At 72.4% G+C, this 56231-nt stretch carries 49 protein-coding genes and 3 pseudogenes; 24 read left to right on the forward strand and 28 right to left on the reverse strand.

Annotated elements, in window-relative coordinates:
* Positions 1–17 precede the first annotated feature (17 nt).
* Positions 18–1328: a M16 family metallopeptidase gene (locus ACNAW0_RS11365; RefSeq protein WP_416287740.1), complete on the reverse strand. Its 1311-nt coding sequence runs from the start codon at positions 1326–1328 to the stop codon at positions 18–20.
* A 151-nt stretch (positions 1329–1479) separates the two neighbouring features.
* Here ACNAW0_RS11365 and ACNAW0_RS11370 point away from each other — a divergent pair, with 151 nt between their 5' ends.
* From ACNAW0_RS11370 to ACNAW0_RS11380, 3 genes are read left to right on the forward strand one after another with little or no spacing between them, the layout of a single operon-like run.
* On the forward strand, positions 1480–2541 hold the full coding sequence (locus tag ACNAW0_RS11370) for an ABC transporter substrate-binding protein (RefSeq protein ID WP_416287741.1): 1062 nt from the start codon (positions 1480–1482) through the stop codon (positions 2539–2541).
* Positions 2538–3314 carry an ABC transporter ATP-binding protein gene (locus ACNAW0_RS11375; RefSeq protein ID WP_416287742.1) on the forward strand — a complete coding sequence of 259 codons (777 nt, stop codon included), beginning with the start codon at positions 2538–2540 and terminating at the stop codon, positions 3312–3314. The genes ACNAW0_RS11370 and ACNAW0_RS11375 overlap by 4 nt, the downstream gene beginning before the upstream one ends.
* The gene (locus tag ACNAW0_RS11380; protein WP_416287743.1) at positions 3304–4188 is read left to right on the forward strand and encodes an ABC transporter permease; all 885 of its coding nucleotides are present in this window, start codon (positions 3304–3306) and stop codon (positions 4186–4188) included. The genes ACNAW0_RS11375 and ACNAW0_RS11380 overlap by 11 nt, the downstream gene beginning before the upstream one ends.
* A gap of 9 nt (positions 4189–4197) precedes the next feature.
* Here ACNAW0_RS11380 and ACNAW0_RS11385 read toward each other — a convergent pair whose 3' ends face one another.
* From ACNAW0_RS11385 to ACNAW0_RS11415, 7 genes and pseudogenes are all read right to left on the reverse strand, one after another.
* Positions 4198–4410 (reverse strand): hypothetical protein, encoded by a 213-nt coding sequence (locus tag ACNAW0_RS11385; RefSeq protein WP_416287745.1) that lies wholly within the window; start codon positions 4408–4410, stop codon positions 4198–4200.
* 205 nt (positions 4411–4615) lie between these two features.
* Positions 4616–4819, reverse strand: a complete 204-nt coding sequence (locus tag ACNAW0_RS11390; protein WP_416287746.1) for a cold-shock protein — start codon at positions 4817–4819, stop codon at positions 4616–4618.
* A 195-nt stretch (positions 4820–5014) separates the two neighbouring features.
* Positions 5015–5749: pseudogene (locus tag ACNAW0_RS11395) on the reverse strand (PD-(D/E)XK nuclease family protein); the annotation flags it as partial.
* Between the two features lie 144 nt (positions 5750–5893).
* Positions 5894–8599 (reverse strand): annotated as a pseudogene (locus ACNAW0_RS11400) (ATP-dependent helicase); the annotation flags it as partial.
* Positions 8600–8714: 115 nt separating this feature from the next.
* The gene (locus ACNAW0_RS11405) at positions 8715–12335 is read right to left on the reverse strand and encodes an ATP-dependent helicase (RefSeq protein WP_416287747.1); all 3621 of its coding nucleotides are present in this window, start codon (positions 12333–12335) and stop codon (positions 8715–8717) included.
* A gap of 138 nt (positions 12336–12473) precedes the next feature.
* Positions 12474–13019, reverse strand: coding sequence for a TIGR00730 family Rossman fold protein (locus ACNAW0_RS11410; protein WP_416287748.1), 546 nt, complete (start codon positions 13017–13019; stop codon positions 12474–12476).
* A gap of 5 nt (positions 13020–13024) precedes the next feature.
* Positions 13025–13888 (reverse strand): TIGR00730 family Rossman fold protein, encoded by an 864-nt coding sequence (locus tag ACNAW0_RS11415; protein WP_416287749.1) that lies wholly within the window; start codon positions 13886–13888, stop codon positions 13025–13027.
* A 234-nt stretch (positions 13889–14122) separates the two neighbouring features.
* Here ACNAW0_RS11415 and ACNAW0_RS11420 point away from each other — a divergent pair, with 234 nt between their 5' ends.
* Complete coding sequence (locus tag ACNAW0_RS11420; protein ID WP_416287750.1) at positions 14123–14281, forward strand: hypothetical protein; 159 nt, start codon at positions 14123–14125, stop codon at positions 14279–14281.
* 66 nt (positions 14282–14347) lie between these two features.
* Here the strand turns inward: ACNAW0_RS11420 and dapE are convergent, their stop codons facing one another.
* Positions 14348–15421, reverse strand: coding sequence for a succinyl-diaminopimelate desuccinylase (gene dapE / locus ACNAW0_RS11425; protein WP_416287751.1), 1074 nt, complete (start codon positions 15419–15421; stop codon positions 14348–14350).
* Positions 15422–15445: 24 nt separating this feature from the next.
* On the opposite strand from dapE, the gene dapD reads away from it, so the two are divergent.
* Positions 15446–16405: a 2,3,4,5-tetrahydropyridine-2,6-dicarboxylate N-succinyltransferase gene (dapD, locus tag ACNAW0_RS11430; protein WP_416287752.1), complete on the forward strand. Its 960-nt coding sequence runs from the start codon at positions 15446–15448 to the stop codon at positions 16403–16405.
* A gap of 135 nt (positions 16406–16540) precedes the next feature.
* On the opposite strand, the gene ACNAW0_RS11435 is transcribed toward dapD, so the two are convergent.
* Positions 16541–19879 (reverse strand): S8 family serine peptidase, encoded by a 3339-nt coding sequence (locus tag ACNAW0_RS11435; protein WP_416287753.1) that lies wholly within the window; start codon positions 19877–19879, stop codon positions 16541–16543.
* A 142-nt stretch (positions 19880–20021) separates the two neighbouring features.
* Here ACNAW0_RS11435 and ACNAW0_RS11440 point away from each other — a divergent pair, with 142 nt between their 5' ends.
* Both ACNAW0_RS11440 and ACNAW0_RS11445 read left to right on the forward strand, forming a co-directional pair.
* Positions 20022–20588: a sugar O-acetyltransferase gene (locus ACNAW0_RS11440; RefSeq protein WP_416287754.1), complete on the forward strand. Its 567-nt coding sequence runs from the start codon at positions 20022–20024 to the stop codon at positions 20586–20588.
* Positions 20589–20672: 84 nt separating this feature from the next.
* The gene (locus tag ACNAW0_RS11445) at positions 20673–23267 is read left to right on the forward strand and encodes a hypothetical protein (protein WP_416287755.1); all 2595 of its coding nucleotides are present in this window, start codon (positions 20673–20675) and stop codon (positions 23265–23267) included.
* Here ACNAW0_RS11445 and ACNAW0_RS11450 read toward each other — a convergent pair.
* Positions 23244–23942, reverse strand: coding sequence for a nucleoside/nucleotide kinase family protein (locus tag ACNAW0_RS11450; RefSeq protein WP_416287756.1), 699 nt, complete (start codon positions 23940–23942; stop codon positions 23244–23246). The genes ACNAW0_RS11445 and ACNAW0_RS11450 overlap by 24 nt on opposite strands.
* A gap of 5 nt (positions 23943–23947) precedes the next feature.
* Positions 23948–24973 carry a prephenate dehydrogenase gene (locus ACNAW0_RS11455; protein WP_416287757.1) on the reverse strand — a complete coding sequence of 342 codons (1026 nt, stop codon included), beginning with the start codon at positions 24971–24973 and terminating at the stop codon, positions 23948–23950.
* A 189-nt stretch (positions 24974–25162) separates the two neighbouring features.
* Here ACNAW0_RS11455 and ACNAW0_RS11460 point away from each other — a divergent pair, with 189 nt between their 5' ends.
* A complete protein-coding gene (locus ACNAW0_RS11460; RefSeq protein ID WP_416287758.1) occupies positions 25163–27004 on the forward strand; it encodes a M48 family metallopeptidase in 1842 nt (613 codons plus the stop codon).
* Between the two features lie 179 nt (positions 27005–27183).
* Here ACNAW0_RS11460 and dapC read toward each other — a convergent pair whose 3' ends face one another.
* Both dapC and fdxA read right to left on the reverse strand, forming a co-directional pair.
* Positions 27184–28293, reverse strand: coding sequence for a succinyldiaminopimelate transaminase (gene dapC, locus ACNAW0_RS11465; RefSeq protein WP_416287842.1), 1110 nt, complete (start codon positions 28291–28293; stop codon positions 27184–27186).
* Positions 28290–28616: a ferredoxin gene (fdxA, locus tag ACNAW0_RS11470; RefSeq protein ID WP_107077162.1), complete on the reverse strand. Its 327-nt coding sequence runs from the start codon at positions 28614–28616 to the stop codon at positions 28290–28292. Before fdxA ends, dapC begins: the two co-directional genes overlap by 4 nt.
* A 79-nt stretch (positions 28617–28695) precedes the next feature.
* Between fdxA and ACNAW0_RS11475 the strand changes: the two genes are divergently transcribed.
* Positions 28696–29682 carry a GNAT family N-acetyltransferase gene (locus tag ACNAW0_RS11475; protein ID WP_416287759.1) on the forward strand — a complete coding sequence of 329 codons (987 nt, stop codon included), beginning with the start codon at positions 28696–28698 and terminating at the stop codon, positions 29680–29682.
* A gap of 9 nt (positions 29683–29691) precedes the next feature.
* On the opposite strand, the gene ACNAW0_RS11480 is transcribed toward ACNAW0_RS11475, so the two are convergent.
* The 3 genes from ACNAW0_RS11480 to mshB form a co-directional block, all read right to left on the reverse strand.
* A complete protein-coding gene (locus ACNAW0_RS11480) occupies positions 29692–30156 on the reverse strand; it encodes a hypothetical protein (protein WP_416287760.1) in 465 nt (154 codons plus the stop codon).
* A gap of 86 nt (positions 30157–30242) precedes the next feature.
* Entirely contained in the window at positions 30243–30749 is a 507-nt protein-coding gene (locus ACNAW0_RS11485; RefSeq protein WP_416287843.1) for a hypothetical protein, read from the reverse strand.
* Between the two features lie 2 nt (positions 30750–30751).
* Complete coding sequence (gene mshB / locus ACNAW0_RS11490; protein ID WP_416287761.1) at positions 30752–31675, reverse strand: N-acetyl-1-D-myo-inositol-2-amino-2-deoxy-alpha-D-glucopyranoside deacetylase; 924 nt, start codon at positions 31673–31675, stop codon at positions 30752–30754.
* A gap of 86 nt (positions 31676–31761) precedes the next feature.
* Here mshB and ACNAW0_RS11495 point away from each other — a divergent pair, with 86 nt between their 5' ends.
* A complete protein-coding gene (locus tag ACNAW0_RS11495; RefSeq protein WP_416287762.1) occupies positions 31762–33906 on the forward strand; it encodes a prolyl oligopeptidase family serine peptidase in 2145 nt (714 codons plus the stop codon).
* Positions 33907–33965: 59 nt separating this feature from the next.
* Here the strand turns inward: ACNAW0_RS11495 and ACNAW0_RS11500 are convergent, their stop codons facing one another.
* From ACNAW0_RS11500 to ACNAW0_RS11520, 5 genes are all read right to left on the reverse strand, one after another.
* On the reverse strand, positions 33966–35708 hold the full coding sequence (locus tag ACNAW0_RS11500) for an ABC transporter substrate-binding protein (RefSeq protein WP_416287764.1): 1743 nt from the start codon (positions 35706–35708) through the stop codon (positions 33966–33968).
* Between the two features lie 100 nt (positions 35709–35808).
* Positions 35809–36795, reverse strand: coding sequence for an ABC transporter permease (locus ACNAW0_RS11505; RefSeq protein ID WP_416287765.1), 987 nt, complete (start codon positions 36793–36795; stop codon positions 35809–35811).
* A gap of 9 nt (positions 36796–36804) precedes the next feature.
* Positions 36805–37821, reverse strand: coding sequence for an ABC transporter permease (locus tag ACNAW0_RS11510; protein ID WP_416287766.1), 1017 nt, complete (start codon positions 37819–37821; stop codon positions 36805–36807).
* The gene (locus ACNAW0_RS11515) at positions 37818–38843 is read right to left on the reverse strand and encodes an ABC transporter ATP-binding protein (RefSeq protein ID WP_416287767.1); all 1026 of its coding nucleotides are present in this window, start codon (positions 38841–38843) and stop codon (positions 37818–37820) included. Before ACNAW0_RS11515 ends, ACNAW0_RS11510 begins: the two co-directional genes overlap by 4 nt.
* The gene (locus ACNAW0_RS11520) at positions 38840–39943 is read right to left on the reverse strand and encodes an ABC transporter ATP-binding protein (protein ID WP_416287768.1); all 1104 of its coding nucleotides are present in this window, start codon (positions 39941–39943) and stop codon (positions 38840–38842) included. The genes ACNAW0_RS11515 and ACNAW0_RS11520 overlap by 4 nt, the downstream gene beginning before the upstream one ends.
* 239 nt (positions 39944–40182) lie before the next feature.
* On the opposite strand from ACNAW0_RS11520, the gene ACNAW0_RS11525 reads away from it, so the two are divergent.
* The 6 genes from ACNAW0_RS11525 (at position 40183) to ACNAW0_RS11550 (ending at position 47739) form a co-directional block, all read left to right on the forward strand.
* Positions 40183–40731 (forward strand): Uma2 family endonuclease, encoded by a 549-nt coding sequence (locus ACNAW0_RS11525; RefSeq protein ID WP_416287769.1) that lies wholly within the window; start codon positions 40183–40185, stop codon positions 40729–40731.
* Positions 40732–40763: 32 nt separating this feature from the next.
* Entirely contained in the window at positions 40764–42194 is a 1431-nt protein-coding gene (locus tag ACNAW0_RS11530) for a TldD/PmbA family protein (RefSeq protein ID WP_416287770.1), read from the forward strand.
* Positions 42191–43630: a TldD/PmbA family protein gene (locus tag ACNAW0_RS11535; RefSeq protein ID WP_416287771.1), complete on the forward strand. Its 1440-nt coding sequence runs from the start codon at positions 42191–42193 to the stop codon at positions 43628–43630. Before ACNAW0_RS11530 ends, ACNAW0_RS11535 begins: the two co-directional genes overlap by 4 nt.
* Positions 43631–43926: 296 nt before the next feature.
* Entirely contained in the window at positions 43927–44748 is an 822-nt protein-coding gene (locus ACNAW0_RS11540) for a hypothetical protein (protein WP_416287773.1), read from the forward strand.
* Positions 44749–44758: 10 nt separating this feature from the next.
* The gene (locus ACNAW0_RS11545) at positions 44759–46672 is read left to right on the forward strand and encodes a fumarate reductase/succinate dehydrogenase flavoprotein subunit (protein ID WP_416287774.1); all 1914 of its coding nucleotides are present in this window, start codon (positions 44759–44761) and stop codon (positions 46670–46672) included.
* Positions 46672–47739, forward strand: a complete 1068-nt coding sequence (locus ACNAW0_RS11550; RefSeq protein ID WP_416287775.1) for a succinate dehydrogenase/fumarate reductase iron-sulfur subunit — start codon at positions 46672–46674, stop codon at positions 47737–47739. The genes ACNAW0_RS11545 and ACNAW0_RS11550 overlap by 1 nt, the downstream gene beginning before the upstream one ends.
* Positions 47740–47821: 82 nt before the next feature.
* Here ACNAW0_RS11550 and ACNAW0_RS11555 read toward each other — a convergent pair whose 3' ends face one another.
* A complete protein-coding gene (locus tag ACNAW0_RS11555) occupies positions 47822–48262 on the reverse strand; it encodes a (deoxy)nucleoside triphosphate pyrophosphohydrolase (RefSeq protein ID WP_416287776.1) in 441 nt (146 codons plus the stop codon).
* 184 nt (positions 48263–48446) lie between these two features.
* Here ACNAW0_RS11555 and ACNAW0_RS11560 point away from each other — a divergent pair, with 184 nt between their 5' ends.
* From ACNAW0_RS11560 to ACNAW0_RS11570, 3 genes and pseudogenes are all read left to right on the forward strand, one after another.
* A complete protein-coding gene (locus ACNAW0_RS11560) occupies positions 48447–48755 on the forward strand; it encodes a 4a-hydroxytetrahydrobiopterin dehydratase (RefSeq protein WP_416287844.1) in 309 nt (102 codons plus the stop codon).
* Between the two features lie 34 nt (positions 48756–48789).
* Positions 48790–49152, forward strand: coding sequence for a PH domain-containing protein (locus ACNAW0_RS11565; RefSeq protein WP_416287778.1), 363 nt, complete (start codon positions 48790–48792; stop codon positions 49150–49152).
* A pseudogene (locus ACNAW0_RS11570) lies at positions 49151–49699 on the forward strand (SanA/YdcF family protein); the annotation flags it as partial. The gene ACNAW0_RS11565 and the pseudogene ACNAW0_RS11570, both read left to right, overlap by 2 nt.
* A gap of 105 nt (positions 49700–49804) precedes the next feature.
* Here ACNAW0_RS11570 and ACNAW0_RS11575 read toward each other — a convergent pair.
* Complete coding sequence (locus ACNAW0_RS11575) at positions 49805–50263, reverse strand: ArsI/CadI family heavy metal resistance metalloenzyme (RefSeq protein ID WP_416287780.1); 459 nt, start codon at positions 50261–50263, stop codon at positions 49805–49807.
* A gap of 80 nt (positions 50264–50343) precedes the next feature.
* On the opposite strand from ACNAW0_RS11575, the gene ACNAW0_RS11580 reads away from it, so the two are divergent.
* The 3 genes from ACNAW0_RS11580 to ACNAW0_RS11590 are packed head-to-tail and all read left to right on the forward strand — an operon-like array spanning position 50344 to position 51862.
* A complete protein-coding gene (locus tag ACNAW0_RS11580; protein WP_416287781.1) occupies positions 50344–50718 on the forward strand; it encodes an ArsR/SmtB family transcription factor in 375 nt (124 codons plus the stop codon).
* On the forward strand, positions 50715–51446 hold the full coding sequence (locus ACNAW0_RS11585) for an aquaporin (protein ID WP_416287782.1): 732 nt from the start codon (positions 50715–50717) through the stop codon (positions 51444–51446). Before ACNAW0_RS11580 ends, ACNAW0_RS11585 begins: the two co-directional genes overlap by 4 nt.
* Entirely contained in the window at positions 51443–51862 is a 420-nt protein-coding gene (locus ACNAW0_RS11590) for an arsenate reductase ArsC (RefSeq protein WP_416287783.1), read from the forward strand. The genes ACNAW0_RS11585 and ACNAW0_RS11590 overlap by 4 nt, the downstream gene beginning before the upstream one ends.
* Here the strand turns inward: ACNAW0_RS11590 and ACNAW0_RS11595 are convergent.
* Positions 51848–52288 carry a nucleotidyltransferase domain-containing protein gene (locus ACNAW0_RS11595; RefSeq protein WP_416287784.1) on the reverse strand — a complete coding sequence of 147 codons (441 nt, stop codon included), beginning with the start codon at positions 52286–52288 and terminating at the stop codon, positions 51848–51850. The two genes, ACNAW0_RS11590 and ACNAW0_RS11595, sit on opposite strands and share 15 nt — an antisense overlap.
* A 78-nt stretch (positions 52289–52366) precedes the next feature.
* On the opposite strand from ACNAW0_RS11595, the gene ACNAW0_RS11600 reads away from it, so the two are divergent.
* The gene (locus ACNAW0_RS11600) at positions 52367–52867 is read left to right on the forward strand and encodes an HIT family protein (RefSeq protein WP_416287785.1); all 501 of its coding nucleotides are present in this window, start codon (positions 52367–52369) and stop codon (positions 52865–52867) included.
* 71 nt (positions 52868–52938) lie between these two features.
* Here the strand turns inward: ACNAW0_RS11600 and ACNAW0_RS11605 are convergent, their stop codons facing one another.
* The 3 genes from ACNAW0_RS11605 to ACNAW0_RS11615 form a co-directional block, all read right to left on the reverse strand.
* A complete protein-coding gene (locus ACNAW0_RS11605; RefSeq protein WP_416287787.1) occupies positions 52939–53976 on the reverse strand; it encodes a hypothetical protein in 1038 nt (345 codons plus the stop codon).
* Positions 53973–54470 carry a SigE family RNA polymerase sigma factor gene (locus ACNAW0_RS11610; protein WP_416287788.1) on the reverse strand — a complete coding sequence of 166 codons (498 nt, stop codon included), beginning with the start codon at positions 54468–54470 and terminating at the stop codon, positions 53973–53975. Before ACNAW0_RS11610 ends, ACNAW0_RS11605 begins: the two co-directional genes overlap by 4 nt.
* A gap of 402 nt (positions 54471–54872) precedes the next feature.
* Positions 54873–55121, reverse strand: a complete 249-nt coding sequence (locus tag ACNAW0_RS11615) for a hypothetical protein (RefSeq protein ID WP_416287789.1) — start codon at positions 55119–55121, stop codon at positions 54873–54875.
* Between the two features lie 86 nt (positions 55122–55207).
* On the opposite strand from ACNAW0_RS11615, the gene ACNAW0_RS11620 reads away from it, so the two are divergent.
* Positions 55208–55957, forward strand: a complete 750-nt coding sequence (locus ACNAW0_RS11620) for a helix-turn-helix domain-containing protein (RefSeq protein WP_416287845.1) — start codon at positions 55208–55210, stop codon at positions 55955–55957.
* Positions 55958–56231 lie beyond the last annotated feature (274 nt).

Below are 56231 nucleotides of genomic sequence, written 5' to 3' on the forward strand. Positions count from 1 at the left end.
CGGCTCACTCCTCGCGCTCACTGGGCACCTCCGGCGATGACCTCGATGGACGCGCGGCGCTCCGGACGCAGGGTGGTGGCGGCGGCCTGGACCTGCTCCTCGGTCACCTCGCCGACCAGCCGGGGCAGCTCGTTGAGCAGGCCCGGCTCGCCGCGCTGTTGCTCGAGCACGGCCATCCGTAGCGCCCGGCCGAGCACCGCGTCGGTGTCCCGCAACAGGTGGGTGGCCATCCGGGCCTGGGTACGCGCCAACTCCCCCGCGGTCAGCCCGTCGGTGGCAAGCCGGTCCAGTTCCTCGTCGATGGTGCGCAGCACCTTGTCCACGTCCCCGGCCGGCGGCAGGTGGGCCTGGAGCAACAGCGCGGTGGGGTCGCGCACGTCGAACGGGTCGCCCATGAAGCCGAGGTAACCGCCGAGGCTGGTGACCGTGCGGTCCCGCTGGACCAGCCGCTCGACCAGCCGGGACGCGTCCCCGTCGGTGAGCACCTCGGCCAGCACCACGTACGGCAGGTAGCCGGCGAAGTCGGTCACCGGGTCGGGCACCCGCCAGGCCCCGGCCACCGCCGGCAGCGGCGCCAGCTTGTCGGTGTACGAGGTGCGCCGCTCGGCGGTCAGTTCCGGCTCGGCGAAGTCGGGCCGCGCCGGGGCGGGGCGGGCCGGCACGTCCCCGAAGTGTCGCTCGATCAGCGTGGTCGCCTCGGCCACGTCGATGTCCCCGCTGACGGCGAGTACCGCGTTGCCGCTGGCGTAGTAGCGCCGGAAGAAGTCGGCGGCGTCGGCGACGGTGGCCGACTCCAGGTCGTCGAAGGAACCGTAGCCGTCGTGCGCGTTGGGGAAGGTGTCGAACATGACCGGCGGCAGGGTCAGCCAGGGAAAACCGCCGTACGGCCGGTTGAGCACGTTGACCCGGATCTCCTCCTTGACCACGTCGACCTGGTTGCGCAGGTTCTCCTCGGTCAGCCGGGGGCCGCGCATCCGGTCGGCCTCCAGGAAGAGCGCCCGTTCCAGCGCGTTGCTCGGCAGGGTCTCGAAGTAGTCGGTGTAGTCCAGGTGGGTGGATCCGTTGAAGGTGCCGCCGGCACCCTGGACGTGCCGGAAGTGGGCCAGCTTCTCCAGGTTCTCCGAACCCTGGAACATCAGGTGCTCGAAGAGGTGGGCGAAGCCGGTGCGGCCCTCCGGCTCGGACCGGATGCCGACGTCGTAGACCACCGCCACCCCGATCACCGGAGCGCTGCGGTCGGGGGTGAGCACCACCCGCAGGCCGTTGTCGAGGGTGAACCGCTCGACCGGGTACTTCGTCGCTGGAATTGTCGCTCTGCGCGTCGGCACGAGTTTGACCCTAACGCGTCGACACCGCCCGCACCGCCGGTGTGGCCCGGCATTCCGGCCGTCCCGGATCGTGGATGGGTCTTGACGCCGCTCCCCAGCTGCACCCACTATCCCTATCAAGTAAGTAGGAATACTGTGGATTGGACGCACGATGAGACGTCTCCCCTTCCGCCGGCTGGTCTCGCTGGCCACCCTCGCCGTGATCGGCACGGCCACTCTGGGCACCACGGCGGCCTGCGGCGACGACACCGACGCCGCCGGCGGCTCCGATCCGGTGACCCTGCGCCTCGGCTACTTCCCGAACATCACCCATGCGCCGGCCGTGGTCGGGGTGGAGAAAGGGATCTTCGCCGAGAAGCTCGGCAGCGACGTCAGGCTAGAGACGAAGACCTTCAACGCCGGCCCGGCCGCCATCGAGGCGCTCTTCTCCGGCGCGCTCGACGCCACATACCTCGGTCCGAACCCGACCGTGAACGCCTTCTCCAAGTCCGAGGGCCAGGCGGTCCGGGTCGTCTCCGGCGCCGCCTCCGGCGGCGTCGCCCTGGTGGTCAAGCCGGGCATCACCTCGGCCGAGCAGCTGCGCGGCAAGAAAATCGCTACCCCGCAGCTCGGCAACACCCAGGATGTGGCGCTGCGCTACTGGCTCAAGGAGAAGGGCCTGACCACCACCAAGGAGGGCGGTGGCGACGTGAAGGTGGTCCCGCAGGAGAACGCGCAGACGGTGGAGACCTTCGTCAGCGGCGCGATCGACGGCGCCTGGGTGCCCGAGCCGTACGTCTCCCGGCTGGTCAACGCCGGCGGCAAGGTGCTGGTCGACGAGCGCGACCTGTGGCCGGACCGAAAATTCGTCATCACCAACCTGATCGTCAGCACCAAGTTCCTGAAGTCCCACCCGGAGGTGGTGAAGAAGCTGGTCGAGGGGCAGGTCGCCGCGAACGACTTCGTCACCAGCAAGCCGGACGAGGCCCAGCAGGCCGTCTCCGACCACATCGGCAAGATCACCGGCAAGCCGTTGGACGTCAAGCTGATCAAGCAGGCCTGGCCCACGCTGGAGTTCACGAACGACCCGATCGCGTCCTCGCTGAAGACCGGCCTGGACCACGCGGTCGCCGTCGAGCTGACCCAGCCCGTGGACCTCACCGGCCTGTACGACCTGCGGTACCTCAACGAGGCGCTCAAGGCGCAGGGCAAGCCCGAGGTCACCCAGCCGTGACGACGACCACGACCACCCCGCGCGGCGCGACCGGCTCGGTCGCGCTGCGCGACGTGACCAAGGTGTACGGCCAGGGCGAGCACGCCGTCCTGGCCCTGGACGGGGTGTCGCTGGACGTCGCCCCCGGCGAGTTCGTCTGCCTGGTCGGCGCCTCCGGCTGCGGCAAGAGCACCCTGCTCAACCTGGTCGCCGGGCTGGACCGCCCCAGCGGCGGGTGGATCGAGCTGGGCGACGTCAACCCGGGCCTGATGTTCCAGGAGCCGGCCCTGTTCCCGTGGCTCACCGTTGAGGCCAACGTCGACGTGCCGCTCAAGCTGCGGGGACTGCCCCGGGACGAGCGCCGAGCGCGGGTCGCCGAGCTGCTGCGTACGGTCCACCTGGCCGACTTCGGCCGCAGGCGCCCGCATCAGCTCTCCGGCGGCATGCGGCAGCGCGTCGCGCTGGCCCGTACCCTCGCCCTGGACACGTCGGTGCTGCTGATGGACGAGCCGTTCGGCGCGCTCGACGCGATGACCCGGGACATCCTCCACGACGAGCTGGAACGGATCTGGTCCGAACGCCAGCTCACCGTGCTCTTCGTGACGCACAACGTACGCGAGGCGGCCCGACTCGCCGACCGGATCATCCTGCTCTCCAGCCGACCCGGCCGGGTCATCTGGTCCACCCGGGTCGACGTGCCCCGGCCCCGGCGGATCGACTCACCGGAGGTCGCGACCATCGCCGCCGAGGTCACCGACCGGCTGCGTACGGAGGTGGGCCGTCATGGCCAGTGACACGCTCGCCGGGTCTTCGCGTACCCCCGCGGAGATCACCGGGCTGGATGCGCTGGAGATCGCGGGCCGCGCGCACGGCCCGGGCCGATTGCGCCGGGCCTGGTCCACGCTGTGGCCCAAGCTGGCCGCGCTGGCCCTGGCCATCGCCCTCTGGCAGGCCGTGGTGTGGACCGGCTGGAAGGACCCGTGGGCGCTGCCCGGCCCGGCGGTGGTCTTCACGGACCTCGGCGACTACCTGGTCAGCTCGGCGCTCTGGGACGGCCTGGCCACCACCGGCCGGCGGGCCGCCGTCGGCTTCGCCGCCGCGGTCACGGTCGGGCTGGTGCTCGGCCTGGCCGTGGCCCGGGTGAAGGTGCTGCGCGCCGCGCTCGGCTCGATGATCACGGCGCTGCAGACCATGCCGTCGATCGCGTGGTTCCCGCTGGCCATCCTGCTCTTCCAGCTCAGCGAGCAGGCGATCTTCTTCGTGGTGGTGCTCGGCGCGGCGCCGTCGGTCGCCAACGGCGTCATCCACGGCGTCGACTACGTACCGCCGCTGCTGGTGCGGGCAGGCCGCAACCTCGGTGCCCGGGGGCTCCACCTGTACCGGTACGTGATCGCGCCGGCCGCGCTGCCCGCCATCGTGGCCGGGCTCAAGCAGGGCTGGGCGTTCGCCTGGCGCAGCCTGATGGCCGGCGAGCTGCTGGTGGTCATCGCCACCCGGACCTCGATCGGCGCACAGCTCACCTACGCGAGGGAGCTCAGCGAGGCGCCCCGGCTCATGGCGATCATGATCGTCATCCTGTTGGTGGGGCTCGGCGTGGACGCCGCCTTCGGCGCGGCCGACAAGGCGATCCGCCGCCGGTGGGGCGTGCTGGACCAGGCCGGCGACTGACGCCGGGCCTCAACCCGCGGTGGCCCCGGCCGCTCGGCCAGGCGGGCTGTGCAGCTCGACCAGCCCGACCCGGGCGGAACCGGCGGAGGCCGGATGCCAGGGCCCGAACGCGACCACCATGGCGAGCGCCAGACCGAGTCCCGCGACCGCGAGGACCAGCAGCAGCTCGTGCGCCGCCCCCGAGTCGACCTCGCCCGCCATGGTCACCCCTTCCGCGCCCACCCGGCCTCTTCCCCAGATGCCAGCATCACCCGGGACGGACGCACGGATCTGTCGCCTTTCGGACGCCGCCGGCGCCGATCCCCGACGCAACGCGTGGTGACACAACAATTTCGGGGAAACTGCTGCCTCCACTGAGGTTGAGGCAGCAGTTTCCCCGATGTTGCGCATACCGGCGCCGGAGCGTGCCGGCGCCGGAAGGCGTGGGTCAGAGCGGGCGGATGTTCTCCGCCTGCGGGCCCTTCTGGCCCTGCGTCACCTCGAACTCGACCCGCTGGTTCTCGTCCAGCGTCCGGTAGCCGGACGACTGGATCGCCGAGAAGTGGGCGAAGACGTCGGCGCCGCCGCCGTCCGGGGTGATGAAGCCGAAGCCCTTGTCAGCGTTGAACCACTTGACGGTGCCGATGGCCATTTGTTCGTCTCCTCTGACGGAACGGTCCGGCCCACGCCTGTCGCGGGCCGGGATGTGGTGCGCCACCCGGCGCACCTGTCGCTGCTGGTCGCCCCGCCCGGAGCACTCCGGACACAACAAAGTGCGCCTGGGGCCACAATCCGCCAGGCGCACACAGAGTCTCTGGAAACCAAAACTGCAACGCCGCCAAAGGTATCACGGCTGGTGGGGCAGTTCGGCCTCGCTCGGAATTTCTGGCACGCCGGCGATCAGCGCGGTCAGCCCGTCGGCGTCGAGCAGGTCGGACGGACGGACGGTGACCCCGTCCTGGACGTAGTGGAAGGCGGCCCCCACCCGGTCGACCGGCACGCCGGCCAGCTCGGCCCAGGCCAGCCGGTAGACCGCGAGCTGCACCGCCGCTGCCTCGGCCTCCCGCCCGGTGGGCTGCCGGCCGGTCTTCCAGTCGACCACGTCGTACCGGCCGCCGGGGCGGGCGAAGACGGCGTCCATCCGGCCCCGGACCACCACGCCGGCGATCACGGTGGCGAACGGGACCTCGACCTCCACCGGCATCCGCTCGGCCCACTCGCTGGCCAGGAAGCGCTCCTGAAGCTCGGTGAGCGCCTCGTCCGGAGCGGCGTCGTCGTCCGCCGCGCCGGGCAGCTCATCCACGTCCAGCAGCCGATCGGCACCGAAGCGCTGCTCCAGCCAGGCGTGGAAGGCGGTGCCGCGCCGAGCGTACGGGTTGGGCTCGGCGGGCATCGGGCGGCGCAGCGTCCGGGCCAGGGCCACCGGATCGCGCCGCAGCGCCACCAGCTGGGTCACCGACAGGTGCCCCGGCAGCTCGACCTCGACCGCCTCCGCCCGATGGGCCAGTTCCGCCCGCTCGGCCAGCAGCAGGTCGGCCTCCCGCCGCCAGCGAGCCACCTCGGGATCGTCCCCCCGCCGCTCGCCGCCCTCGCCAGACCCGGCCCCGGCCCCGGCCGCCGACACGATCCCAGCCGCCGACGCGATCCCGGCCGCCGAGGCGATTCTGGTCACCGGCGCGGCCCCGGCCGCCGACGCGGTCCCGGGCGCCGACGCGATCCCCGTCCTGTCGTCCGCCGGCTCGGCTTCCGTCGCCTCGGTGTCGATTGTCGCGAGCCCGGCTGCCTCGCGGCGGGCCGCCTCGGGATCAGCGAGGTAGCGGCGGACCAGCGCGGCGGCCCCGGCCAGCGCCGGCCGGCGGGCGCCGAGCGGGTCGGCCGGCCACTCCGCCCGGAGCACCACCTCGGTGGTCGGGTTCACCGCGTCCCCGGCCGGCTCGGGCGCCCACTCGTCGACCAGGTGCCCGGCCGCGTCGGCCAGGCCGGCGTCGTGCACCTCGCGCAGGAACACCGAAGGGCCGCGGAACTTCTTCGTGCCCTCCCCCCACCAGTACCCGGAGCAGAGCAAGAGCCGCCGGGGCCGGGTCACCGCCACATACGCCAGCCGGCGCTCCTCCCGCTCGTCGTGCGCCCGCCAGGCGTCGGTGAAGTCCGCCAGCGCCCGAGCCACCCCGCGCTGGTCCTCCGCCCCGGCCAGGCCCAGCTCGGGCAGCCCGTCGGCGTCGCCGCGCAGCGGAAACGGCAGCACGCCCAACCCGCCCAGCCAGTGGTCGGAATTGCGGACCGGCCCCGGCCAGACCCCCCGGGTCAGCCCGGCCACCGCCACCACGTCCCACTCCAGCCCCTTGGCGGCGTGCGCGGTGAGGATCTGCACCGCACCCTCCACCACCTCGACCTCGCCCGGAGTCAGGCCGCGCTCCTCGTCCTCCGCGGCGGACAGGTAGGCGAGGAAACCGGCCAGGGTCGCGCCCGGCGTCTCGCCGCTGAACCGGGCCGCGACGTCGCCGAGCGCGTCCAGGTGCCCGCGGGCCAGACCCGCGTCGCCGGTGCCGTCCCGGCCGGCCCGGACCGCCACCTCCACGTCCAGGCCGATGGTCCGCTCGATGTCCGCGATCAGCTCCGGCAGGGACTGGTCCAGCCGGTAACGCAGCAGCGCCAGCTCCATCCCGTACGACCGCAGCCGGGCGTACCCCTCGGCGGAGTACGCCTGCGCCGGCCCGAGGTCGGCCAGCGCCTCGACCAGCGTGGCCTCGTCCAGCGCGTCCACGGTGATCTCCGGCCCGCCATCGCCGGCCAACTCCCGGCGGGCCTTCGCGATGGCCTTCGCCCTTCGGTGCAGGGCGACCAGGTCGCGCGGCCCGATCCGCCAGCGCGCGCCGGTGAGCAGCCGCAGCAGCGCCGCCCCGTCGGTGGGGTCGGCGAGCACCCGCAGCGTGCAGACCACGTCCCGGACCTCGGGGGTGTCCAGCAGGCCGCCCAGACCGACCACCTCGACCGGCAGGCCCCGGGCGCGCAGCGCCGACTCGATGGCGGGGATCTGGCTGCGCAACCGGACCAGCACGGCGGTGGTGGGTCGCCGGGGCACCGGGATGTGCTCAGGCAGCGCGTCCGGCATCCCGGCCACCCCGCGCCAGGCGGCGAGCACGCTGTCGGCGATCCACTCGGCCTCGTCGGCGTACGTCTCCAGGAGCGCACAGTGCACGGTGCCGGCGGCCTGCCCGCGAGGGCTGCGGTGCGGGATCGGGTCCTTGACGGTGAGCGCCGCGTGCAGTTCCGGCACCCGGGCGCCGGCCGCCCGCAGCGGCACCGAGAGCGCGTTGGCGACGCCGAGGATCTCGGGGCGGTTGCGCCAGCTCGTGGTGAGGCCGAGCACCTGGGCGGACGCGCCGTCGGCGCGGGCGAACTCGGCGGGGAACCGGTCCAGCGTGCCGGCGCTGGCGCCGCGCCAGCCGTAGATGGACTGACAGGGGTCGCCGACCGCGGTGACCGGGTGGCCGCCACCGAAGAGCGCGTTGAGCAGCACCACCTGGGCGTGGCTGGTGTCCTGGTACTCGTCGAGCAGCACCACCCGGAACCGGTCCCGCTCGATCACGCCGACGGCGGGGTGGTCCCGGGCCACCCGGGCGGCCCGGGCGAGCTGGTCGGCGAAGTCCATCGCCTCGAAGTCGTCCTTGCGCCGCGCGTACGCCCGCACCAGCGGCAGCAGCTTCAGCCGGGTCCGCTGGAGCTGCAACGCCTTCTTCACGTCGGCGTAGACCCGGCCGGGGCGGGTCTGCACCTCGGCGAAGAACCGGCCGGTCCAGGCCGCCAGCACGTCCGGCTCGACCAGATGCTCGTCCAGTTCCCCGGCGAGGGCCAGCACCGCGTCGGTGACGGTGCTGGGCATCCGGTCCACCTCGGACATGTCGCCGTCGTAGTTGCGCACGATCAGGTCGACGAGCTGCCAGCGGGACGCCTCGGTGAGCAGCCGGGTGGTCGGCTCGTACCCGGCGCGCAGCCCGTGCTCGGTGACGATCCGCCCGGCGTACGAGTGGTAGGTCGACACCGTCGGCTCGCCGGCCAGGGGATCGTCGTACGGGTCTCGGCCCCGCCGGCCCAGCCGGCGGATGAGCTGGTCGAGCCGGGTACGCACCCGGTGCGCCAGCTCGCCGGCGGCCTTGCGGGTAAAGGTGAGGCCGAGGACCTGCTCGGGCCGCACGTACTGGTTGGCCACCAGCCAGACCACCCGGGCCGCCATCGTCTCGGTCTTGCCGGAGCCGGCGCCGGCGACCACCAGCAGCGGCTCCACCGGCGCGGCGATGATCGCCGCCTGCTCCCGGGTGGGCGCCGGCAGCCGGAGCAGCTTCGCCAGCTCCACGGGCGTGTAGCGCGGCCCGGCGTCGGCGGTCCGCGGCGCCGGGGTCAGGCTGCTGAACAGGGTCGGCTGGGTCGTCACGGCGCCTTCTTCGTTCGCGACTGCGGGGCTCGCAAGACCGGCTCACTCCTCGCGCTCACAGGCGCCTTCTTCGTTCGCGACTGCGGGGCTCGCAAGGTCGGCTCACTCCTCGCACTCACGGGTTCTCCGTGGGTGGCTCGACGACCTGTCGGCCCTGTCCGGAGACCGGGCAGCTGGTCCGGACCGGGCAGACCCGGCACTTCGAGTTGGCGACGGCAGCGAAGGTGGCGGCGGCCATCGTGTCCGCGGTACGCCGGACCAGGGCGGTGGCCCAACCGGCCTCCGGCCCTGCTCCGGTGGCGGCCTGCGTCTGCTCCTTGGCGTCCTTGGCGCTCGTGCCGAGCTGCACCAGCGCGGCGCCCCCGGACTCGTCGCCGAACTCGGCGAACGCCCCCGCCTCCACCGCCGCCTGGTACGCCCCGAGCTGCGGATGCTCGACCACCTCCCGCTCGGTGACCGCGGTCGACTTGCCGGTCTTCAGGTCGATCACCACGAGTCGCCCCTCGGCGTCCACCTCCAGCCGGTCCACCCGGCCGGCCAGCTCGACCGATCGGTGCGGGTCGTCGAGGCGTACCGCGAACTCGTGCTCGATGGCGAGCAGCCGGCGCGGGTTGCCGGCCAGCCAGCGCAGCAGCTTGTCCACCATGGCCTCGGCGCGGGCGCGTTCCGGCCCGACCATCCAGCGGGCGGCCAGCTCGATCGCGTCGAACCGGGCGGCCACGTACTCCAGCATGGTGGCCCGGTCGACGCTGGCGTCCTCGGCCAGCATCGCGGCGGCGTGCACCAGGTTGCCGACCCCCTGCGCGGCGCTGGCCGGGGCGCTGCCGCCGTGCCGTTCCAGCAGCCAGCGCAGGCTGCACCGCAGGGCGCTCTCCATCGCCGACGGGGTGACCCGGACCGGGTCGCCCTCGTCGACCAGCGGCCGGTCGTCGGAGAGGCCGCGCAGCCCCCACCAGTCGTCGGGGTGCGCGCCGGGCACCCCGGCGGCGGCCAGCCGGGCCAGCTCGGCCCCCGCCGCGTGCCGCCGGGTCGGCGGCGTGGCCGGGTCGGTGACCGCGGTACGCAGCTCCGCCACCAGCGCGGCCAGGGTGAGCCCGCGCGGCGGCAGGCTGACCGGGAGTACGGCCAGCGGCTCGTCCTGCGCTTCCTCGTCGCCGGCCGGCACCGGCCCGTCCGAGGCGCCCGACCCGCTCGGCGCGGCGCCCGCGCCCGGATCGGTCGACGGGGCGCCGTCCGTGCCGGGGGTGGTTCGCGGACCGGTGGGCCGGGGTGCCGGATCCGGGCTGGCCGGGGCCGCCCCGCCGCCGGTCGGGGGCGGCTCGGCGGCAGCCAGCTCGTGCAGGAAGCGGCTCGGCTGCTCCTCGTGGTCGTCGCCGCCCACCGCCGCCGAGGCAACCGCGGTGACCAGGAGCCGACGCCGGGCCCGGCTGACCGCGACGTGAAACAGCCGGCGCTCCTCGTCGAGCAGCGCCGAGGTCTGCCCGACCAGGCTGGCCCGGACCCCGGTCCCGTCGGCCCGGCCGGCGAGCACGTCGACCAGCCGCTCAGATCCGAGCAGGCTGCCGCGCAGCCGCAGGTCCGGCCAGACGCCCTCCTGCACCCCGGCGACCGCGACCAGGTCCCACTCCAGGCCCTTGGCCGCGTGCGCGGTGAGCAGGCGTACCGCGTCGCCCCGGTCGGCGCTGGCGGCCAGGGTGTCGGCCGGCAGGTCCTGGCCGAACACGTGGTCGAGGAAGACCTCGGTACGCGCGCCGGGCAGCCGGTCGGTGAACCGGGCCGCCGCGTCGAAGAGCACCAGCACCGCGTCGAGGTCCCGGTCGGCGGCCTCGGCCCGCCAGCGCTGGGCGGTCTCGTGCTCCCCGGTGGCCGCCCGGCCGCGCGTGATCGCCCCCGCCCAGCGCTCGGCCAGCCCGCTCTCCCGCCACACCGCCCAGAGCACGTCCTCGGCGGTGGCCCCAGGCTTGGCCGCAACCTGCCGGGCGGTCGCCAGCAGGTGCGCCACCGCCTGCGCGGGGGCAGCCCAGCGCCGCTCGATGGCGGCCAGCTCGGCCGGGTCGCGCAGCGCCTCGACGATCAGCTCACCGGAGGGGCGACGGTCGCCGGCGGCCAGCGCGCGCGCACGCAGCCCCTGACGCAGCCGCCGCTCGGCGAGCGGGTCGGCACCGCCCAGCGGCGAGTGCAGCAGGGCGACCGCCGCCTCCTCGTCCAACCGGTCGGGTTCGAGGGCACAGCGGAGCAGGAGCAGCAGCGGGGCCACTCCGGGCTGGAGGTGCAGCGGCAGGTCCTCGCCGTGCACCACGGTCGGCACGCCGGCGGTGTGCAGGGCGCGCCGCAACGACGGCAGTTGCCGGCCGGCGGAGCGGACCAGCACCGCCATCCGGGACCAGGGCACCCCGTCGAGCAGGTGCGCCTCGCGCAGGGCATGGGCCAGCCAGGCGGATTCGCTGGTCGCCGAGCGGAAGGTGCGTACCTCGACGGTGCTCGGCGGGGCGTCGGGCAGCGGGCGCAGCCGCCGGTGCGCCGCCGGCCCGCGCAGCCGGCGGGCCAGCCGGGTGGTCGCCGCCAGCAGCTCCGGGCCGGCCCGGTAGGACATCGCCAGCTGGACCTGCGCGGCGGGCGCTCCGGAGGAGGTGCGGAACCGGTGCGGGAAGGTGGTCACGCCGGCCGGATCGGTGCCGCGGAAGGCATACGTGGAGGAGTCCGGGTCGGCGAACGCGACCAGGGACTTGCCCCCGCCGGCGATGACGGCGAGCAGGTCGAGCTGGGCCGGGTCGGTGTCGGCCAGCTCGTCGACGTAGACGTGGGCCAGCCGGCGACGCTCGGCCGCCAGCAGCTCCGGATCGTCGCGCAGCATGCCGGTGGCGGCCCGGACCAGCTCGGCCGGGTCGTACGCGATCGAGCCGCGGTTGCTCACGTCGCGCAGGGCGAGGACGGCGACGTACTCCCGCAGGAAGCGGGCGGCGGCCGGCCAATCGGCGCGGCCCAGCTTCTCCCCCAGCCGGGCCAGCTCGACCGGGCCGACGCCCCGCTCGGCCGCGCGCATCAGCAGGTCGCGCAACTGCTGCGCGAACGCCCTGGTCCGCAGCGCCGGCCGCAGGTCCTCCGGCCAGTCGACCGGGTCGTCGCCCGGCTCCTCGCCGACCACGTCGAGCAGCTCACGAATGATCAGGTCCTGCTCGGGGCCGGTGAGCAGCCGGGGCGACGGCTCGCCCCGCTCGGCGGCGGCCCGGCGGAGCAGGCCGAACGCGTACGCCGGGAAGGTGCGGACCAGCGGCTCGCGGACCACCCGGGCGGGTCGGGTCGTGGTGCTGCTCGCCGCGGGCGGACTGCTGGCCGCCCGCCCGCCCGGGTGAAGTTGGCCGGCGCCGGCGATCCGCGCCTCGATCTGGTGGCGCAGGTCGGTGGCGCCGCGCCGGCCGAAGGTGAGCACCAGGATGCGCTCGGGGTCGACTCCCTCGGCCACCCGCGCGGCGACCGCCTCGATCAGGGTGCTGGTCTTGCCGGTGCCGGGACCGCCGACGACCAGCATCGGCCCGGCGGTGTGTGCGACCACCTCGGCCTGCCCCGCATCCGGCCAGCGCGACGGCGGGTGTGCGGCATCGCCCGTCGACCCTCCGGATCGCGGCTCCACTCCGGCCGGCCCTCCGGACCGGCCGACCCCCTGCCCCGCCCCGCCGTCGCGGCCGACCCCCGTCGCCGCCCCGCCAGGCCGGCGCACCAACCGGAACGCCTGCATCCCCCACATCCCACCACGCCCCTACGACACCCCCCGTCCCCCACCCGCCCCCAGCTCACGTCGATCATGAAGTTGTTGCCACGCCACCCCGACGCGCAGGGCAACAACTTCATGATCAACGCGGCGAGGTGGGTGGCGTCAGGCGAGGTGGGATTCGAGGAGGTCCAGGGCGGCGGGGACGGTGTCGGCGACCAGGAGGAGGTCAAGGCCCGCCGGCTTGACGAAGTGGCGGTCGGCGAGAGTGCCCAACCAGTCGAGCAGCGGGCGGTAGAAGCCGTCCGCGTCGACCAGCACCATGGGCTTGGCGTGCATGGCCAGGGTGGCGGTCGTCCACACCTCGAACAGCTCGTCGAGGGTGCCGAGCCCACCCGGCAGGGTGACGAACGCGTCCGACTTCTCGATCATCAGCGTCTTGCGGCTGGCCATCCCGTCGGTGATCAGCAGCTCGTCGGCGACCAGGTCGGCGACCTCCAGGTCGACCAGGGCCTGCGGGATCACGCCGAGCGTGTGGCCACCGGCGGCCCGCGCGCCGTCCGCCACCGCGCCCATCATGCCGACGCAGCCGCCGCCGCTGACCAGGATGTGCCCGCGCCGGGCCAGCTCCGCGCCGGTCTCGGCCGCCAGGTCCAGCCAGCGCTGGTCGAGGGTACGGGAGGACGCACAGAACACGCAGATCGCAGCCACCGGGGTCAGCCCTGCTCCGCCGGCCGCTCGGACGCGGCGTCGGCGGCCTGCTGGTCGGCGGCAGTCCGGGCGACCGCCTCCTCGCGGATCGCCTCCTGCTCGGCGGAGAGCACCGCCTCGGCCTCCACGATGTGCCGGACCGCCTCGTCGACGTCGTCGGTGAGGCAGATCAGCTCCAGGTCGGTCGGGCCGACCTTGCCCTCGGCGGCCATGCTGTCCCGCAGCCAGTCGATCAGGCCCCGCCAGTAGTCGAGGCCCATCAGCACCACCGGGAAGCGGGTGACCTTGCCGGTCTGCACCAGGGTCAGCGCCTCGAACAGCTCGTCCATGGTGCCGAAGCCACCGGGCAGCACGACGAACGCCTGCGCGTACTTGACGAACATGGTCTTGCGGGCGAAGAAGTAGCGGAAGTCGATGGCCAGGTCGACCCAGTCGTTGATGCCCTGCTCGAACGGCAGCTCGATGCCGAGCCCGACGGAGAGCCCGCCGGCCTCGCTGGCGCCCCGGTTGGCCGCCTGCATCACACCGGGGCCGCCGCCAGTGATCACCGCGTACCCGGCCCGGGCCAGTGCGGCGCCCAACTCCTCGGCCATCTGGCACTCGGGGCTGTCCGGCCTGCTGCGGGCCGAGCCGAAGACACTGACCGCCGGCGGCAGGTCGGCCAGGGTGTCGAAGCCTTCGACGAACTCCGACAGGATGCGCAACGCCCGCCAGGCGTCCTTGGTCTTCCAGTCACCCCGGCCGCGGGAGTCCAGCAGCCGCTGATCGGCGGTGCTGGTCGGGATGGCATGGTTGCGCAGCGTGACGGCACCGCGGTGCCGCTCTACGCGCGGGCCGTGGCCGGACTGCCGCCCGTTGCTCTGGCTCATGACGGCACTCCGCTGCGCTGCGTGCCGCCATGAGGCACCATCGCGCTGCGCTGATGATTCGCTCGCATGCGCTCGCTCATGGGGCCACCGTAGTGGAGCCACGGCGGCCGGGTGCGAAGGCCCGCGAGCCGGAAAAATTCTTGGCGATCTTGGGCAACTAATTCAGTCGCCCGTACGTCTTACTATTCACATACGGGGTATGCCCCGGCGCGCGCTATCGGGGAGGAGCCAGCGATGATCAGCAACACCGAGATGATCCGGATCCGCCGGCGGATGCGGCGACGGATCCGCGACGTGGTGGCCGAGCGCCGCCGTGCCCGCATGATGGAAACCCACAACGACCTCACCGGCGAGTCCGCCGAGCCGGACACCTCGCTGACGACGACCGTCTGACGCCGCGCCGGCACGATCTCGGGGGGCCGCGTCATCGACGCGAGCCCCCCGGTCGCGTATCCGGGCTCAGCCCGCGGCGAGCCAGCGGTGCAAGGTGGCCGCACCGTCGCGGATCTTGGTCAGCTCGACGTGCTCGTCGGGGTGGTGGGCCAGGTTCGGGTCGCCCGGGCCGAAGTTCAGCGCCGGGATGCCCAGGGCCGCGAACCGAGCCACGTCGGTCCAGCCCAGCTTGCCGACCGCGGCCGTGCCGACCGCGGCCAGGAACTCCCGCGCCGGCGCGGCCGCCAGCCCGGGCAGTGCGCCGGCCGCCGAGTCGGTCACCGCCAGCTCGAAGCCGGCGAACACCTCGCGCAGGTGCGCCTCGGCCCGCTCTGGCGTACGGTCCGGGGCGAACCGGTAGTTGACCTCGATCTCGCACCGGTCCGGCACCACGTTGCCGGCGACCCCGCCGCGGATGCGGACCGCGTTCATGCCCTCCCGGTAGTCGCAGCCGTCGATGGTGACCCGCCGCGCCTCGTACGCCGTCAGCCGCCGCAGCACCTCACCCGCCGCGTGGATGGCGTTCACGCCGTGCCAGGAGCGCGCCGAGTGGGCCCGTACGCCGGTGGTCGACACGATCGCCCGCATGGTGCCCTGGCAGCCGGCCTCGACGATCCCGTAGGTGGGCTCCAGCAGCACCGCGAAGTCGGCCTGGAGCCACTCCGGGTGGGCCTGCGAGACGAGCGTGAGCCCGTTGTACTGCGACTCGATCTCCTCGGCCTCGTAGAAGAAGTACGTGACGTCGTAGCGGGGGTCGGGCAGGGTCACCGCCAGGTGCAGCGCGAAGGCCACCCCGGATTTCATGTCGGAGGTGCCGCAGCCGTACATCAGGTCGCCGCGCATGGTCGACGGGAAGTTGTTGTTCAGCGGGACGGTGTCCAGGTGCCCGGCAAGCACGACCCGCTGCGCCCGGCCCAGGTTGGTACGGGCCATCACCGTGTTGCCGTGCCGGTACGTGGTCAGGTGCGGCACACCCCGCAGCACCTCCTCGACGCAGTCGGCGATCGCCTTCTCGTTACGGGAGACAGACTCGATGTCGACCAGTGCGCGGGTGAGCGCCACCGGATCAGCCAAGACCTCGGGGGTCAGCGGGTTCTGCATGGTTGGCACGGTACCGTCATTTTCGTGACGACCGCACAATCTGCCTGGGGCATTGGCCTGGCCACGACCACCGCTGACGACCTGGTGCTCGACACCTGGTACCCGACCGGCAAGCTCGGGCTCGGCGAGCTGCCACTCGTCGCGGGAGAGGATCAGGCCGACGTCCTCGACCTGCCGCCCGGCGCGATCGGCGAGCGGGCGCTGCCCGGCCTGCGTACGGTCGAGGTGGTCACCGTGATCGGCTCGCTGGACGACCCGATCAAGGACGCCGCCGACGCGTACCTGCGGTTGCACCTGCTCTCCCACCGCCTGGTGCGGCCCAACGAGGTCAACCTCGACGGCATCTTCGGCAATCTGGCGAACGTGGCCTGGACCTCGGCCGGGCCGTGCCCGCCGGAGCGGGTGGACGAGCTGCGCGTCATCGAACGGGCCGCCGGCCGCCACCTCGCCGTCCACGGGGTGGACAAGTTCCCCCGGATGACCGACTACGTGGTCCCCTCCGGCGTACGGATCGCCGACGCGGACCGGGTCCGGCTCGGCGCCCACCTGGCCTCGGGCACCACCGTGATGCACGAGGGCTTCGTCAACTTCAACGCCGGCACGCTGGGCACCTCGATGGTCGAGGGGCGGATCGTGCAGGGCGTGGTGGTCGGCGACGGCTCCGACATCGGCGGCGGCGCCTCGATCATGGGCACCCTCTCCGGCGGCGGCACCGAGCGGGTACGCATCGGCGAGCGGAGCCTGGTCGGCGCGAACGCCGGGGTGGGCATCTCGCTCGGCGACGACTGCGTGGTGGAGGCCGGCTGCTACATCACCGCCGCCTCGAAGATCACCCTGCCGGACGGCCGGGTGGTCAAGGCGCGCGAGCTCTCGGGCGTGAACGGGCTGCTCTTCTGGCGCAACTCGGTCAACGGGGCGCTGGAGGCGAAGCCACGGACCGGCCGGGGCATCGAGCTGAACGCGGCCCTGCACGCCAACGACTGACGCGGCCCAGGCCGGGGCCAATGACGGCCCCGGCCCGTCCGCCGTCCGGGCCCGCGGCGGGAGACCGCGGACCCGGACGCTTCCGTCAACTCCAGCTCGGCTGGCGGCCATAATTCGGCCTCCCCGCCGCGCGGCTCACCGCAGGCGGTACGCCTGGATGATCCGCTGGGTCACCGTGTTGCCGGCGCTGTCCCGAGCGGTGGCGCGCAGCGAGACATACCCCGGGCCGGCCGGGTGCTGGACCTTGGCCGCCCAGCCCGCGCTCTGCGGGTGCACGTCCGCCTTCCGCCAGGTCCTTCCGCCGTCGTACGAGACGTCGACGGTGAGCGCCTTGACCTCGGCGGCCGGCGCGCCGGGCTGCCGTTCGACGGTCACCGGGATGGTGAAGGTCCGGCCGGCCGGCGCGCTGTTGTCGACCGCCAGCGACGGCGCGAAACGGACCGCCATGGCCGGCAGCCGCGCCCAGTCCTCACCCGGGACGTGCTTCGAGCGGAATGTCCAGGCGGCCGACACCTCGGTGCTCAGGTCGGTGACGCTCCGGCTGGCGGAGGCCTCCACCCGGTAGGTCGCCACGCCCGGCGGCACCTCGAACTCGCCGTACCCGGGGTCGGGCTGCTCCCCGACCAGCTTGCCGTCGCGGTAGAGCGCGGTCCGCCCGCTGTCGACGAGGGACCCACCACTGTGCCCGGCGGCGTCGCTGAACATCGGCAGGAGGACGAGCATGGTGTCGCCGTTACGGGTGATGCCCTGCTCCGGCCAGCGCGGCCGGGGGAACGACGGCCCGTACGGCGCCGCGTTCCAGTCTTCCCGGACAGTACGCGCCGGCTGGTAGCTGGCCTGCTCCGAGCCGAGGGCGACCTTCGCGTTCAGCCAGCCGTCCTCGTCCCGCTCGCCGAACCAGAGTTCCCCGCTCCACCGCATCCGGTCGGTGCTGTAGTACTCGACCCGTTGGCCGGGCGCGGCGGTGGGCAGGATGACCGCCGAGCCGCCGATGTTGTAGTCGCTCTCCGGGAAGACCACGCGCTCGGTCTCCAGGCCGGGGTAACCGCGGAACTGGTGCACCACGGTCGCCAGGTCGCTCTGCCGGTAGTGCTTGACGAAGCCGGTCGGGAACCGGCCCGGCAGGACCTCGCTGGTCGCGTACAGGTAGGGGCTGTTCGCCGCCTGCACGTCGGCCCACTGGACGCTGACCGAGGAGACGAACGAACTGGCCGACGTCGACTCGCCGAGCTGCCCGCTGGCCAGCCCGTCGAAGTCGAACGCCCACAGGCCGAGGCTGTAGGTGGCGTCCGGGCTGAACCAGCCCGAGGTCAGGTCGATCAGCGCCGGCGTGGCGTCGCGCTGCGGGACGCTGGTGAGGACGGGCTTCGTGGTCCGCGCGTCCACGCTGACCTGCAGGTCCCGGTCCACCACCAGCTCCGGCTGCGCCAGCATGCTGACCCCGGCCGGCTCGCCCTGCGCGTCCGTCTCGAAGATCACGCTGCTCAGGCCGTACCGGCCCTTGGGGACGCGTATTCGGGCGTCGCCGTTGGCGTCGTACACGTCGATCCAGCGGTAGCCGTCCAGCCCGACGAGGCTGGTGAAGTAGAACTCGGTGGCCTCGCCGGCCTGGTTGCGATGGGCCACGGTCAGCGTGTAGCTCTCCACCTCCCGGTACACGGCCAGCGGGGTGACCGCGACCGTGTCGCCGGAGCGGGCCAGGATCCGCCCGGTCCAGTAGCCGTCCACGCCGAGGCGGGTGTCCGCGGTGACGGTGACCTGGGCGGTGCCGCCGGCCGGCACGGTGAGCCGGGACGCGCTGAGGGTGAACATGCCGGCCGGTGCGGAGCGCCCGTCCGGCCCGGTGACCTCGGCCGCGAGGTCGAGGGTGAGCGGGGCGGCGCCCGCGTTGCGGTAGGTGACGGTCCGAACGATCGGCTGGTCGTCAGCGTGCGGCCACTCCGCCACGCCGAACGAGACGCTGACCGGGTCGCTGGTGACCTGCTGCCTGATCGCGCGTGCCACGTCGACCCGCCCGGCGCCCTGCTGGTACGCCGTCTGGTCCGGGTGCGGCTTCGCGGAGGCCATCAGGGTGGCCTTGTACTGCCCGGCCGTCCAGCCCGGGTGCTGCTGGGCCAGCAGCGCCGCCGCGCCGACCACGTGCGGGGTGGCCATCGAGGTGCCGGAGAGCGACACGTACTTCTCCCCGACCGGGTCGCCGATCGCGCCCTTGGCGGCCCGGGCCGCCACGATGTCGACACCGGGCGCGGTGAGATCCGGCTTGAGGCCGCCGTCGCCGACCCGCGGCCCGCGGCTGGAGAAGTAGGCCAGGTCGTCGTTCCGGTCGACCGCGCCGACGGCCAGGGCGTCGTCGGCCGTGGCCGGCGAGCCGACCGAACCGTCCGAGCCGTCGTTGCCGGCCGCCACGACGAAGAGGGTGCCGGTCTGCGCGGTGAGCGTCTGCACGGCCTGCTCCAGCGGGTCGATCTCCGGGGTGTCCCAGCCGCTGAGGCTCATGTTGACCACGGTGGCCCGCTTCTGCACGGCGGCCCACTCCATCCCGGCGAGGATCGCGGACTCGGTGCAACCGAAGTCCTCGCAGACCTTGCCGGAGAGCAGGGTGGCATCGGGGGCGACGCCCCGGTACTTCCCGCCGGAGGCGGCGCCGCTGCCGGCGATGATGGAGGCGACGTGGGTGCCGTGCCCGACCGTGTCGTCCGGGTCGGCCTCGCTGAAGTTGCGCGAGTCGGCCACCTTGCCGGCCAGGTCGGGGTGGGCGGCGTCGACGCCGGTGTCCAGCACCGCGACGGTGACCCCCTTACCGGTGAAGCCGGCGGCCCAGGCGGCCGGGGTGCCGATCTGCGGCACGCTGTGGTCCAGGGTGACCTTCCGGTGGCCGTCCAGCCAGATCCGGTCGACACCCTCCGCCGCGTCGAGCCGGGCGCCGGCCCGGCCGGCGGTGAGGGAGGCCCAGACCTCCGCCGCGTGGGACTTCGCCGCCGTGAGCGCCGCACCGCGGATCACCGGGAGGTCGCGGGTCATGCGGGTGCCGGTGACCGGGGCCGCCGCCCGCCGGGCCTGCCCCTTCGGGTACGACACCAGCAGCGGCAGGCTGTCCCGGTGGGCGTCGTCGTAGCCGGCCGAGACCAGCTCGGTGACGTCGAACAGCCGCCGGTCGACCCGACCGGAGCGGATCAGCGGCAGCGCGTCGCGCGGCACCACGGAGAGGTGGCCACGGTCCTGGCCGACCACGAACTCGATCCCGGTTCGACCCGGGCCCGGGCGTACCGCGGCCTTGCCGCTGGCGGTGACCGTGACCCGGTCGCCGGTGAGAAGGGTGACGGTGACCGGGCGTCCGGCGGTCGCCGACGCCCGTTCACCGGCGGCCGGAGCGGTCGGTACGGCGGCCGGAGCGGCGCCGGCCGTGGCCGGCGCGCCGAGCACCAGTCCGACGGCGAGGCCGAGGCCGGCCAGTTTTTTTCGGTTCCGGAGCAACGATTCCTCCTTCGGAAGCGTCTTCATCGATGGGAGATACATCGACGCGAAGCGCCAGAATTGCATACCGCGTATGCAATTGGAAGTCGCCAACCCGATCGTTTCAGCGGGAAACGAGCACCGAAACGGGCATGATCGGTCGGTGAAGTCCATGAGGGAACGCATGCTCGCCGGCGAGCTGTACCTCGCCGACGACCCGGAGATCACCGCCGACCGGGACCGGGCGGCCCGACTCACCGAACGTTTCAACACCAGCTCCGCCGACGACCCGGAGGGTCGGCTCGCCGCGCTGCGGGAACTGCTCGGCTCGCTCGGCGAGGGCGCGTGGGTCCGGCCACCGTTCCACTGCGACCACGGCTGGCAGACCCACATCGGGCCGCGCTGCTTCGTCAACTTCAACGCGGTCTTCCTCGACGTCGCCCGGATCACCATCGGCGCCGACGTCCAGATCGGACCGAACGTGCAACTCCTCACGGCAACCCATCCGATCGAGCCGGCGGCGCGGAGGGCCAAGTGGGAGGCGGCCGCACCGATCACCATCGGCGACAACGCCTGGCTCGGCGGCGGGGCCATCGTGCTGGCCGGCGTCACCATCGGCGAGCACACGGTGGTCGGCGCGGGCGCCGTGGTGACAAGGGACCTACCGCCCAACGTGGTTGCCGTGGGTAATCCCGCTCGACCCGTACGCAGCCTGGCGCAAGCCGGCTGAGCTGCTAAGACAGCGGCTCCGGAGGGGGTGCGGATCCGCGCCGAACGGTGCACTCTGGGTAGTACGGCTCACCAGGGAGCGTCGATGGTGGAACGGGTGCTCGAACTGCGGGTGCACGGGGTGTCGAACACTCCGCCCGACCAGCTGCTCGGTCTGCTTCCCGCCCCGAACGGCGACGGGGCTCAGCCCTGGCTCGTCGCCGGCGGCGCGGTCACCGGCTTCTACCGCTCCACCGCCGCCGGCCCCGACGACCCGATCACCGTCGAGGCGTACAGCTGGGGGCAGTTGACCTCCGGCGCGCGGACCGCGCGGGACGTCGAGCGGGCGCTGTGGACGCTGCTGCTCCCCTTCACGCTGGCCAATGTGGCGCTATACGCCCGCACCGGCATCCCGCCCGACCCGGACCGGGAACGCTGGAGCAGCCGCTCCGGCATCACGGCATGGCTCATCCGGCTGTTCGGCCTGAGCCTCACCGGCACCCTGGTGATCGCGGTGACCGGGGTCGGCGTGGACCTGATCGGCTGGCAGTGCGTCGGCCAGGACTGCCTGGACCACCTCCCCGGCCCGTGGGATTTCCTCGCCGACGGCTGGTGGCGTCAGGACACCCGGGCGCTCGCCGTCGGCCTGCTGCTGCCGCTGCTCATGCTGGTGCTGCTCGGCGCGGTCGCCTGGCGCACCTACCAGTACGAGGCGGAGATGCCCGCCGACCCCCACCCCCGGCCGGCGGCGCGCGGGGCGGACCCGGCGGTCGAGCCACCGGCGGACCAGCCCGAGCCGCTGGAGAACCCGCTGCAGGATCCGACCTTCTGGTGCGGCGAGGGGCAGCTGCGCCGAGCCGCCGTCCTGCATCTCTGCGCCGGGGCCGTGGTGGCGGCGGCGGTGCCGGTCGCCGGGGTGATCGTCATGGACCCGCCGCGGGGCCTCCGGGCCGCCGTCGCCTGGCCGACCGTCGCCGCGCTCGCGGCGGTCGTGGCGATCGCCGTGGCCGCGCTGGGCCGGCCCTGGCTCACCCGCCGGGAGGGGCACACCCCGCTCGGGCGCTGGAGCGCGACCATCGCGGTGCTCACCGGGCTTGGGCTGGTCGGCACCTTCGTGCTCCTGCTGCTCCCCGACGGCCCCGCCGGACGGCCACTGGCCGACTTCCGGCCGCCGGCCGGCTGCGTCCGCGACCCGGGCCTCGCCGGCTGCGGGGTCGACCGGTCGCTGCCCGGGTACGACGCGATCGTCGCCTGGCTCGCCACGTACCAGGCGCTGCTGCTGGTGGCGATCGGCGCGGTGGCCCGGTCCGGGCGGCGGGCGCTGCTCGCTCCGGTGGCCGGCAGCGTGCTGCTGCCGCTCGGGCTGCTGTGGACCGAGCGGGGACTGCCCGGCCTGCCGGTGGCGCCCGCCGGGGTACGGCCCTGGATGCTGGCCGTGCCGGCCATCGCCGTCGCGGCGGCCGGTCTCGTGCTGCCGCGCATCCCGCCCGCGACGGCTGAGCAGCCGCCGGAGGCGGACGACGGCCTCGCCTGGGGCGGGCGCGGCCCGGCGATCATCGCCGGCTTCGGCTGGATGATGGCTGCCGCCTACTGCGCCGGACTGCTGTACTGGTTCAGCAACCTGCTCGACAGCCGGGCCGGCCCGGGTGGACCCACCCGGGTGACACCGCCACCGGCGGTGTTCTGGGCGGGGCTGGCCTGCGTGATCGCCCTGCTCGCCCTCGTCGGCCTGCTGATCCGGGCCGCCCTCCTCTTCCGCGCCCTGCGCCGGGCCGAGTACGCCGCACTGACCGCGACGGCTACCGCCCTCTCCGCCCACGACCTGCGTCGCTGCCACGACGTCAGCACGTTCCGGGCACTGCACCGGCTCGTCGGCGAGCACGCGATCCGGCTGGTCGGCTGGTACGCCACCGGCTCGGCGGTGCTGGTGGCGCTCTGCTGCGCGGCGGCACTCTCCGGCCGCCGTCCCGGCCCGCGACTTTCGTCCGGCTGGCAACTCCTCGCAGGCTGGGCGGCCGACCTCGGGGACCGGATGCTTGGCGGGCTCCCGCTGGTGGTCGCCGTGCTCGGCCTGTTGGTCTACCGCAGCGACACGGTCCGCCGCTCGGTCGGCGTGGTCTGGGACATCGGCACGTTCTGGCCGCGGGCCGCACACCCGCTCGCCCCGCCCAGCTACGCCGAACGCGCCGTACCGGAACTCCAGACCCGGGTCGCCGGCCTGCTCGCGCTGACCGAGCACGACCCCCGCCGGGTGGACGGGGTGATCCTCTCCGGGCACAGCCAGGGCACGGTCATCTGCGCCGCCATGCTGCTCCAGCTCTCCCATCGGTGGCGGCAGCGGATCTGGTTCTTCTCCTACGGCTGCCAGTTCACCCGGCTCTACGGTCGGGTCTTCCCGGCGTACTTCGGGCCGGGACGGCTGCGGGTGCTCGCCCGGGCGCTGACCCGGCCCGGCGGAGGCATCGCCTGGACCAACTTCTGGCGCGCCACCGACCCGCTGGGTTGGCAGGTCAGCGCCGGGGAACGGGACGTGCCGGTCGCCGACCCGGAGGCCCTGCACCCCAGCGGGGGTGAGGTGGCCGACCCGCCGATCCGCAACCACGGCGGCTACCCGCACGCGGTGGAGTTCGCCCGGGAACGGGCCGTGGTGGCCCGGCTGCTCCGCCGGGCCGTGCCGTCACCCAGGGAGGGGATCGGCTAGCCGGAACACCAGGTCGGCCCGGTCGGCGGTGCCGGCGACCCGGGCGGCGTTCGCCTCGTCGCTGCCCAGCGCCCAGGCGCGCGCCTGCTCCGGGGTCTTCCCGTACGCCTCGTGCCGGGCGGTCAGCCGGCGTAGCCGCAGCTCGGCGTCCAGGTCGAGGAACCAGACCTGGTGCAGCAGGGAACGCACCTCGTCCCACGGTTCGTCGCGCAGCAGCAGGTAGTTGCCCTCCGTCACCAGCAGTCGGACCTCGGGCGGCACCTCGATCGCCCCGGCGACCGGCTCCTCCAGATCGCGGCGGAACACCGGCGCCCAGACCGAGGCCGGTTCCAGCTGGTGCAGCCGGCGCAGCATCGAGACGAAGCCGTTGGCGTCGAAGGTGTCCGGGGCACCCTTGCGTTCCGCCCGACCCAGCCGGACCAGTTCGGACTGGGCCAGGTGGAAACCGTCCATCGGCACCAGCCGGGCGGCCGGCCCGACCTCGGCGACGATCCGCTCGGCCAGGGTGGACTTGCCCGCGCCGGGCGCGCCGGCGATGCCGAGCAGCTGCCGTGGGCCGGCGGCGGCCAGCGCCCGCGCCCGGGCCACCAGTTCGCCGAGCGGGAGCACCTGCGCCGCGACGGCGGCGGGCCGGTGCGCCTCGCCGCGTACCTCCACCACCGGTGTGTCGGCCATGCTGCTCACCCTAGTGTCGGGCCGGCCGGCAGGCCCGCCGTGTAGGTGACCGCGCCGGCCTCCACCCGGCAGCCGGTGAGGTGGCCGCCGGCCGCCCCCAACTCCCGGAGGTACACCAGCTCTCCCGCGTGCTCTGCGGCGGCCGGAAACTCGCGCTGGTGGGTGGTGTACGCGCGATCGCCCAGCGCGGCCCGGGCCGCCCGGGCCTCGTCGAGCCGAGCGGTGAGCGCCCCGGCGTCCCCGGCTGCCAGCGCGTCGCAGAGTTCGTCCAGGAAGCTCCGGACCGCGCCGAGCTCGGCCAGCACCCGGTCCCGGTTGCCGAGCAGCATGTTCGCCGTGCGCTCCGGCGGCCCACCGGCGACCCGGGTGCCATCCGTGAAGCTGCCCGCGGCGAGCGCCAGCACCGCGTCGCGCAGCGCCGCCCGCTGCACGGCCCCGGCCAGCGCGCCGGCGAGCAGATGCGGCACGTGCGAGGCGAGCGCCGCGGCGGTGTCGTGCTCCGGCGCGGACATCGGTACCACCCGGGCGCGGAAGACGTCGATGAGCAGCGCGGCGAGCCGGCGGAACGCGTCCATCCCGGTCGGTGCCGGGCAGAGCACCCAGGCGGCCCCCTCGAGCAGGTACGGGGAGGCCGCGGCGAGGCCGGCCCGGTCGGCGCCGGCCATCGGATGGCCGGGCACGAACCGATGCCCGATCCCCTGCGCGGTGGCGGCGATGGCCACGTCCGACTTGATGCTGCCCACGTCGGTGAGCACGCACCGGTCGTCGGTGACGCCGGCCACCCTGGTCAACGTCGCGGGCAGGGTGGGCAGCGGGCCGCAGAGGAAGACGATGTCCCGGCCGGCGACCGCCTCCTCCAGGGTGTCCGGGGCGGCGACGCCCCCCTCGGCCGCGTACCGGCGGGTCGCCGGGTCGGGATCCCAGCCGGCGACATCGAGTCCGGCGTCCCGGAGCCGGAGCAGCACCGCGCCACCGATCAGGCCGGTGCCGACCACCGCCGCCCGCAGCTGCCCGCCGGCCCCGCCCACCATCTGCCCACCTCGGCGTCCCGTCGTACGGGGCCGGGTCGGCCCCGCTGGAAGTCCCGCCGAGGATATCGCCCGTGCGTGGGCGCCCCACGGGCACTCACTCCCGGCGGTTGTCCGAGCAGGCTCACGTCGTACGGTCCCTGACGACCCGCCGGCATCGAAGGCGGGCATTTACCCTCCGGAAGGAAGCTCATGTCCGCGACGTACCGGGCGCTCGCCTCGGTGGCCATGTTGATCGGTTTCTACGTCGTCGCGCTGCTCCAGCTCGCCGCCGTCGCCGCGCTCGGCGTCTGGCTGTACGGCCACACCACCGGCCTGTTGACCGGCAAGCTCCTGCTCCCGCTGGTGGTCGCGCTCGGCGCGGTCGCCGTCGGGCTCTGGAAGGCGATCCGTACCAAGAACGAGCCGGCGCCCGGCGTGATCCTGGGCGAGCGGGAGGCGCCGCAGCTCTGGGCCACCGTGCGGGAGCTGGCCGCGGCGGTCGGCACCCGCGCGCCCGACGAGATCCGGCTGGTGCCGGAGGTGAACGCGGCGGTCGGCGAGCAGAGCCGGCTGCTCGGTCTGGTCGGCGGCCGGCGCACCCTCTACGTCGGGCTGCCGCTGCTCCAGGCGATGCGGGTCGACCAGCTCCGCTCGGTGCTCGCGCACGAGCTGGGCCACTACTCGGGCCGGCACACCCGGCTCGGCGGGATCGCCTACCGGGGCCGGCTGGCCATCGGGGGGACCATCGAGCGGATCAGCCCGCGCAACCCGATCGGGTGGGTCTTCAAGGCGTACGCGGCGCTCTACCTGCTGGTCGACAACGCCGCCTCCCGGCGGCAGGAGCTGGAGGCCGACCGGGCGTCGGTGCGGCTCGCCGGCCACGAAGCCGCCGCCTCCGCGCTGCGTACGCTGCCCGCGCTCGACGCGGCCTGGACGTTCTACATGCGCCGGTACGTCGAGCCGGGCTGGTCGGCCGGTCTCGCGCCGGGCGACCTGTTCGGCGGCTTCGCCCAGCTGCTCCAGGCCCGCCGGGACGAGATCGACCAGCTGCGGGAGAACGCGCCCGAGCAGGAGACGTCCCGCTGGGACACCCACCCGCCGATCGGCGTACGGGTCGCCGCGATGACCGAGGCACCGGCGGCGGAGGCGCGACCGGACGACCGGCCGGCCGCGATCATGCTCGCCGAGGTGGCGGGTGCCGGGCGGCAGCTCGCGGAACTGGTGATCGAATACGGCTCGCGCCGGATCCTGCCCTGGCCCGAGTTCATCGCCGAATCGGTGGCCGCCATGGTGCAGCAGCAGGCGGACGGCATCTACCGGGCGGCCGGCCGGTTCACCGGCACCGCGGCCCCGGGCCTGCCCACCGTGCTGGACCTGGTCCGCGCCGGCCGGCTCGGTGAGTTCGCCGAGCAGTTCTTCGCCGACGCCACCCGGAAGGAGGCGGCGGTCGCCTTCGCCGGCCCGATGGAGACGCTGCTCGACAACGCGGCGGTCCGCTCGGGGCGGGCCCGGTGGCAGCTCTCCTGGTCCGCGCCGGCGCGGCTGGTCGGCCCCGACGGCGAGCCGTGGGACCTGGCCGAGGTCGCCAAGCTGGCGGTGTCACCGGAGACCCTGGACGAGGCGCTGGCCCGCCTCGCCGAGCTGGGCGTCGACGCGGCGCAGGCGACGGTGATGCAGGCCCGGGCGTCCGCGCGCGACGCCGACCTGATCGGCGGGCTGGCCAACATCAAGATCGACGGCCGGGAGCACGACGTGCTCGTGCTGGACAACGGCCTCGTCCTGATCCCCGACCCGGGGAAGTCCAGCGAAGGCGAGAAGCGGCTCACGGCGATGGTCGGCGCGGAGCCGGTGGGCGAGTTGGCCGCCCGGCACCCGTACCTGCCGTACGAGGAGATCACCTCGGTCGAGGTGCAGCGTCAGGTGCCGCTGAAGGCGACCCTGACCCTGTACGACGGCCGAACCGTTCAGGTGCAGGAGCTGATGTCCAGCGAGTTCCTGGAGAAGCACAGCCGGGACACCCTGCTGCGGGTGTTCGAGCGGATCAACGACTGATCCGGCGCGGCGGCCGGCCCGAGGGGCCGGCCGCCGCGCCGACAATCAGGGCCGCGCGAGCCTGCCAGCAGCGACGGCTGAGTAACCAATGCGGCGGCCGCCGCGCCGACAATCAGGGCCGCGCGAGCCTGCCAGCAGCGACGGCTGAGTAACCAATGCGGCGGCCGCGGCACCGACAATCAGGGCCGCGCGAGCCTGCCGGCGACGGCCGCGACGTGCTCGTCGGACTCGGTCAGCGCCACCCGGACGTGCCGGGCACCGGCCGGGCCGTAGAAGATCCCGGCGGCGACCAGGATGCCCCGCCGGGCCAGCCAGTCGACGGTCTCCCAGCAGTCCTCGCCCCGGGTCATCCAGAGGTAGAGGCCGGCCTCGGAGTGCTCGACGGTGAAGCCGGCGCCGGTGAAGGCGGCGCGCAGCCGCTCCCGCCGGGCGCGGTAACGCTCCCGCTGCTCGTCGGCGTGCGCCTGGTCGCCCAGCGCGGCGACCATCGCCGCCTGCACCGGGGCGGGCACGATCATGCCGGCGTGCTTACGGATCTTGAGCAGCTCGGCCACCAGCGCCGGGTCACCGGCCACGAACCCGGCCCGGTAGCCGGCCAGGTTGGAGCGCTTGGAGAGCGAGTGCACCGCCAGCACACCCTCGTACGACCCGCCGCAGACCTCGGGCGACAGGATCGAGACCGGCTCGGCGTCCCAGCCCAGCGGCAGGTAGCACTCGTCGCTGGCGACCACGGCGCCGCGCTCGCGGGCCCAGTCGACCACCTTGCGCAGGTGGGTGGCGGGCAGCACCCGCCCGGTCGGGTTGCCCGGCGAGTTGACCCAGACCAGCCGTACCCGAGGGGTGGGGCCGACCGCGGTCAGCGAGTCGGTGCGGACCGTGGTGGCACCGGCCAGCCGGGCGCCGTCCTCGTAGGTGGGGTAGGCGAGCGACGGCACCACGACCACGTCGCCGGGGCCGGCGCCGAGCAGCGTGGGCAGCCAGGCGACCAGCTCCTTGGACCCGATCGTCGGCAGCACGCCGAGCCCGTCGACGCCCGCGCCGCACGCCCGGGCCACCCAGGCCGCGATGGCGTCCCGCAGTGCGGGGGTGCCCGCGGTCAGCGGGTAGCCGGGGGCGTCCGACGCGTCCGCGAGGGCCTGCCGGATCACCGGGGGCACCGGGTCGACCGGCGTGCCCATCGAGAGGTTGATGAGACCGTCCGGGTGCGCCGCGGCCGTCGCGGCCGCGGCGTCCAGGGTGTCCCAGGTGAAGGCGGGCAGCCGCGACGAGACCGGCGCGGGCCGGTTCAGTGGTCCTCTCCGCGCGGCGGCTGGGCGGCCACGAACGTCGCGTCCTTCTCCACCTTGCCGATCTTGGAAGCCCCCCCGGGCGAACCGAGGTCCTCGAAGAACTCGTAGTTCGCCCCGGTGTAGTCCTTCCACTGCTCCGGGACGTCGTCCTCGTAGAAGATCGCTTCGACCGGGCAGACCGGCTCACAGGCACCACAGTCGACGCACTCGTCGGGGTGGATGTAGAGCATCCGGTTGCCCTCGTAGATGCAGTCGACGGGGCACTCCTCGATGCACGCCTTGTCGAGCACATCCACGCACGGCTCGGCGATGATGTAGGTCACCGGATCTTCTCCTCCGCAAGACTCGTCGCGATCACCGCGACGCTAAGAGCCTAGTATCTCGCCGGGGAGGAGGTCGATCGTGCTCCGACAGCAGGACGTGGGCCACCGGATCGTGGTCCGCCGGATTGTGGGGATTCGCGAAGGCAGACCGGTCTTCTCCGACGCGCTCGGCGACCTGGTCGAGCTGAGCGAGACCCACATCACGCTGACCACCGACCAGGGCCGGCTGCGGGTCCCGGTCGGCGAGGTGCACCGGGCGAAGCGCGTACCGCCGGCCCGCCGGCCGACCGCCGCCGCCGTGACCGCCCTGGAGCTGGCCGCCGACGAGGCGTGGCCCGCCCCGGTCCGCGACCGGCTCGGTGACTGGCTGCTGCGCAGCGCCGCGGGCTGGACCGGCCGGGCGAACTCGGCGCTACCGGTCGGCGACCCGGACCGCCCGCTGCCCGCCGCACTGGACGCGGTGCAGCGGTGGTACGCCGACCACGGGCAGCCGGCCCTGGTGAACACGCCCCTGCCGCTGGCCGCGCCGGTCGGCGCCGAGCTGGACGCCCGGGGCTGGGCCGCCCGGCCGCCGACGCTGGTACAGACCGCCGCGCTCGCCGCGCTGACTGCCCCGTCACCCGCCCCGGCAGCGCCGGCCACCGCGCGGGCCGGCGCCGACCTGCCCCCGGTCGAGCTGACCACAGCGCCGTCGGACGACTGGCTCGCGATCACCGCGGACCGCAAGGGCGGCCTGCCGGACGCGGCACGGCACGTGCTCACCGCCGTGGACCGGGTCCGCTTCGCCCAGGTGTACGCCGGCGGCGCGCTGCTCGCCGTCGGCCGGGGCACGGTCACCGGAGCTGGACGCTGGCTCGGCCTGACCCTGATCGAGGTGCGGCCCGAGGCGCGCCGGCAGGGGCTGGCCGGCCGGGTGGTCCGAGCCCTGGTCGACTGGGGCGTGGCGGAGGGCGCCACGCACGCCTTCCTTCAGGTCGAGCAGCGCAACGCCCCCGCCGTGGCCCTCTACCGGGGGCTCGGCTTCACCACCCACCACACGTACCTGACCCGGGTCGCCCCGGCCTGACCGTTTGGGTCAGCGGCGGACCACCTTGCGCGGCTTGGCGGCCTTCTGCTCGGCGAACCGCTTGAGCTGCTGCGAGCGGTGGTCCCGACCGAGCGCGGTGAGGGTCAGGTAGCCCACCAGCACGCCGGCCCCGGTGGCCGCCAGGTAGAGCCAGATCTGGGCGAAGAAGAGGCCGGCGCCCCCACCGAACGGGTTCTCCCCGACCAGCAGCGGGCCGACGAACACGGTCAGCGCCAGCGCCACCCCCACCGCGGCGGCGAGGTCACCGGCCAGCCGGCTCAGCGGCCGGTCACTGCCCCAGTGGAACGCCAGCACGGCGAGGATCAGCCCGATGGCCAGGAACATCGCCAGCGAGACGCGGCTGGCCGCGGTGTCGTCGTCCGGGAAGCCGAACTTGATGACCAGCCGGGCCACCACGTTGACCACGAACAGCGCCGCCGCCAGCACGCCGACCGCCTGCCACCGCTCCCTCATCGCACGCCTCCCGCCGTAGCGCCCGCCCCGATGGCGGACTCCTTGGCAGGAATGTCTACCACCGCAACCGGTGCGGCGTCAGCACCTCAGTCGACGGCCGGCGGCACCACGACCTGCCGGAAACCCAGCACCGCGAAGGTGACCGCGCCGGCCACGATCATGCCCAGGCCGAGCACGTTGTCGCCGGCGAGCGCGAGATCACCCTCGGCGGTCCTGACCGCGCCCGCGACGACCACCACGAACCAGGGCAGGGCGGGCAGTGCCACCGCCCAGCGGTTGGCGACCGTGGTGTGCGCGAACGAGGTCACCAGGATCGCCAGCACCACCACCGCGCCGATACCGCCCACCGTCAGCGCGGTGCCGACCAGCGCCTCGGCCAGGCCGCCGGACTGGCCCTTGACCACCTCCCAGGCCCAGGTGGCGAAGATCAGGTCCAGCACCGCGACGAGCCCACCGGCCCAGGCCGCCACCACGCCGCCGGCCACCCGCACGACGCCGCCGGCCACCCGCAGGGCGGCGTCGGCCCGTCCCGACCGCGCGGGCGGTTCGGTGGGCGGCGGCTCGGAGACGACCGGCATCGGCACGACCGGCAGCGTCACCGGAGGCCGGCCGCGACGACCGGGGACCGCTCCGGTCCGTCCAGCGGCAGCCCGGCGAAGAGATCGTCCTCCCAGCCGTACGGGCCGTTGCCCGGGCCCTTCTCGCCGACCGCGAGGGTGAAATATTCCACGCCCATGAACTCGGCGCCGAAGTTGCCGGCGATCGAGTAGAGCCACGAGGTGGCCGGAATCTGGGTGGCGTGCGCCCGCATCGCCGCCTCCTTGGCGGCGTGCTGGTCGGTGGCGTCGATGCGCGCGGCGATCTCCGGGTCGGGCGTGCCGAACGGCAGATCGTCGACGCTGTCGATGCCGGCGAACGGGTTGTCCGAGGACTCGGTGAACGTGTTCAGGCCGGCCTCCAGCACGCTGCACGGCATCGCCGTCCAGTAGACCTTGGCCGGGGCGATCCCCTCGGCGGCGGCCAGCTCGTGCGCGCGCATCGCCACCCGGTGCGCCTGGATGTGGTCGGGGTGGCCGTAGAAGCCGTTCGGGTCGTACGTGATCATGACCTGCGGGCGGACCTCGCGCATGATCTCCAACAGGTGGCCGGCTGCCTCGTCGAGGTCGGCCTGCCAGAAGGCGCGGGGATGCTCGTTGGTGGCGAGGCCCATCATGCCGGAGTCCCGGTAGCGGCCCGCGCCACCGAGGAAGCGGTGGTCGGTGACGCCGAGCGCGGCGCAGGCGGCGGCCAACTCGCCGATCCGGTACCCGCCGAGCTGGTCGGCCTCGGCCGCGGCGAGCTGGGCCAGCTCCGGTACGTGGATCTCGCCCTCCTCGCCGAGTGTGCAGGTAACCAGGGTGACGTGTGCACCGGTGGCGGCGTAGTGCGCCATCGTCGAGCCGGTGCCGATGGACTCGTCGTCGGGGTGCGCGTGGACCAGCAGCAGGCGTCGGTCGGGCAGCGTCGTCACGAGCGTCACTCTAACCGGCAGTCCTGCCCCGGCGATGCTTACGCGTCCACGCAGGTCGGCCACATCACGCCCGACCCGCCCTTACGATCCGAGTTGTGGACTTTCCCGAGCTGGCCGCCCGTACCTGTCGGTTCAGCCACGGGGCGCCGCGCGCCGTCTCCGTCGCGGAGGACGGCTCCCGGGTGATCTTCCTGCGCTCGTCGGGGCCGGAGGACCCGGCCGACGCGCTCTGGCTGCTGGATGTCGCCTCCGGCGAGGAGCGGCTGGTCGCCGACCCGGCGGTGCTGCTGGGCTCCGACGGCGAGCCGGCCGCGCTGGCACCGGGCGAACGGGCGCTGCGCGAGCGGCTGCGGCTCAGCGCCGCCGGCATCGGGTCCTACGCCCTCGACGCGGCCGGCCGGGTGGCCGCGTTCGCGCTGGCCGGCCGGCTGTTCCGGGCCGACCTGGTACACGGCGACGTGGTCGAGGTGGCCGCGATCGGCCCGGTGATCGACCCGCGCCCCGACCCGACCGGCGAGCGGCTGGCCTACGTCACCGACGCCGCCGAGGGGGTACGCCGGGGCCAGCTGCGGGTGGTGGAGCCGGACGGCACCGACAACCTGCTGGCCGGCGAGGACAGCGGGGTGACCTGGGGGCTCGCCGAGCACATCGCGGCCGAGGAGTTCGACCGGTACCGCGGCTACTGGTGGGCCCCGGACGGGCGCTCGGTGCTGGCCGCCCGGGTGGACGAGTCCCGGCTGCCGCAGTGGCACCTGCACGACCCGGCCGACCCGGCGAGCCCACCGACGACCGTCGCGTACCCCCGGGCGGGCGGACCGAACGCCGAGGTCAGCCTGCACCTGCTCGACCTCGACGGCGGCTGGGTCGACGTGCACTGGGACCGCGAGACCTACCCGTACCTGACCTCGGTCGGCTGGGCGGACGGCGGGCCCCTGATCACCGTGCTGCGCCGGTCGCAGCAGCACGGCCTGGTACTCGCGGTGGACCCGCGTACCGGGGAGACGCAGGTGCACGCGGAGCTGGCCGACCCGCGCTGGGTGGAGCCGATTCCGGGCACCCCGGCGCACCTGCCGGACGGCCGGGTGCTGGTCGGCGGCGAGTTGGCCCACGACGGGTACGACGCGCGGTGCCTGTTCGCCGACGGCACCCTGCTCACCCCGCCCTCGCTCTACGTACGCCGGGTGGTGGGGCGGCTGCCCGCGGGCGGTGGTGTCCCGACCGACCTGCTGGTGGAGGCGAGCGAGGGCGAGCCGAGCCAGCGTCACCTCTACCGGGTGCGTACGGTGATCGGCGGCGGGGTGGACGCGCGCCGGATGGGCAGCGACCCCGGCTGGCACACCGCCGCCATCGGCGGCGCCACGCTGGTGGTCGGTGCCGCGTCGCTGGAGCACCCGGGCACCCGCTGGTCGGTGTGGCACGGCGACCGGGAGGCGGCGGAACTGCGCTCGCTGGCCGCGACCCCGCCGTACGCGCCGCGGCCGACAATGGTGCGGGTGACCGACCGGCGGCTGCCGAGCGCGGTGCTCTATCCCTCCGAGCACGTCAAGGGCACGAAGCTGCCGGTGCTGCTGGACGTCTACGGCGGGCCGGGCCACCAGGAGGTGATCGCCGCGCGGGCGGCCTGGCTGGAGCGGCAGTGGTGGGCCGACCAGGGCTTCGCGGTGGTGACCATCGACAACCGGGGCACCCCGGGCGTCGCCCCGTCGTTCGAGAAGGCGATCCACCGGCGGGTGGCCGACGTGATCCTGACCGACCAGGTGGACGCGCTGACCGCGCTCGCCGGCAAGCACCCGGACCTGGACCTGGCCCGGGTGGCGGTGCGGGGCTGGTCGTTCGGTGGCTGGCTGGCCGGGCTGGCGGTGCTGCGCCACCCGGAGCTGTTCCGCTGCGCGATCGTCGGCGCCCCGGTCACCGACTGGACGCTGTACGACACCGCGTACAGCGAGCGCTACCTGGGCCTGCCGGACGACGGGATGGACGTCTACGAGCACCACTCGCTGGTCGAACTGGCCGCCGAGCCGGTCGGCGACCCGGCGCAGGCACGGCCGATGCTGCTGGTGCACGGCCTGGTCGACGACAACGTGGTGGCCGCGCACACGCTGCGGCTCTCGGCGGCGCTGCTGGCCGCCGGCCGGCCGCACGCGGTGCTGCCGCTGACCGGCGCCACCCACATGGCCGCCGGCGGCCTCGCCGAACGCCTGCTCCGCCTGGAGCTCGACTTCCTCCGTACGTATCTGTAAGGACGGGCCCCTTCTCAGCGCTTTCGCGCAAGAAGGGGCCCTTGTCAGCCCTTACGTCGTCACTGCTTGACGTACGCGTTCACGAAGGACACGTTGCCGAAGATGCTCTCGATGAAGACACCGCCGGCCTTGGAGCCGTGCAGGTTGAAGGACACGTCGACCCAGAGCGGGACCGCCGGAGCGAGCTCCTCCATGATCTTCTTGTCCAGCTTGGCCCACTCGGACGCCTGGGCGGCCGGGTCCATGGCCAGCACCCGGTCGAACTCGGCGTTGATCGTGTCGCTGTTGACGTACGCCGTGTTGCTGTTGCCCGCGGGCTTGATGTTGCGGCCGTCGAAGAGCACCGGCAGGACCGCGGCGCCGCTGGGCCAGTCAGCCGCCCAGGAATCGAGGTAGATGTCCCAAGCGTTGTCCTTCTTCTTGACGTCGTCCAGGTAGGAGTCCGCGGGGGTCGTCTTCACCGTGACCTTGAAGCCGGCCTTCTCCAGGTTGTTCTTGAGCTGGGTGCCGAGCCGCTGGTTCAGGTCGTCGTCCCGCACGGCGAGCACCAGCGGCACCTCCTTGCCGCCGAGCAGCTCCTTGGCCTTGTCCGGGTTGCCGGTCGGGCCGGCCGGGTAGGCGTCGTACTTCTCGAAGCCGAGGGTGGCCGGCGGCAGCAGCGTGGTCATCGGCGACGCGAGGGCCTCGCCGCCGAGCGCCTTGACCAGGCCTTCCCGGTCGATCGCGTAGTTGAGCGCCTGGCGCACCTTGAGGTCGGTGACCCGCTGGGTGTTGATGGTGAGCCGGTTGGCGCTCGGCGTGGGCTCGAGCATCGAACGGTCCTTCAGCGCCGCGTCACCGAGCACGCGCGAGACCAGCGAGGCGGGCACCGTGTTGAAGGCAACCGCGCTCTGGTCCGGGCCGTTGTCGGCGATCATCCGGTTGGCCTGCGCGTCCGGCGTGGCGCCGAACGACCAGACGAACTTGTCCGGGTACTGGTGGCGCACCGGGTCGGTCTTCGGGTCCCACTGGTCGTTGCGCTCCAGCACCACCTCTACGCCCGGCGTCAGCTTGGTGATCTTGTAGGGGCCGGACGAGAACGGCTGGTTGTCCACGTTGACGCCGGTGTCCTTGTCCGCCGGCAGGGGTGCGGTGGCCGGCAGCGACGCGGCGAAGGGCAGGTCGCAGTGCGCGGTCTTGAACTCGAACCGCACGGTCTTGTCGTCCGGCGTGGTCAGCCCGGGGGGCAGGGAGCCCTTGTTGGCCTTGAAGTCCCAGACGGTGTCGTACTGCGCGCTGTCGGCCAGCCACTCCTGGATGTAGGTCGGGCCGCCGGTGAGGTCGGGGCTGAACGAGCGGGCGATGCCGTACGCGACCTCCTTGCTGGTGATCGGCCGGCCGTCCTCGAACTTCAGCCCGTCCTTGATCTTGAATTCCCAGACCTTGCAGTCGTTGTTGACGTTCGTGCCCGGGGTCTCGGCGAGGTCGCCGACCAGGGTCAGCTTGCCCTTGCCGTCGTCCTTCCACGTGGTCAGGTAGCGGGCGTAGAGCGGGGCGGCCATCAGCCCGGCAAAGGAGTAGACCCGCTGCGGGTCCAGGTGCGAGATCTGCGTTTCACGCAGGATGGTGAGGGTGCCACCCTTCGTCGCCCCCGGCACCTCGGCCGCGGGGCCGAGCGAGTCCTTGGGGTCGGTCGCGATGACCCCGGTGGTCTTCCGCCCGGTGTCCACATCCGTCTTGGTGCCGGTGTTCTTGCTGCATGCGCCCAGTGTCAACGCCAAGGCGAAGGCACTTCCTGCGGCAGCGGCCACTCTGGCTCTCATGATTCCGTTCCTTCCGATCTTCCAATATGAAGGAAAGCTTCGCTTAGTAGCCCAAGAAGGTAAATTTCAATCGAATAACGGGCCGACAACAATCCCCCGATCACCCGAGCCGGACGCGGGGATCGATCGTCGCGTAGAGCAGGTCCACCACGATGTTCGCCAGCACGATGAAGAACGCGGAGATCAACACGGTGGCCATGATGGTCGGCAGGTCACCGAGCCGGACGGCATCCACCGCCGTCCGCCCCAGACCCCGGATGCCGAACGTGGTCTCGGTGATGACTGTGCCACCCAACGCCGATCCGAGATCCAGCCCGGCGATCGTCACCATCGGGGTGATCGCCGCACGCAGCGCGTGCCGGCCGTACACCTTCCCCTTGGCCAGCCCCTTCGCCCGGGCGGTGCGGACGAAGTCCTCCGACAGCGTCTCCAACATCTGTGCCCGGGACAGCCGGGTGTAGACGGCGGAGAAGAGGAAGGCCAACGACCACCAGGCGAGCACGAGGCCGCCGGCCCACTTGAGCGGATTGTCGAATATCGAGGTGTAGCCCGGCGTCGGCAGAATGTGCAGGGTGTAGACGAAGACGAGCTGCAGCACCGCGCCCACGAAGTAGAGCTGCAGCGAGGCGCCGGTGAGGGAGAAGCCGACCGACAGCCGGTCCAGCAGGGTGCCCTTGCGTAACGCGGAGACCATGCCGAGGCCGATGCCGAGGACGAGCCAGATGATCGCCGCCGGGATGACGATGCTCAGGGTCACCGGCAGCACGCGGGCAAACGTGTCGCTGACCGCCTCGCTGTTGACGTACGAGTAGCCCAGGCACGGCGCATCGCACTGCCCGCCCTGCGCACTGCCCAGGTCCCGGCCGACGAAGATGCCCTTCATGTAGTTGAGGTACTGCTCGGGCTTGGGGTCGTTGAGGCCCAACTCGTCGCGGACCCGCTCCAGCCGCTCGGTGTTGCAGTTCTTCGGGCACATCCCGGTGACCGGGTCGGCGGGGAGCGCGAAGAACATCAGGAACGCGACAATGCTGACCACGGTCAGGGTCAGCACCGCGGTGAGGATGCGCTTGATCAGGAATCGCACCATGTCACACCTCTAGCGGGACGACTTCGGGTCGAGCGCGTCACGCAGCGCGTCACCGAACAGGTTGAAGGCGAAGACGAGGACGAAGATCGCGACGCCGGGGAAGAAGAGGTACGCGGGATCGGTCTGCATGAAGTCGATGCTCTTGAAGATCATGGCACCGAAGTCGGGGGTCGGGTCGACCATGCCCACGCCGAGGAAGGAGAGCGCGGCCTCGCTGGTGATGTACGCCGGCAGCGCCAGCGAGAAGGAGACCAGGATCGGGGCCCAGATGTTCGGTAGCAGTTGCCGGAACGCCATGTGCAGAAGCCCCGCACCGCTGGCCCGGGCCGCCTCCACGAACTCCCGCTCGCGCAGCGAGATCACCTGGCCGCGTACCAACCGGGCGGTCGCCGTCCAGCCGAAGGCCGCGAAGATACCGATGATCACCACCATCTTGAACCAGTCCGGCGGATTGTCCCGAGGGCCGTAGAAGCGCAGCGCCACGGTCGGCACCACCGCCAGCGCGAAGATCAGGTACGGGAGGGCCAGCGTGAAGTCGATGACCCACCCGATCACGGCGTCCACCCAGCCGCTGAGGAAGCCGGCGACGACGCCCAGCACGATGCCGGTGCCCGCGGTGATGATCGCGGCGGCGAAGGCGATGAGGAGCGAGGTACGGATCCCGTAGACCAGCCGGATGAAGATGTCCCGGCCCAGCTGCGGCTCCAGGCCGAACCAGTGCTCGCCGGAGACCCCACCCGCGTAGCCGAGCGGCATGCCCGTCCCGTCGAGCTGGTCCTGGAACTGCTGGTACGGCCCGATCCCGTACAGCCGCTCGATGAGGGGTGCGGCGAGCGCGATGACGAGGAAGAGCACCACCGTCACGCCGCTGATCATCGCGGTGCGGTCGCGCCGCAGCCGGGCCCAGGCGAGCTGCCCGGGCGAGCGGCCGACGAACTCCTTCGCCTCCGCCTCCGGCACCGCGTCGCCGGGCGCCGGGGGCCCCGTCTCGGCCAGCGCCGCCTTGTCAACCGGTGACAGGCTCATCGTGTCCCCCCATCACTGTCCTGACCGCCGGCACTGTCCTGACCGCCGGACTCCGGGAAGTGGCAGGCGACCAGCTGCGCCCCGCCGTCCCGCGGCACCAGCGTCGGCTCCTCGGTGGCGCAGCGCTCCTGCGCCTTCCAGCACCGGGTACGGAACCGGCAGCCCGACGGCGGATTGAGCGGGGTCGGGACGTCACCGACCAGCCGGATCCGCCCGGACGCGTCGGCCCGCGTCACGTCGGGCACCGCGGAGAGCAGCGCCCGGGTGTACGGGTGCTGCGGGCGCTCGTAGATGTCCGCCCGCTCCCCGATCTCGACGATCTTGCCGAGGTACATGACGGCGACGCGGTGGCAGAAGTGGCGGACGACGGCAAGGTCGTGGGCGATGAACACGAAGGCCAGGTCGAGGTCGCGTTGCAGCTCGCGGAGCAGATTGATGACCTGGGCCTGGATGGAGACGTCCAACGCGGAGACAGGTTCGTCGGCGACGATGAGTTTCGGGCGCAGCGCCAGGGCGCGGGCGATGCCGATGCGCTGCCGCTGGCCGCCGGAGAACTCGTGCGGGTACCGGTTGTAGTGCTCCGGGTTCAACCCGACCAGTTCCAGCAGCTCCTGCACGCGTTTCTTGGTGCCGCCGGGCGGGTCGATGCCGTTGACCTGCAGTGGCATGGCCACGATCCGGCCCACGGTGTGGCGGGGGTTCAGCGAGGCGTACGGGTCCTGGAAGATGATCTGCAGGTCCTGCCGCAACGGCCGCAGCTCCCGGCGGCGGGCGTGGGTGATGTCCCGGCCGGCGAACTCGATCGTGCCGGAGGTGGATTCCAGCAGCCGCACCAGCATCCGCCCGGTGGTGGTCTTGCCGCACCCGGACTCGCCGACCAGGCCCAACGTCTCACCCGGCCGCACCTCGAAGTCCAGCCCGTCGACGGCCCGGACGGCGCCCCTAGCTCGGAAGCCCTCCCGGACCGGGAAGTGCTTGGTCAGCCCACGCACCTTCAGCAGCGGCTCGGTGACGGTACTCATTGCGCGACTCCCACCTGGGCGATGTCCTGCCGGTAGAGGCGGGTGCGTTCCTCGGCGGGCAGGTGGCAGGCGACCAGGTGGCCCTCCTCCCCGGCCGGGCGCAACTCCGGCACCACCGTGCGCGAGCGGTCGCCGTTGCGGCCGGCGTAACGGCAACGCGGGTGGAACGCGCACCCCGACGGCAGGTTGATCAACGACGGCGGATTGCCCTTGATCGGCACCAGGTCCCCGTCCGCGTCACCGTGCAACGACGGCACACTCGACAACAACCCCCACGTGTACGGATGCTGCGGCCGACGCAACACCTGCGCCACACTCCCGCGCTCGACCGCCCGCCCCCCGTACATCACCAACACGTCATCCGCCACCTGGGACACCACGCCCAGGTCATGCGTGATCAGAATGATCGCCGACCGGAACTCCTGCTGGAGGTCTTCGAGCAGGTCCAGGATCTGCGCCTGCACCGTCACATCCAACGCCGTCGTCGGCTCGTCCGCGATCAACAGGTCCGGGTCGTTCACCAACGCCATCGCGATCATCGCGCGCTGCCGCATCCCACCCGAGAACTCGTGCGGATACTGGTCGAACCGCCGCACCGGCTGGGGAATCCCCACCCGACCCAGCATGTCCACCGCCCGCTGCCGGGCCTCCCGCTTCCCCGCCCTCGGATGGTGCACCCGGTACGCCTCAGCGATCTGCCTGCCGACCGTGTAGTACGGATGCAACGCCGACAGCGGATCCTGGAAGATCATCGCCATGTCCCGGCCCCGCAGCCGCCGCACCTCCTCCTCCGGCAGCCCGACCAGCTGGCGGCCACCGATGGAGATCTCCCCGGTGATCGTGGCCCGCTTGGCGTTGTGCAACCCCAGGATCGCCAGCGACGTCACGCTCTTGCCCGAGCCCGACTCCCCCACGATGCCCAGCGTGCGGCCCCGCTCCACCGAGAACGACACCCCGTCCACGGCCCGGACCACACCGTCCTCGGTGTCAAAGCGCACCCGCAGGTCTTTCACCCGCAGGTAGGGATCCTCACCGGAGCGTTGCTCCGGGACTACGGGGCGATCCGGTTCCCCGGACGGCGCCGACTCCGACCTGCCCACGACCGCCTCCCCCTCAGTGACGAAGAGAACTTACAGCAAAGCTCTGGAGGCGAAAATAAGCTACAAAACGTGGGATGTCAGCGGCCTGAGCGTAACGACTGGGTTTCGGGCTTGGCCAGCCCTTCAGCAGGACATTCACTTCCGCAACTGGCGGCCTCCGTGCCCTGATCGCACGGCGAGTGCGACGATGGACGCGCGAGCCACGTGAAGATTCCCGCCGGCACGAGGTGGAGGTGACCATGACCGCGGCGGTGTTCGACCACGACGGGCAGTGGACGGAAGAGGAGTACCTCGCCCTCGGCGAGACGCAGCAACGCGTCGAACTCTTCGACGGGAGCCTCCACGTGACCCCTGCGCCCACCCCCCGACACCAACGGATCTCGCGCAAGCTCGGCAACATCCTCGAAACGGCCACCGAGGCCGTTGGACTGGAGTTGCTCGAGGCGGTGAACGTCCGGCTCCGGCCGGGCCGCATCCCCATCCCCGACATCGTCATCACCGACCCTGTCAACCTCGACGAGCTCATCATCGAGGCGGACGCAGTCCGGCTGGTCTGCGAAATCATCTCGCCGAGCAACGCGGCCACCGACAAGGTGCTCAAGATGCACTACTACGCCGCTGCCGGGATTGAGTGGTACCTCCTGGTCGAGCAGGAGAACGGCACGCTGCACCTGTACCGACGGCAGGGCCGGCACTACCGGGAGCTTTCGGTGACCAAGCCGGGCGAGGCGTTGGAGTTGACCGAGCCAGTGCGCGCCACGATCCGGCCGGAGGATCTCGTCTCCTGACGGATGTCGGTCCGCTCGCCTAGGGTCGGCGCATGAGCGAGTTCGACGCGGCGAGCGACGCCGTCCAGGCCGCCCTCGACGCGGGGGCGCGATACGCGGACGCCCGGGTGATGCACCGCCGCTACGAGTCGATGTCGGCCCGCAACGGCGACATCGAGGAGCTGACCCAGGACGAGAGCATCGGGCTGGGCGTCCGAGCGCTGGTCGGGTCGAGCTGGGGCTTCCATGCCGTACCCGATCTGTCGGACGCTCGCGAGGCCGGCCGGCGCGCCGCGGCGACCGCCGCCGCGAGCGCGCGGGTCCCCGGCCCGTCGGTCGACCTGGTCCCCGTCGAGGCCGCCGTCGCGAGCTGGGCCTCCGGATGCGAGGTGGACCCGCTCGGCGTCCCCCTCTCCGACAAGGGCGACCTGCTGGTCCGCGCCACCGAGACGATGCGCGCGCACGGCGCCGACCTGGCCGAGGGCCTCTACCAGATCTGGGACACCGCCAAATGGTTCGTCTCCAGCGAGGGGCACCGCATCGACCAGCGCATCCGGGAATGCGGCGGCGGCATCTCGGCCACCTCCATCGGCGACGGCGAGACCCAGCGGCGGTCCTACCCGAGCTACCGCGGGCAGTACGGCACCACCGGCTGGGAGCTGGTCACCTCGCTCGACCTGGCCGCGCACGCCGCCCGGATCGCCGAGGAGTCCCGGGAACTGCTCACCGCCCCCGAGTGCCCGGCCGGCGAGACCGATCTGATCCTCGGCGGCGAGCAGCTCGCCCTGCAGATCCACGAGTCGGTCGGCCACGCCATCGAGCTGGATCGGATCCTCGGCTGGGAGGCCGCCTTCGCCGGGACGTCCTGGCTTGACCTGGCCCAGCTCGGCGCGCTGCGCTACGGCTCCGAGCTGATGAACATCACCATCGACCCGACCATCCCCGGCGCGCTGGGGAGCTTCGGCTTCGACGACGAGGGCTCCCCGGCGGTCAAGCGGGACGCGGTCCGCACGGGACGATGGGTGGGAGTGCTCGCCGGCCGTGACTCGGCCGCCGTCGCCGGTCTCGGCTACGGCGGCAGCGTACGGGCGGACGGCTGGGCCCGGCTGCCGATGGTGCGGATGACCAACGTGGGCCTGGAACCGGGCCCACACACCCTCGACGAGATCATCGACGCCACCGACGACGGGGTGCTGATGGACATCAACCGCTCCTGGTCGATCGACGACAAGCGACTGAACTTCCAGTTCGGTTGCGAGGTCGGCTGGGAGGTGAAGAAGGGCCGGCGGGGGCGGATGCTGCGCAACCCCACGTACACGGGAATCGGGCCGGTCTTCTGGCGCTCGATGGACATGCTCTCCTCCGAGATCGTCCCGTGGGGCACGCCGAACTGCGGTAAGGGCCAGCCCGGCCAGGTCGGGCACACCGGCCACCCGGCCGCCCCGGCCCGCTTCCGCAACGTCCGGGTGGGGGTACGGGCATGAGAGAGCTGGATGTCGCTGGTCAGGTCGTCGAGCTGGTCCGCCGGCTTGCCGGGCCGGACGCGCAGGCCGAGGTCACGGTGGCCCGCGCCGACCTGGCGCTGACCCGGTTCGCGAACTCGTTCATCCACCAGAACGTCGCCGAGTCGGGCACGGCGGTGCGGCTGCGGCTGCACGTCGACGGACGGACCGCCGCCGGCAGCGGCAGTCTGCTCGATCCCGACGGGCTGACCGCCCTGGTCGAGCGAGCCCTGGCAGCGGCCCGGCTCGCCCCGCCCGATCCGGCCTGGCCGGGGCTGACCCCGCCGTCGCCGGTCCCGCCGGACGCGGTCCTCGACGAGGCCACCGCGTACGCGTCGCCCGACGAGCGGACCGCCCGGGTACGCGCCTTCGTGGACGCGGCCGGCGGGCTGGAGACCGCCGGCTACTGCCGGACAGCGTACAGGTCGGGCGCGTTCGCCAACTCGGCCGGGCATTCGGCGGTGGGGCGTACGGCCGAGGCGGCGATGGACGGCATCGCGCGTACCGGCGGGGCGGACGGGGTGGCCCGACGCTGCGCCGACCGGCTCGGTGAGCTGGACGGTGCCGTGCTGGGCGCCCGGGCGGCGGCGAAGGCGCGAGCCGCGGCCGATCCGGTCGAACTGCCCCCGGGGCGGTACGAGGTGGTGCTCGAACCGGCCGCCGTCGCCGACCTGCTGCAGAACCTCGCCTGGTTCGGCTTCAACGGCAAGCGGTACGCCGAGCGGCAGTCCTTCGCCGAACTCGGCGTCGTCCAGTTCGACCCTTCGGTGACCCTGGTCGACGATCCGCTGCACGCCTCGGCCCTGCCGTACGACCTGGAGGGCAGCCCGCGACACGCCCTGACCCTGGTCGACGCCGGCACCACGACGGCGGTGGCGCACGACCGGCGCAGCGGCGCCGAGGCGGGGGTGGCGTCCACCGGCCACGGGATGCCCGGCGCGTCCACCTTCGGCCCGATCCCGCACAACCTCCGCCTGCTCCCCGCCGCCGCCCGCACGGTCGGTGGGGACAGCCCGGCGTCCGTGGGCGGGACGGCCGACGGCGACCGCCCGGCACCCGGCCCGGGGGCGGCCCCGGGCGGGGCGGTAGCCGACGCGGACACCTCGGCGCTGGTGGCCGGGGTGGAGCGCGGGCTGCTGGTCAGCGACTTCTGGTACACCCGGGTGCTCGACCCGAAACGGCTGGTCATCACCGGGCTGACGCGCAACGGCGTCTGGCTGGTCGAGGACGGGGTGCCGACCCGGGCGGTCCGCGACTTCCGCTTCACCGAGTCGTACCCGCTGGCGCTGGGGCCGGGCCGGGTGCTCGGCCTGGGCCGGCAGCCGGTCCGCCAGCCGGATCGGGTCGACGGCTCCTGGTGGGAGGCGCCGCCGCTACGGCTGACGTCGTGGAACTTCACCGGCGGCGCGTCCGGCTGAGGAGGCTTCTTCCCGGAGCCGGTGCCGGTCGACGGATCGAGTCGCTGGCCCGGTTCACGGCACCCGTACGAATATTGATCATGGATCGGGTCTTTCCAACCTGGTGAACACACGGGACACTGCGTTGCGCGGCCACGCCGCGAAGATCGGCGTAACGTGTGTCAACTAGCTGCGCCGGTTCGCCGGCGCGGCCGCATGCGTGCGCAAGACGTGGCAGTGGACGTGGTCTCGCCGGTCCGCTGGCCGGTACGGAAGGTGATCCGCCGCCCCGTGGGGGCGCCGTCAGGGAGACTCGAATGACATCAAAGTCGGCTACGACGCCGATAACCCAGCCGCTTGGGGCGCGGGCACGCGCCGCGATCGCGGCGAAGTCGTTACGGACCGACCGCTGGTGGTTCGCGCCACTGATCACCGTCGTCGGACTCAGCGCCTGGGTCATCTACGCGACGGTGCGGGTCTTCATGCACAGGTGGTTCTGGGTCGAGGACTTCCACTACCTGACGCCGTTCTACTCCCCCTGCCTGACCGAGCGGTGCGGCGCGGGCTCCGCGCACATGGGCACCTTCCTGCCGGACTGGTGGATCATCCCGGACGCGGCGCTGACCCTGCCGTTCCTGCTGCTGTTCCGGTTGACCTGCTACTACTACCGCAAGGCCTACTACCGGTCGTTCTGGCTCTCGCCGCCGGCCTGCGCGGTCCCGGATGGACACCAGTCGTACGGCGGGGAGACCCGGTTCCCGCTGCTCGGGCAGAACCTGCACCGCTACTTCTTCTACGCCGCCGCGCTCATCTCGGCGATCAACACGTACGACGTCTTCTACGCCTTCCACTCGCCCAAGGGCTTCGGGTTCGGGCTCGGCAACCTGGTCCTGGTCGGCAACGTGGTGATGCTCTGGGCGTACACCATTTCCTGCCACTCCTGCCGGCACATCATCGGCGGCCGGCTGAAGCACTTCTCCAAGCACCCGGTGCGCTACAAGGCCTGGACCTTCATCTCCTGGCTGAACGTCCGGCACATGCAGCTCGCCTGGATCACCCTCGGCACCCTGGCGCTGACCGACTTCTACATCATGGCGGTCTCGGCAGGCTGGTTCGCCGACCCGCGGTTCATCAACTGAAGGCCCTCACATGACTGAGACGCGAATCGAACGACACCACTACGACGTCGTCGTGATCGGAGCCGGCGGCGCCGGCCTGCGCGCGGCGATCGAGGCCCGGCTGGCCGGCAAGAAGACCGCGATCATCTCGAAGTCGCTCTTCGGCAAGGCGCACACCGTCATGGCCGAGGGCGGCGCCGCGGCCGCGATGGGGAACGTGAACTCCCGGGACAACTGGCAGGTGCACTTCCGCGACACCATGCGCGGCGGCAAGTTCCTCAACAACTTCCGGATGGCCGAGCTGCACGCGAAGGAGTCGCCGCAGCGGATCTGGGAGCTGGAGACGTACGGCGCGCTGTTCGACCGTACGAAGGACGGGAAGATCTCACAGCGCAACTTCGGCGGCCACGAGTACCCGCGGTTGGCGCACGTCGGCGACCGGACCGGGCTGGAGCTGATCCGTACCCTCCAGCAGAAGATCGTCTCGCTCCAGCAGGAGGACAAGCGGGAGTTCGGCAACTACGAGGCGCGGATCAAGGTCTTCGCCGAGACCACCGTCACCGAACTGCTGCTCGACGGCGACCGGGTCGCCGGCGCGTTCGGCTACTACCGGGAGTCCGGCGAGTTCATCCTCTTCGAGGCGCCGGCCGTGGTGCTGGCCACCGGCGGCGTGGGTCGCTCCTACAAGGTCACCTCGAACTCCTGGGAGTACACCGGGGACGGTCACGCGCTGGCGCTGCGCGCCGGGGCGACGCTGATCAACATGGAGTTCCTCCAGTTCCACCCGACCGGCATGGTCTGGCCGCCCTCGGTGAAGGGCATCCTGGTCACCGAGTCGGTCCGCGGCGACGGCGGGGTGCTGAAGAACTCCGACGGCAAGCGGTTCATGTTCGACTACGTGCCGGACGTGTTCCGCAAGCAGTACGCGGACAACGAGGCGGAGGCGGACCGCTGGTACACGGACCCGGACAACAACCGGCGTCCACCCGAGCTGCTCCCCCGCGACGAGGTCGCCCGCGCGATCAACAGCGAGGTCAAGGCGGGTCGGGGTACGCCGGCCGGCGGCGTCTACCTGGACATCGCCTCCCGGCTGCCGGCCGAGGAAGTCCGCCGCCGCCTGCCGTCGATGTACCACCAGTTCAAGGAGCTGGCCGACGTCGACATCACCAAGGAGCCGATGGAGGTCGGCCCGACCTGCCACTACGTGATGGGCGGCGTCGAGGTGGACCCGGACTCCGGCGCGGCAGCAGGCACCGTACGTGGGCTCTTCGCCGCCGGTGAGGTCTCCGGCGGCATGCACGGCTCCAACCGGCTCGGCGGCAACTCGCTGTCCGACCTGCTCGTCTTCGGCAAGCGGGCGGGCGGCCACGCCGCCTCGTACGCCGACCAGCTCACGTCGCGCCCGACGGTGCCCGTGGCGGCGGTGGAGGCCGCGGTGGAGACGGCCCTCGCGCCGCTGCACCGGGACACCGGCGAGAGCCCGTACGCCCTCCAGCGGGACCTCCAGACGGTGATGGGGGAGCTGGTCGGGATCATCCGGCGGGAAGGTGAGCTGGCCGACGCACTGGGCAAGCTGACCGAGCTGCGCGAGCGGGTGGCCAAGGTGAGCGCGGCCGGCGGCCGCCGCTACAACCCGGGCTGGCACCTGGCGCTGGACCTGCGCAACATGCTGGTGGTCTCGGAGTGCACCGCGAAGGCGGCGCTGGAGCGGCAGGAGTCGCGCGGCGGGCACACCCGGGAGGACTTCCCGACGATGGACGCGAAGTGGCGGCGGGTGAACCTGGTCTGCTCGCTCGACGGCGACATGGTCCGCCTGGAGCACAAGCCGCTGCCGAAGATGCGCCCGGAGCTGATCGCCCTCTTCGACCGGGCGGAGCTGGCCAAATACCTGACCGACGAGGAACTCGCCGAGTTCGACGCCCTCGCTGAGGAGGCGAGCAAGTAATGGGGACCAAGAGGCAGTTCCGCATCTGGCGGGGCGACGAGACCGGCGGCGACCTGCAGGACTACACCGTCGAGGTCAACGAGGGCGAGGTCGTCCTCGACGTCATCCACCGGCTGCAGAACACGGAAGCGCCGGACCTGGCCTGCCGGTGGAACTGCAAGGCCGGCAAGTGCGGCTCCTGCTCCATGGAGATCAACGGCAAGCCGCGGCTGAGCTGCATGACCCGGATGTCGACGTTCGAGGAGAACGAGACCGTCACGGTCACCCCGCTGCGGACGTTCCCGGTCATCCGGGACCTGGTCACCGACGTCTCGTTCAACTACGAGAAGGCCCGGGAGACCCCGGCGTTCGCCCCGCCGGCCGGGGTGGCCCCCGGCGACTACCGGATGCAGCAGGTGGACGTCGAGCGCTCGCAGGAGTTCCGCAAGTGCATCGAATGCTTCCTGTGCCAGAACGTCTGCCACGTGATCCGCGACCACGAGGAGAACAAGCAGGCGTTCTCCGGTCCCCGGTACTTCATCCGGGCGGCCGAGCTGGACATGCACCCGCTCGACGCGAAGCCCGACCGCAAGGAGTACGCGCAGGCCGAGATGGGGCTCGGCTACTGCAACATCACCAAGTGCTGCACCGAGGTCTGCCCCGAGCACATCAAGATCACCGACAACGGGATCATCCCCATGAAGGAACGGGTCGTGGACCGCAGGTACGATCCCCTCGTGTGGCTTGGTAGCAAGATCTTCCGGAGGGGTCAGGTGCCTCAGACCAGCGTGACCAGCGGGCATCACAGCGGCGCCGCGACGGCCGACGATCCGCAGGAGGTGCACTCGCACGCCGGCGGCTCGCACGACACGCGGTCCGAGGTGCAGGCGCAGCAGGGCGTCAACTGGCACCGCGAGGTGCCGCACCCGACGGCACCCGCCGTCGACGCCAACGGCCGGCTGCCGCTGACCGAGCTGACCTTCGACAAGGCCGCCGCGCCGTCGCCGTTCGGCGACGACCTCCGGTTCCCGTTGCCGCCGCAGCACCTCAACTTCGCTCACCCGCAGCAGGACGAGCCGAAGCACTGAGCACGACACGAACGACGACGGGGGCCGCGGCAGATGCCGGCGGCCCCCGTCCCGTTTCCGCCCCCGTGTCCGCTCTCGCCGTTCAGGATCCCGCGAGCAGGGGGCGCAGGGCGGCGACAACCGGCACGTCGGCGGGCAGCCAGGGCACGCTGTCGAGTTCGGCGGCGGAGAGCCAGCGCAGCTCGGAGTGCTCCAGGGCCTTCGGCTGGTCACCATGGAGGAGGCGGGCCACGTACACCCGGAGGACGGAACGGCCGTGGGCCATCCGCACGTCGCGGCCGACCCGCGCGCCGATCTCCACGCGTACGCCGAGTTCCTCGGCGCACTCGCGGACCAGCGCGACGCTGTCAGTCTCTCCCGGCTCGACCTTGCCGCCCGGGAACTCCCAGCGGCCGGCCACCTCGGGGGGCGCGGAGCGGGCACAGGCCAACACCCTGCCGTCGACGACGATGGCCGCCCCGACGACCACCTTCGGCTCACGCCGGTCTACCTGCCCGTTACCGCTAGCCCGTTCGGTCCGCACGGGCGTCCAGCCTGCCAGATCAATCGGCGGTTTGGGTACCTGAGCTCGCCGTCAGGACAACAGAACACGGAAGTGTGGGCGTGGACACACCATCCGCGTGACGACAAACTAGAGGGCGGCGACTAGGACACGGGGCGGCGACGATTTGGCCACAAACCGGCAACGACGCCTGGGAGGTGCGGTGATTCGCGTGCTGTTCAGCGGGCGGGCCAAGCACGACTATCTGAGCGATGCCCTAGCCCTGCTGTCCGGGTGGACCCGCGAAGGTGAGCAGATCCACCGCACGCTCGTCCTCGACGACACCCAGCACGCCGCGTTGACCGAGCGGGTCAAGGTGGTCGCCGACGCGCTGCGCCTGCGTCCCGAGATCAGCCGTCGCGCCGACCGTACGCAGATCCGGGTGGGCCACGGCGACGGCGAGCCGCTGACCGAGGGCGAGGTCCTGCTGGCCGCCCGCATCGAGGACGCGGTCCGCGCCGTCACCCAGCACTGAGCCGGATGGCACGCCCCGCCTAACGTCGTAGGGCATGACCACCCCCACGTACGACCGCAAGGACCAGTTTCAGCAGATCCAGAGCGGGCTCCTGGCCGGCGAACAGATCATCGCCGTCTACGACGCGGTCGGGACGGGCACCGGCTTCATCGGCCTGACCGATCGTCGCGTGATCATCCAGGACCGCTCCTTCATCGGCAAGCGGTACGCCATCACCAGCATCCCGTACGCGAAGATCACCAGCGTCAGCGTGGTGAGCAACAAGTCGTGGGGCGGCTCGTTCTTCTCCACCGGGGCGATCGCGATCCACGTCGGCTCGCAGACCTACGAGGTCGAGTTCCGGGGCGCGCAGAAGAGCCACCACGTGCACAACGTGATCCTGCACCACATCTCCTGACGCCTTCGACGTGCCGGACGCGCCGGTCGCCCTGGTCCTGGGCACCAAGGTGGAGGCGGACGGCAACCCGTCGGCGTTTCTCGCCGCCCGGCTGGAGCTCACGCAGCGGCTGTTCGCCGCCGGCAAGGTCCACGCGATCCTGGTGTCCGGCGACAACATGCACGCCGGCTACAACGAGCCCGAGGCGATGCGGCGTTGGCTGGTCGACCGGGGTGTGCCGGCGGGCAAGGTGGTGCTCGACTACGCCGGCTTCGACACGTACGACTCGTGCGTGCGGGCCAAGCGGATCTTCGGGGTGGACCGCCTCACGGTGGTGACCCAGTCCTTCCACCTGCCCCGCGCCGTCTCGCTGTGCCGGCACCTCGGCATCGAGGCCAACGGCGTGGGCGACGACACCGTCCGGCGGTACGCCCGAAAGTGGCGGATCAGCTCGACCCGCGAGTACGGCGCCTGCGTGAAGGCGGTGGTGGACGTGGTCTCCGGCCGCGGCCCGGTGCACCTCGGCCGCCGCGAGACCAGCGTCGACGACGCCCTCCGCGTCGGCTGAGGCGCTCACCGGGTCAGCCGCCGGTCGCGGGCGTACCGTTCATCGAGGCGACCGGCGGCGTCCCGGCGGATCCCCGTCCGCAGGGAACCCAGCAGCAAGCAACCGTCAGCAGCAGCTGGCGGGAGCCCCGGTAGGGGCAGCTTCCTCTTCCGCGGCCGGGGTGCAACAAGCGCCTGCGGTCGCCTTCTCCAACTGGGCGGAGTCGGCCTTGACGGTGTAGACCTCCCACGGCTCGTTGCCAGGTCCGCGGACCCAGACCTTGTCCTGGAGCGCGTAGCAGCACTCGGTGTCGTTCTCCTCGAGGGTGATCAGGCCGGCGTCGGCAAGCCGCCGGGTCGCCGCGTTCACCTCGTCGGTGCTGAACACCTCGACACCGAGGTGGTCCAGGACGGTGGACTGGTCGGGCTCGCCTTCCAGCAGGACGAGCTTCAGTGGCGGGTTCTCGATGGCGAAGTTCGCGTAGCCGGGGCGGCGCTTGGCCGGCTCGGCGCCGAACAGCTTGGCGTAGAAGGCGACCGAGCCGTCGAGGTCGGAGACGCGCAGGGCGAGCTGGACACGGGACATTGGCTTCCCCTTATCTAGGTTCTTATCGAAGCAGGACCCCCACTGTTGCACCCTGTTTTGAACCCTGTCAAGGTAGAGTCATGTCGAAACAAGCCCTGCCGGTGGTGGACCTACGCGCGGTCGCATGCTGCTCCCCCATCGCCGTCCGCGCCATGGACGCCGACCAGGCGACGCTGGTCGCGCCGATGTTCAAGGCACTCGGCGACCCGGTCCGGCTGCGGCTGATGTCGATGATCGCCTCGGTGCCCGAGATCTGCGTCTGCGATCTGACCTCGGCGTTCGACCTGTCCGGGCCGACCATCTCGCACCACCTCAAGGTGCTGCGTGAGGCCGGCCTGGTCGACTCGGAACGGCGCGGCACCTGGGTCTGGTACCGGGTCAGGCCGGAAGCGTTCCGCCAGCTCGGCGCGCTGCTGGACATCTCCGCCGCGCCCGCCGCGGAGGCCGGCGCGTGAGTCTCGCCCGACGCGCGTCCGCCGAGTTCGCCGGCACCGCGATGCTGGTCGCCGCCGTGGTCGGCTCCGGGATCGCCGCCAACCGCCTCTCCCCCGACGACGTCGGGCTGCAACTGCTGGAGAACGCGATCGCCACCGCCCTCGCGCTGGGGGCGCTGATCCTGATGTTCGGGCCGGTGTCCGGCGCACACTTCAACCCGGTCGTCTCCGCCGCCGACTGGTGGCTGAGCCGACACACCGGAGCCGGCCTGACCGTACGGGAACTCGCCGGCTACGCGGCGGCGCAGGTCACCGGGGCGGTCGCCGGCACGGTCCTGGCCGACCTCATGTACGGGCTGCCGGCCGTGTCGTGGTCACACACCGACCGCACCGGGAGCAACCTGTGGCTGGCCGAGGTCGTCGCCACCGCCGGCCTGGTCGTCCTGGTCTTCGCGCTGGCCCGCAGCAACCGGGCGACCGCCGCGCCCGCCGCCGTGGGTGCCTACATCGGCGCCGCCTACTGGTTCACCTCGTCCACCTCGTTCGCCAACCCGGCGGTCACCATCGGTCGGGCGTTCACCGACACCTTTGCCGGCATCGCCCCGGCATCCGTGCCGGGCTTCGTCGCCGCCCAGTTCGTCGGCGGCCTGATCGCCGTCGCCGCACTCGCAATCTGGTACCCGCACGCCGGGCGCTCCGCCGACGCCCTCGTCGTACCCCACCCCACCGAGGAGGCCGTGCTCCGATGAGCGACAAGCCGAGCGTCCTGTTCGTCTGCGTACACAATGCCGGCCGTTCCCAGATGGCCGCCGGCTGGCTGCGCCACCTCGCCGGCGACACCGTCGAGGTCCGCTCCGCCGGCAGCGCGCCCGCCGAGCGAATCAACCCCGTCGCCGTCGAGGCGATGCGCGAGGTCGGCATCGACCTCACCGACCAGACCCCGGTACGCCTCAGCTGGGACGCGGCCGAAGCCAGCGACATCATCGTCACCATGGGCTGCGGAGATGCCTGCCCGGTGTTCCCTGGAAAACGGTACGAGGACTGGCAGCTCACCGACCCCGCCGGTCAGCCCCTCGACCTCGTACGCCAGGTCCGCGACGAGATCGGGCGCAAGGTCCGGACGCTGCTCGCCGACCTGCGAGCCCAGCGGTCACTCGCCAGCTAACCTGCCGTGCGGCAGAACGGCCGACAATGCGGCCAGTACACCCTGCGGGTCGTACGCGATTCGGTGCCCGTCGCTGACGACCCGGCGGGTGCCCGGGTCGACCGGGTCAATGTTCGCCCAGCTCACCGGCACGACGCCCATTTCGACCTCCAACCCTGACGGGCACCGCACCCGGACTTCCCTCAGCGGCCCCCACTCGCCCAGCCGGACGACCTCGCCACCGAGCCGGTCCGTCCAGACGCCCGGCTCCGCGTATCGCGGGTTGTCGGTGAGGACCACGATGTCGACGTCGGAGTCCATCCGCGCGGCCCCACGCGCCCAGGAGCCGACGACCAGCACCGCTCGGACGTCTTCGTGCTCGGACGCCCACCCGGTGACCAGGTCGACCACCGATCGGACTTCCCGGGACCGCTCCGCCGTCACCATGCGGCCGAGTCTGGCACGCAGTTCGGGGCATCGAGGGCTCGCGGTCACTGCCGTTCGCACCGGCAGCTACGCTGCGGTATGGACGGCCAGCCCCCGAAGACGGCGTTCGACTTCGAGCAGTACGAACGTCGCGTCCGCCAAGGTCCCTGCTTCGTCTGCGCCTTGGTGAGCGGAGATCCCGACTACCGGCACCACGTCGTGTACGAGGACGATGAAACGGTTGCCTTCCTCACCCGTAACCCGACGCTGCTCGGCTACTGCCTCGTCGCGCCGAAGCGGCACATCCAGAGCTGGATACAGGAGATGGAGCAACACGAGTTCCTGCGCTTCCAAGGCGTCGTATACGCCGTCGCGAGCGCTGTCGCGGCGACCCTGCCGACCGAGCGGATGTACTCGATGAGCCTCGGCAGCCAGCAGGGCAACGCTCACCTCCACTGGCACCTGGCGCCGCTACCCCCGGGCGTGCCCTACCACCAGCAGCAGTTCTACGCGCTCATGGCCGAGAACGGCGTACTCACGGTCGACGACGACGCCCAGTCGGCCCTGGCGCGGGAAGTCCGCTCCCGCATCCAGCTCTGAGGATCGGCCCCTGTGCGGGTGCCGCTGGGCGTCGTCGCTCAACACGCTGCGTTCCGGAACCGGGCCTGGCCCTACCCGCCCGCACCCGCTCGGTCTGGCGAGAAGACGACCTGCCAGGAGCCGGTGATGTGCTCGGGCACGATCTCGATCGTCGCCGAGTCGCCGGGGCGCAGGCCGAGGCCGAAGTGCTTCCAGTCACCATCCTTGTCGCCGTACAGGCCGTTACCGCTCATCGCGTAGTCCCACCACTCGCCAGTCGTGATCTCCACGTCGTTGATGCGGAGGTGGAGCAGCCCAGGCGTCTGGGCGACCATGTCGATCGAGTCGATCGTCTGCCAGGTCAGGGTCCGCCGTACGGTGCGGGTCGGGTCGGCGGGATCGGATCTGATGATGACGGCATCCGGGCACAGCGCCGCGGTGCAGCCGGCGGGAAGCACCTCGGGCAGTGGGTCGAGCGTTCCTGACGGCCGGGGCGGCAGCGGGTACTGGTCGAACGGGACCCGCTCACCGATCGCGAGCCCGAACGTGCCGATCTCCGGGATCGCCACGCGGCCACCGCCCGTGTCCTCGGACCGCCGCGCTCCGGTGATGATCATGGCGAAGGTGACCGGCTTGCCGACCGAGACCTCCAGCCCGGTCCAGCCCTCGTGTCGGAAGGTGCCACCGCAGCGTCCCGAGACGAAGCCATGGCCGTTGACGGTCAACTCTGCCTCAAGCGTGACCTCCCCTCCCGTGTCGCAGCGGCTGAAGACGACAAGATCGAGAGTGGTCGGCACGATCGTCAGCTCGATGCGATGCTGCGGCAGCGCGCCCGACTTCGCGGCCACGACGCGCGCGCCGCTGGCGTAGTCCGGGAACCCTTCGATCGTGCGTACCGGCGAGGGGCTGTCCGCCGGGGTGGGGGTGCCGTCGGGGCGCAGCCCGGGCACGACGCCGGCCGCGACGCCGGCCACGGCGACGATCGCGCAGGCGGCCCAGGTCGCGACGCGGCGGCGCCGGCGGGTGACCACCTTGGCGTGTACGCCCTGCAGCCGCATGTGGTGCATGACGTGCTCGGCCGGGTCGCCGGAGCGCTCGTCGAGCACCTCCTTCAGATCGGTCAGGTTCATCGCAGCATCCCTTCCGGCGTCAGCGTCTCGTCGAGGCGGAGCTTGGCCACCGCCCGGCTGGCCTGGCTCTTGACCGTGCCGACCGAACAGCCGAGGACCTCGGCGATCTCGACCTCGGAGAGGTCTTCGAAGTAGCGCAGCACGAGCACGGCGCGCTGCCGCCGGGGTAGCCGGCCCAGCGCCCGCCACAGGCGGTCCCGGTCGTCGAGGCTGACGTGCGGGTCGGCCTCGATCACCGTCTCGGGGAGGTCGGCCGTGGGCAGCTCACCCCGCCACCGGCGCCGCCACGACGACGCGTACGCGTTGACGATGATCCGCCGCACGTACGGCTCCGGGTCACCGTCGATGCGCCGCCACGCCTCCCAGGCCCGTGCCAGCGCGGTCTGCAACAGATCCTCGGCCGATGCCCAGTCGCGGGTGAGCAGGAACGCGGTGCGCAAAAGCCGCGGTGACCGGGTGACGACGAAGTCGTCGAAGCCCTCCGGTGTGATCACGTGGCCGCCCTTCTGTCAGTCGGTCACCAGGTAGTACCGGCTGTGACCGGAGAAGGTTGCATGGCGATCGCCGACCGACTCAAGTGGTCCGTAGTGGCCTCCTACAGCCTCCGAGAGCGCGGCCTCGAGTGCCGTGGCTCATCGGGTCCACGCCACAAATCGCTCGTACAACTCCCGCGGGTTCACCGTCGGCCGCCGCGAACAACAGCGCGCCAACGTACATGCCCAGGCCGACCCGGTCCGGCCCATACGCCTCGCCGAGCTGCACCCGGGCGGGCGGACATGGCCACGGCTGCCGGCAGGACAGGCAGTCCCAGGACGGACGCTGCGGCTGGTGGCCGTTGCCGCCCATCCGCTCGCTGAGGGCGTCCAGCACGCGGACGCCCCGGGCCGGCCGGGCCGTCACCGGGTGCCCCGCGACTTGACGTCAGAGGCCCGCCGGATCTGGCCAAGGGTCAGCAACGGGCTGATGCTGGGGATGATCGTTGGACCGTCCCACGCTGGCCGGTCGGCCGCCGCCTCACAGGAGGCGTACGCGCCACCGCGATGCGGGTACACGGTTGCGGCGCCGGTCTGGTCGATCCGCCCCTGCCGCTGTTGCTTGAATCGCCACACCGCGGTGCCTCCCTCGTCGGGTCCTGGCACCACCATGACGTCGCAGTGTCACCGGACGCGACGGCGCAGTACGCGACAAACCGGCCACATTCGCGGCGACATTTAGGCGACACGTGACTATCGTGAAGGCTATGACCGCCCCCAACGTCACCCTCCGCGCCGTCCGCGTCCGGATGCGCATGAGCCAAGATGACTTCGCCCGCGCTCTCCAAGCCGCCGGCCACCGAGTCGGCGAGCCCAACGACGCCAACAAGCGGCTCGTGCAGCGTTGGGAGTCCGGCGTCATCGCCGCGCCACGGCCCGTCTACGCGCGCGCCCTGGAGGTCGTCACCGGCCTGCCCATCTCGCTACTCGGCTTCGCCGCCGTACCCGCTGGCCATGTTGCCGACGACCACCACGGCGGTCATGACCTCACGTCGCCGATGTCCGATCTGGCCACACCCACGCCCCGGCCGGCCGCCGTGCACGGCTCCTACGAAGGTGTTTGGCTCAGCCGCTACCAGTACCACTCCAGCGGCCGGGGAGAGTCGTTCGCCGGGCAGCACTACGTGGTCGTGCTCCAGCACGGCGACCGGTTGACCGCACGCAGCCTCCCAGGCTCGGCCGCGTCGTCGCTGTCGCTCGACCTCACCGTCGACGGTAGCGTCGTCACCGGGACATGGGTGGAGCAGACCGACCCGGCCGGCTACTACCGGGGCGCCCGGTACCACGGTGCGATCCAACTGCTGGCCGAGCCCACCGGCCGGCGGATGGCGGGGAAGTGGGTCGGGTTCGGCAAGGACATGGACGTGAACACCGGCCCGTGGGAGCTGGTATTCCAGGACGCCTCGACATCGAAGGCGACGCTCGACCGGTACAACCGCCCGACGTAGTACGCCGCTCCGGTGAGCTGCTGCCTTGTCACCTGAGCAACGCGGGCAAGGACGTGGTTATACCCACCAACTTCCACCTTCGGCTGCGGCACGGCTGGACCGGTCGGCCGAGGCGGACCCGTCGGCCTGGGCGAAGCTGCTGGCCGCGGCCGGCCCGAATTTCCATGCCTTCGTCGCGCTAGGCAACGTTGGTCGTTCTGTGGATTCTGCGCGGGCTAAGGAGGCGTGAGATGCCCGCGTGACCTGCGTGAACGCGACCCGCCGTTGGCCGCAC

This window comes from Micromonospora sp. SL1-18 (assembly GCF_047921505.1).
Classification (GTDB): Bacteria; Actinomycetota; Actinomycetes; order Mycobacteriales; family Micromonosporaceae; genus Micromonospora.

What these genes read in the sequence shown, in the direction of transcription:
- ACNAW0_RS11370 (WP_416287741.1), top strand. Translation starts at nt 1,480, where the DNA reads ATGAGACGTCTCCCCTTCCGCCGGCTGGTCTCGCTGGCCACCCTCGCC.
- ACNAW0_RS11380 (WP_416287743.1), top strand. Translation starts at nt 3,304, where the DNA reads ATGGCCAGTGACACGCTCGCCGGGTCTTCGCGTACCCCCGCGGAGATC.
- ACNAW0_RS11390 (WP_416287746.1), bottom strand. Translation starts at nt 4,819, where the DNA reads ATGGCCATCGGCACCGTCAAGTGGTTCAACGCTGACAAGGGCTTCGGC.
- ACNAW0_RS11405 (WP_416287747.1), bottom strand. Translation starts at nt 12,335, where the DNA reads ATGCAGGCGTTCCGGTTGGTGCGCCGGCCTGGCGGGGCGGCGACGGGG.
- ACNAW0_RS11415 (WP_416287749.1), bottom strand. Translation starts at nt 13,888, where the DNA reads ATGAGCCAGAGCAACGGGCGGCAGTCCGGCCACGGCCCGCGCGTAGAG.
- ACNAW0_RS11420 (WP_416287750.1), top strand. Translation starts at nt 14,123, where the DNA reads ATGATCAGCAACACCGAGATGATCCGGATCCGCCGGCGGATGCGGCGA.
- dapE (WP_416287751.1), bottom strand. Translation starts at nt 15,421, where the DNA reads ATGCAGAACCCGCTGACCCCCGAGGTCTTGGCTGATCCGGTGGCGCTC.
- ACNAW0_RS11445 (WP_416287755.1), top strand. Translation starts at nt 20,673, where the DNA reads ATGGTGGAACGGGTGCTCGAACTGCGGGTGCACGGGGTGTCGAACACT.
- ACNAW0_RS11450 (WP_416287756.1), bottom strand. Translation starts at nt 23,942, where the DNA reads ATGGCCGACACACCGGTGGTGGAGGTACGCGGCGAGGCGCACCGGCCC.
- ACNAW0_RS11455 (WP_416287757.1), bottom strand. Translation starts at nt 24,973, where the DNA reads ATGGTGGGCGGGGCCGGCGGGCAGCTGCGGGCGGCGGTGGTCGGCACC.
- ACNAW0_RS11460 (WP_416287758.1), top strand. Translation starts at nt 25,163, where the DNA reads ATGTCCGCGACGTACCGGGCGCTCGCCTCGGTGGCCATGTTGATCGGT.
- ACNAW0_RS11480 (WP_416287760.1), bottom strand. Translation starts at nt 30,156, where the DNA reads ATGAGGGAGCGGTGGCAGGCGGTCGGCGTGCTGGCGGCGGCGCTGTTC.
- ACNAW0_RS11500 (WP_416287764.1), bottom strand. Translation starts at nt 35,708, where the DNA reads ATGAGAGCCAGAGTGGCCGCTGCCGCAGGAAGTGCCTTCGCCTTGGCG.
- ACNAW0_RS11505 (WP_416287765.1), bottom strand. Translation starts at nt 36,795, where the DNA reads ATGGTGCGATTCCTGATCAAGCGCATCCTCACCGCGGTGCTGACCCTG.
- ACNAW0_RS11510 (WP_416287766.1), bottom strand. Translation starts at nt 37,821, where the DNA reads ATGAGCCTGTCACCGGTTGACAAGGCGGCGCTGGCCGAGACGGGGCCC.
- ACNAW0_RS11515 (WP_416287767.1), bottom strand. Translation starts at nt 38,843, where the DNA reads ATGAGTACCGTCACCGAGCCGCTGCTGAAGGTGCGTGGGCTGACCAAG.
- ACNAW0_RS11525 (WP_416287769.1), top strand. Translation starts at nt 40,183, where the DNA reads ATGACCGCGGCGGTGTTCGACCACGACGGGCAGTGGACGGAAGAGGAG.
- ACNAW0_RS11530 (WP_416287770.1), top strand. Translation starts at nt 40,764, where the DNA reads ATGAGCGAGTTCGACGCGGCGAGCGACGCCGTCCAGGCCGCCCTCGAC.
- ACNAW0_RS11535 (WP_416287771.1), top strand. Translation starts at nt 42,191, where the DNA reads ATGAGAGAGCTGGATGTCGCTGGTCAGGTCGTCGAGCTGGTCCGCCGG.
- ACNAW0_RS11540 (WP_416287773.1), top strand. Translation starts at nt 43,927, where the DNA reads ATGACATCAAAGTCGGCTACGACGCCGATAACCCAGCCGCTTGGGGCG.
- ACNAW0_RS11545 (WP_416287774.1), top strand. Translation starts at nt 44,759, where the DNA reads ATGACTGAGACGCGAATCGAACGACACCACTACGACGTCGTCGTGATC.
- ACNAW0_RS11550 (WP_416287775.1), top strand. Translation starts at nt 46,672, where the DNA reads ATGGGGACCAAGAGGCAGTTCCGCATCTGGCGGGGCGACGAGACCGGC.
- ACNAW0_RS11565 (WP_416287778.1), top strand. Translation starts at nt 48,790, where the DNA reads ATGACCACCCCCACGTACGACCGCAAGGACCAGTTTCAGCAGATCCAG.
- ACNAW0_RS11575 (WP_416287780.1), bottom strand. Translation starts at nt 50,263, where the DNA reads ATGTCCCGTGTCCAGCTCGCCCTGCGCGTCTCCGACCTCGACGGCTCG.
- ACNAW0_RS11580 (WP_416287781.1), top strand. Translation starts at nt 50,344, where the DNA reads ATGTCGAAACAAGCCCTGCCGGTGGTGGACCTACGCGCGGTCGCATGC.
- ACNAW0_RS11590 (WP_416287783.1), top strand. Translation starts at nt 51,443, where the DNA reads ATGAGCGACAAGCCGAGCGTCCTGTTCGTCTGCGTACACAATGCCGGC.
- ACNAW0_RS11595 (WP_416287784.1), bottom strand. Translation starts at nt 52,288, where the DNA reads ATGGTGACGGCGGAGCGGTCCCGGGAAGTCCGATCGGTGGTCGACCTG.
- ACNAW0_RS11600 (WP_416287785.1), top strand. Translation starts at nt 52,367, where the DNA reads ATGGACGGCCAGCCCCCGAAGACGGCGTTCGACTTCGAGCAGTACGAA.
- ACNAW0_RS11605 (WP_416287787.1), bottom strand. Translation starts at nt 53,976, where the DNA reads ATGAACCTGACCGATCTGAAGGAGGTGCTCGACGAGCGCTCCGGCGAC.
- ACNAW0_RS11615 (WP_416287789.1), bottom strand. Translation starts at nt 55,121, where the DNA reads ATGGTGGTGCCAGGACCCGACGAGGGAGGCACCGCGGTGTGGCGATTC.